This window comes from Alkalibacterium olivapovliticus, assembly GCF_003003275.1.
In the GTDB taxonomy this organism is placed as follows: Bacteria; Bacillota; Bacilli; order Lactobacillales; family Carnobacteriaceae_A; genus Alkalibacterium; species Alkalibacterium olivapovliticum.
Genome location: NZ_PVTO01000018.1, coordinates 1 through 53,827 on the forward strand (window position 1 = coordinate 1; position 53,827 = coordinate 53,827).

51 protein-coding genes are annotated in these 53,827 nt (G+C 41.2%); 17 read left to right on the plus strand and 34 right to left on the minus strand.

Going from position 1 to position 53,827, the window contains the following annotated elements:
* Positions 1-172: 172 nt before the first annotated feature.
* The 8 genes from CLV38_RS09040 to CLV38_RS09075 form a co-directional block, all read right to left on the minus strand.
* A complete protein-coding gene (locus CLV38_RS09040) occupies positions 173-1,153 on the minus strand; it encodes an ABC transporter permease (RefSeq protein ID WP_106194426.1) in 981 nt (326 codons plus the stop codon).
* A gap of 127 nt (positions 1,154-1,280) precedes the next feature.
* Positions 1,281-2,594, minus strand: coding sequence for a hypothetical protein (locus CLV38_RS09045; RefSeq protein ID WP_106194429.1), 1,314 nt, complete (start codon positions 2,592-2,594; stop codon positions 1,281-1,283).
* On the minus strand, positions 2,584-3,276 hold the full coding sequence (locus tag CLV38_RS09050; RefSeq protein WP_170068860.1) for a DUF624 domain-containing protein: 693 nt from the start codon (positions 3,274-3,276) through the stop codon (positions 2,584-2,586). The genes CLV38_RS09045 and CLV38_RS09050 overlap by 11 nt, the downstream gene beginning before the upstream one ends.
* A complete protein-coding gene (locus tag CLV38_RS09055; RefSeq protein ID WP_106194435.1) occupies positions 3,273-4,763 on the minus strand; it encodes a response regulator transcription factor in 1,491 nt (496 codons plus the stop codon). The genes CLV38_RS09050 and CLV38_RS09055 overlap by 4 nt, the downstream gene beginning before the upstream one ends.
* Positions 4,751-6,562: a sensor histidine kinase gene (locus tag CLV38_RS09060; RefSeq protein WP_106194437.1), complete on the minus strand. Its 1,812-nt coding sequence runs from the start codon at positions 6,560-6,562 to the stop codon at positions 4,751-4,753. The genes CLV38_RS09055 and CLV38_RS09060 overlap by 13 nt, the downstream gene beginning before the upstream one ends.
* Positions 6,563-6,567: 5 nt before the next feature.
* On the minus strand, positions 6,568-8,808 hold the full coding sequence (locus CLV38_RS09065) for a glycosyl hydrolase family 95 catalytic domain-containing protein (RefSeq protein ID WP_106194440.1): 2,241 nt from the start codon (positions 8,806-8,808) through the stop codon (positions 6,568-6,570).
* 227 nt (positions 8,809-9,035) lie between these two features.
* Complete coding sequence (locus tag CLV38_RS09070) at positions 9,036-10,349, minus strand: MATE family efflux transporter (RefSeq protein WP_106194443.1); 1,314 nt, start codon at positions 10,347-10,349, stop codon at positions 9,036-9,038.
* Positions 10,350-10,608: 259 nt separating this feature from the next.
* Positions 10,609-11,109 (minus strand): cysteine hydrolase family protein, encoded by a 501-nt coding sequence (locus CLV38_RS09075; RefSeq protein WP_106194446.1) that lies wholly within the window; start codon positions 11,107-11,109, stop codon positions 10,609-10,611.
* A gap of 269 nt (positions 11,110-11,378) precedes the next feature.
* Between CLV38_RS09075 and CLV38_RS09080 the strand changes: the two genes are divergently transcribed.
* The 3 genes from CLV38_RS09080 to CLV38_RS09090 all read left to right on the plus strand — a co-directional run bounded on the left by CLV38_RS09080 (position 11,379) and on the right by CLV38_RS09090 (position 12,953).
* Complete coding sequence (locus tag CLV38_RS09080) at positions 11,379-11,576, plus strand: hypothetical protein (protein ID WP_106194449.1); 198 nt, start codon at positions 11,379-11,381, stop codon at positions 11,574-11,576.
* A gap of 49 nt (positions 11,577-11,625) precedes the next feature.
* Positions 11,626-12,411, plus strand: a complete 786-nt coding sequence (locus CLV38_RS09085; RefSeq protein ID WP_106194452.1) for a helix-turn-helix transcriptional regulator — start codon at positions 11,626-11,628, stop codon at positions 12,409-12,411.
* Between the two features lie 107 nt (positions 12,412-12,518).
* Positions 12,519-12,953, plus strand: coding sequence for a VOC family protein (locus tag CLV38_RS09090; protein ID WP_106194455.1), 435 nt, complete (start codon positions 12,519-12,521; stop codon positions 12,951-12,953).
* Between the two features lie 139 nt (positions 12,954-13,092).
* Here the strand turns inward: CLV38_RS09090 and CLV38_RS13740 are convergent, their stop codons facing one another.
* Both CLV38_RS13740 and CLV38_RS09095 read right to left on the minus strand, forming a co-directional pair.
* Positions 13,093-13,242, minus strand: a complete 150-nt coding sequence (locus tag CLV38_RS13740) for a hypothetical protein (RefSeq protein WP_170068861.1) — start codon at positions 13,240-13,242, stop codon at positions 13,093-13,095.
* Positions 13,243-13,602: 360 nt separating this feature from the next.
* Positions 13,603-15,339, minus strand: a complete 1,737-nt coding sequence (locus CLV38_RS09095; protein ID WP_106194458.1) for an ABC transporter ATP-binding protein — start codon at positions 15,337-15,339, stop codon at positions 13,603-13,605.
* 1,079 nt (positions 15,340-16,418) lie between these two features.
* Between CLV38_RS09095 and CLV38_RS09100 the strand changes: the two genes are divergently transcribed.
* Genes CLV38_RS09100 through CLV38_RS09110 form a run of 3 tightly spaced genes read left to right on the plus strand, consistent with a single transcriptional unit; the run spans position 16,419 to position 19,059 of the window.
* Positions 16,419-17,504: a methionine ABC transporter ATP-binding protein gene (locus CLV38_RS09100; RefSeq protein WP_106194461.1), complete on the plus strand. Its 1,086-nt coding sequence runs from the start codon at positions 16,419-16,421 to the stop codon at positions 17,502-17,504.
* Between the two features lie 37 nt (positions 17,505-17,541).
* Entirely contained in the window at positions 17,542-18,222 is a 681-nt protein-coding gene (locus tag CLV38_RS09105) for a methionine ABC transporter permease (RefSeq protein WP_170068864.1), read from the plus strand.
* 39 nt (positions 18,223-18,261) lie between these two features.
* Positions 18,262-19,059 carry a MetQ/NlpA family ABC transporter substrate-binding protein gene (locus CLV38_RS09110; protein WP_106194468.1) on the plus strand — a complete coding sequence of 266 codons (798 nt, stop codon included), beginning with the start codon at positions 18,262-18,264 and terminating at the stop codon, positions 19,057-19,059.
* Between the two features lie 79 nt (positions 19,060-19,138).
* On the opposite strand, the gene phnE (CLV38_RS09115) is transcribed toward CLV38_RS09110, so the two are convergent.
* The 4 genes from phnE (CLV38_RS09115) to CLV38_RS09130 form a co-directional block, all read right to left on the minus strand.
* The gene (gene phnE / locus CLV38_RS09115; protein ID WP_106194472.1) at positions 19,139-19,951 is read right to left on the minus strand and encodes a phosphonate ABC transporter, permease protein PhnE; all 813 of its coding nucleotides are present in this window, start codon (positions 19,949-19,951) and stop codon (positions 19,139-19,141) included.
* Between the two features lie 16 nt (positions 19,952-19,967).
* A complete protein-coding gene (gene phnE, locus CLV38_RS09120) occupies positions 19,968-20,795 on the minus strand; it encodes a phosphonate ABC transporter, permease protein PhnE (RefSeq protein ID WP_106194475.1) in 828 nt (275 codons plus the stop codon).
* A 13-nt stretch (positions 20,796-20,808) separates the two neighbouring features.
* Positions 20,809-21,588 (minus strand): phosphonate ABC transporter ATP-binding protein, encoded by a 780-nt coding sequence (gene phnC / locus CLV38_RS09125; protein ID WP_106194478.1) that lies wholly within the window; start codon positions 21,586-21,588, stop codon positions 20,809-20,811.
* Between the two features lie 87 nt (positions 21,589-21,675).
* Complete coding sequence (locus CLV38_RS09130) at positions 21,676-22,755, minus strand: phosphate/phosphite/phosphonate ABC transporter substrate-binding protein (RefSeq protein ID WP_106194481.1); 1,080 nt, start codon at positions 22,753-22,755, stop codon at positions 21,676-21,678.
* A gap of 322 nt (positions 22,756-23,077) precedes the next feature.
* Between CLV38_RS09130 and mscL the strand changes: the two genes are divergently transcribed.
* Positions 23,078-23,479: a large-conductance mechanosensitive channel protein MscL gene (gene mscL, locus CLV38_RS09135; RefSeq protein WP_106194484.1), complete on the plus strand. Its 402-nt coding sequence runs from the start codon at positions 23,078-23,080 to the stop codon at positions 23,477-23,479.
* Between the two features lie 40 nt (positions 23,480-23,519).
* Here the strand turns inward: mscL and phnE (CLV38_RS09140) are convergent, their stop codons facing one another.
* The 3 genes from phnE (CLV38_RS09140) to phnC (CLV38_RS09150) are packed head-to-tail and all read right to left on the minus strand — an operon-like array spanning position 23,520 to position 25,893.
* Positions 23,520-24,323 (minus strand): phosphonate ABC transporter, permease protein PhnE, encoded by an 804-nt coding sequence (gene phnE / locus CLV38_RS09140; protein WP_106194487.1) that lies wholly within the window; start codon positions 24,321-24,323, stop codon positions 23,520-23,522.
* On the minus strand, positions 24,320-25,126 hold the full coding sequence (phnE, locus tag CLV38_RS09145; protein ID WP_106194490.1) for a phosphonate ABC transporter, permease protein PhnE: 807 nt from the start codon (positions 25,124-25,126) through the stop codon (positions 24,320-24,322). The genes phnE (CLV38_RS09140) and phnE (CLV38_RS09145) overlap by 4 nt, the downstream gene beginning before the upstream one ends.
* 2 nt (positions 25,127-25,128) lie before the next feature.
* Entirely contained in the window at positions 25,129-25,893 is a 765-nt protein-coding gene (phnC, locus tag CLV38_RS09150; protein ID WP_106194492.1) for a phosphonate ABC transporter ATP-binding protein, read from the minus strand.
* A gap of 882 nt (positions 25,894-26,775) precedes the next feature.
* Here phnC (CLV38_RS09150) and CLV38_RS09155 point away from each other — a divergent pair.
* Positions 26,776-27,459 carry a DUF554 domain-containing protein gene (locus CLV38_RS09155; protein ID WP_106194495.1) on the plus strand — a complete coding sequence of 228 codons (684 nt, stop codon included), beginning with the start codon at positions 26,776-26,778 and terminating at the stop codon, positions 27,457-27,459.
* A gap of 73 nt (positions 27,460-27,532) precedes the next feature.
* Here the strand turns inward: CLV38_RS09155 and CLV38_RS09160 are convergent, their stop codons facing one another.
* From CLV38_RS09160 to rpmF, 8 genes are all read right to left on the minus strand, one after another.
* The gene (locus tag CLV38_RS09160; protein WP_106194498.1) at positions 27,533-28,438 is read right to left on the minus strand and encodes a phosphate/phosphite/phosphonate ABC transporter substrate-binding protein; all 906 of its coding nucleotides are present in this window, start codon (positions 28,436-28,438) and stop codon (positions 27,533-27,535) included.
* A 270-nt stretch (positions 28,439-28,708) separates the two neighbouring features.
* Positions 28,709-28,858 (minus strand): 50S ribosomal protein L33, encoded by a 150-nt coding sequence (gene rpmG, locus CLV38_RS09165; protein ID WP_034298739.1) that lies wholly within the window; start codon positions 28,856-28,858, stop codon positions 28,709-28,711.
* Position 28,859: 1 nt separating this feature from the next.
* Positions 28,860-28,982, minus strand: a complete 123-nt coding sequence (locus CLV38_RS13745; protein WP_170068862.1) for a putative metal homeostasis protein — start codon at positions 28,980-28,982, stop codon at positions 28,860-28,862.
* Between the two features lie 42 nt (positions 28,983-29,024).
* Positions 29,025-30,104, minus strand: coding sequence for a CobW family GTP-binding protein (locus CLV38_RS09170; RefSeq protein ID WP_245920577.1), 1,080 nt, complete (start codon positions 30,102-30,104; stop codon positions 29,025-29,027).
* Between the two features lie 43 nt (positions 30,105-30,147).
* Entirely contained in the window at positions 30,148-30,417 is a 270-nt protein-coding gene (gene rpsN, locus CLV38_RS09175) for a 30S ribosomal protein S14 (RefSeq protein ID WP_106194501.1), read from the minus strand.
* 55 nt (positions 30,418-30,472) lie between these two features.
* Positions 30,473-31,126: a ZinT family metal-binding protein gene (locus CLV38_RS09180; RefSeq protein WP_211295455.1), complete on the minus strand. Its 654-nt coding sequence runs from the start codon at positions 31,124-31,126 to the stop codon at positions 30,473-30,475.
* Between the two features lie 33 nt (positions 31,127-31,159).
* Complete coding sequence (locus CLV38_RS13880; protein ID WP_211295456.1) at positions 31,160-31,459, minus strand: hypothetical protein; 300 nt, start codon at positions 31,457-31,459, stop codon at positions 31,160-31,162.
* A 137-nt stretch (positions 31,460-31,596) separates the two neighbouring features.
* The gene (gene rpmF, locus CLV38_RS09185; RefSeq protein ID WP_106194504.1) at positions 31,597-31,770 is read right to left on the minus strand and encodes a 50S ribosomal protein L32; all 174 of its coding nucleotides are present in this window, start codon (positions 31,768-31,770) and stop codon (positions 31,597-31,599) included.
* A gap of 200 nt (positions 31,771-31,970) precedes the next feature.
* Between rpmF and CLV38_RS09190 the strand changes: the two genes are divergently transcribed.
* The gene (locus CLV38_RS09190) at positions 31,971-32,168 is read left to right on the plus strand and encodes a hypothetical protein (RefSeq protein WP_106194507.1); all 198 of its coding nucleotides are present in this window, start codon (positions 31,971-31,973) and stop codon (positions 32,166-32,168) included.
* 75 nt (positions 32,169-32,243) lie between these two features.
* Here CLV38_RS09190 and CLV38_RS09195 read toward each other — a convergent pair whose 3' ends face one another.
* The 3 genes from CLV38_RS09195 to gltB form a co-directional block, all read right to left on the minus strand.
* Positions 32,244-33,413 (minus strand): hydroxymethylglutaryl-CoA synthase, encoded by a 1,170-nt coding sequence (locus CLV38_RS09195; RefSeq protein ID WP_106194510.1) that lies wholly within the window; start codon positions 33,411-33,413, stop codon positions 32,244-32,246.
* Positions 33,414-33,690: 277 nt separating this feature from the next.
* Positions 33,691-35,187, minus strand: coding sequence for a glutamate synthase subunit beta (locus CLV38_RS09200; RefSeq protein ID WP_106194513.1), 1,497 nt, complete (start codon positions 35,185-35,187; stop codon positions 33,691-33,693).
* 29 nt (positions 35,188-35,216) lie between these two features.
* Positions 35,217-39,770 (minus strand): glutamate synthase large subunit, encoded by a 4,554-nt coding sequence (gene gltB / locus CLV38_RS09205; RefSeq protein ID WP_106194517.1) that lies wholly within the window; start codon positions 39,768-39,770, stop codon positions 35,217-35,219.
* 148 nt (positions 39,771-39,918) lie between these two features.
* On the opposite strand from gltB, the gene gltC reads away from it, so the two are divergent.
* Complete coding sequence (gltC, locus tag CLV38_RS09210; protein ID WP_106194520.1) at positions 39,919-40,803, plus strand: glutamate biosynthesis transcriptional regulator GltC; 885 nt, start codon at positions 39,919-39,921, stop codon at positions 40,801-40,803.
* Positions 40,804-40,875: 72 nt separating this feature from the next.
* Here gltC and CLV38_RS09215 read toward each other — a convergent pair whose 3' ends face one another.
* Positions 40,876-41,793 (minus strand): NADP-dependent oxidoreductase, encoded by a 918-nt coding sequence (locus CLV38_RS09215; protein ID WP_106194523.1) that lies wholly within the window; start codon positions 41,791-41,793, stop codon positions 40,876-40,878.
* A gap of 297 nt (positions 41,794-42,090) precedes the next feature.
* Positions 42,091-42,732, minus strand: a complete 642-nt coding sequence (locus CLV38_RS09220; protein ID WP_106194526.1) for a phosphoribosyltransferase — start codon at positions 42,730-42,732, stop codon at positions 42,091-42,093.
* 237 nt (positions 42,733-42,969) lie between these two features.
* Here CLV38_RS09220 and CLV38_RS09225 point away from each other — a divergent pair, with 237 nt between their 5' ends.
* Positions 42,970-43,374, plus strand: a complete 405-nt coding sequence (locus CLV38_RS09225; protein ID WP_106194529.1) for a YtxH domain-containing protein — start codon at positions 42,970-42,972, stop codon at positions 43,372-43,374.
* Between the two features lie 185 nt (positions 43,375-43,559).
* Positions 43,560-44,162, plus strand: a complete 603-nt coding sequence (gene wrbA, locus CLV38_RS09230) for an NAD(P)H:quinone oxidoreductase (protein WP_106194532.1) — start codon at positions 43,560-43,562, stop codon at positions 44,160-44,162.
* Positions 44,163-44,238: 76 nt separating this feature from the next.
* On the opposite strand, the gene CLV38_RS09235 is transcribed toward wrbA, so the two are convergent.
* The 3 genes from CLV38_RS09235 to CLV38_RS09245 form a co-directional block, all read right to left on the minus strand.
* Positions 44,239-45,090 carry a helix-turn-helix domain-containing protein gene (locus tag CLV38_RS09235; protein ID WP_106194535.1) on the minus strand — a complete coding sequence of 284 codons (852 nt, stop codon included), beginning with the start codon at positions 45,088-45,090 and terminating at the stop codon, positions 44,239-44,241.
* 170 nt (positions 45,091-45,260) lie between these two features.
* On the minus strand, positions 45,261-47,033 hold the full coding sequence (gene pnpS, locus CLV38_RS09240) for a two-component system histidine kinase PnpS (RefSeq protein ID WP_106194538.1): 1,773 nt from the start codon (positions 47,031-47,033) through the stop codon (positions 45,261-45,263).
* Complete coding sequence (locus CLV38_RS09245; RefSeq protein WP_106194541.1) at positions 47,030-47,737, minus strand: response regulator transcription factor; 708 nt, start codon at positions 47,735-47,737, stop codon at positions 47,030-47,032. Before CLV38_RS09245 ends, pnpS begins: the two co-directional genes overlap by 4 nt.
* 269 nt (positions 47,738-48,006) lie before the next feature.
* Between CLV38_RS09245 and CLV38_RS09250 the strand changes: the two genes are divergently transcribed.
* The 5 genes from CLV38_RS09250 (at position 48,007) to phoU (ending at position 52,430) form a co-directional block, all read left to right on the plus strand.
* Complete coding sequence (locus CLV38_RS09250) at positions 48,007-49,005, plus strand: PstS family phosphate ABC transporter substrate-binding protein (RefSeq protein ID WP_106194544.1); 999 nt, start codon at positions 48,007-48,009, stop codon at positions 49,003-49,005.
* A gap of 69 nt (positions 49,006-49,074) precedes the next feature.
* On the plus strand, positions 49,075-50,004 hold the full coding sequence (pstC, locus tag CLV38_RS09255) for a phosphate ABC transporter permease subunit PstC (RefSeq protein ID WP_211295457.1): 930 nt from the start codon (positions 49,075-49,077) through the stop codon (positions 50,002-50,004).
* The gene (gene pstA, locus CLV38_RS09260; RefSeq protein WP_106194547.1) at positions 50,004-50,882 is read left to right on the plus strand and encodes a phosphate ABC transporter permease PstA; all 879 of its coding nucleotides are present in this window, start codon (positions 50,004-50,006) and stop codon (positions 50,880-50,882) included. The genes pstC and pstA overlap by 1 nt, the downstream gene beginning before the upstream one ends.
* A gap of 14 nt (positions 50,883-50,896) precedes the next feature.
* The gene (pstB, locus tag CLV38_RS09265; RefSeq protein ID WP_211295458.1) at positions 50,897-51,670 is read left to right on the plus strand and encodes a phosphate ABC transporter ATP-binding protein PstB; all 774 of its coding nucleotides are present in this window, start codon (positions 50,897-50,899) and stop codon (positions 51,668-51,670) included.
* A 76-nt stretch (positions 51,671-51,746) separates the two neighbouring features.
* Positions 51,747-52,430 carry a phosphate signaling complex protein PhoU gene (gene phoU / locus CLV38_RS09270; protein ID WP_106194553.1) on the plus strand — a complete coding sequence of 228 codons (684 nt, stop codon included), beginning with the start codon at positions 51,747-51,749 and terminating at the stop codon, positions 52,428-52,430.
* Between the two features lie 97 nt (positions 52,431-52,527).
* Here the strand turns inward: phoU and CLV38_RS09275 are convergent, their stop codons facing one another.
* Positions 52,528-53,598: a mechanosensitive ion channel family protein gene (locus CLV38_RS09275; RefSeq protein ID WP_106194556.1), complete on the minus strand. Its 1,071-nt coding sequence runs from the start codon at positions 53,596-53,598 to the stop codon at positions 52,528-52,530.
* Between the last annotated feature and the right edge of the window lie 229 nt (positions 53,599-53,827).

Consider the following 53,827-nt stretch of genomic DNA (forward strand, 5'->3'; position numbering starts at 1 on the left):
CCCCAAGGAGGGATATAGAACATTCATAAAATGAATGTCGCAACTCCTTTTGCACTCGCTATAGAGAACTAGCGTTCTCTATAGTTTGACGGTTTCTTCAGTATGCTCTTTTTCCAAAAGATCGCCAGTTATTGCCATTACTTTTGTCTTGACTTATTACCATAAGACTTTCCTACATGATGGATATGTCGCTTGTTTTCTTAGCCAGCGTATTGAATGTAAAAATCAGAACAATTGAAATAACTGACTTAAATATTCCAATTGCCGTACCATATGAGTACCTGAACATCCCAATACCATAATCAAGAGCGTATTTTTCAATAACGATGGCGGCGTCAGCTACTATATTGTTTCCAAGAAGCATTTGTCTCTCAAACCCAATATTAATGATATTCCCAATACTCATGATCATCAGAATAATGATGATCGGTTTGATTGAAGGAAGCGTGATATGCCACATCTTCTGGAATCGATTTGCACCGTCCACATGAGCTGCCTCATACATCTCCTGGCTTATAGCCGTCATAGCTGCCAGATAGATAATGGCGTTCCACCCAGTAGACTTCCAGACTTCCGCACCTGTAACAATTCCCCAGAACATACCGGGACGAGCCATAAAATTGATTGGCCCTTCGATAAAATTTAAATACTGGAGAATGTTATTGACAACTCCAGTATTAGATAATACTGTCGTAACCAGATTAGCTACTACTACCCAGGATACAAAATGCGGAAGGTAAGATATCGTTTGGGTCATCTTTTTAAATCGGGTAAATCTTAATTCGTTAAGTAACAATGCGAATGCAATTGCGGTAGTCGTTCCGAATACTAACCCAAGACCACCCATTCCAATAGTGTTCCTTAGTGCGGTATAAAAGAGTGAGTCATTAAACAATACTCTGAAATGATGCAGGCCAGCCCATTCAGATCCAAAAAATCCATTCTGAGGCCGGTAATTCTGAAAAGCCACGAGCCAGCCGACAAGAGGGGCATAAGCAAAAATCGCCAGCCAGATAACAAATGGAAGTGACATGGCTATCAGCAACTTTTGCTGCTTGATGAGTTTCCACGTTATTTTTTTCTTTGGCATCTTCTTTTGCCTTGCTTTTATCAAACCCTGTTTTTCAACATCAATTACTTTAGCTGATTCCATACTAACCACCTTTAACCTTTCCTTCGTTAATTAAATGATAACTGATAACGCTTCCAATAAAAACATGACAAACACGCCATTAGTATAGTAAAATCTGGACAGATGACAGCCTGTCCAGATTTTATTGTTATTTATTTAATTCTCTTAACGCCTCAAACATGTCATTTAATTTCTCGTCATCCGCTATAAACTCACTAATGGAATCGTTTTTTACAATGACTGTTGTCGCATCAGAAACAGGAATTAACTCTATATTTTTTTCAACAACATCTCCTTGATTAGTATACTGATAGGTCAATGTAACAGCCTCTTCATTCAAATCCACCTTATCCCTTTCGTCATCACGTATTCTCTGATAGGACAAGCGAGCCAGATATTGATAGGCTCTTCTCATTACATCCTCTTCGACTTCTTTCTCATTAATAAAGAATGCACTGTCGATAACGACTTCTCCTTGATCATCGATCGAGAAATCGCGGTCAATCTCTACCAAGAAATGCTCAGTTCCCCTTTTTATCTCTACCTGTTCAACTGCATCTAATGGGATAAGCGCAATAAAATTATCAACGATTTCAAGAGGATCAATGTCATAAAATTCTGTCAGGTGGGTTGGAATCAGGTAGTTCTGATCCAGACTATCCACTCTGATAACCGTTTGACCGTCCTTCTCGGCTTTACCGATTTCAATCGTTTCACTCCCTTGAGTATGGATGAGTTCAATTGTCTGGACGACTTCCTCTATAACCATTTTAGTTTCTTCTCCATGGAGACGGGTTATACTTTCAAAAAAGTCATCCATCCAGCCGTACTGAACCGAAAAATCAGTTTCAAATGGTCCATGTAAATACCAGCCACTTATAAAAGGGATCTTTTCCACTTCTGACAGGTCCGTGGTCTGATTCAAAACAATCGTTTCGTCTCCAATTAGTCTAATTTCTTCAATATCGCCTTCATCCAGTTCGATTGCTGCTTCTAGAAACGTGCTGCTGAATGGTGATAAAGAAGCTGGCAAGGTTTCAACAAGGTATGTTGTATTGTTCACTTGCGCAAGCGTTCCCTCTTCATCATACCAAATACTTAGGCTTATTTCGTCTGATCGATCAGACAGCTGTATCATCAGATCTTCTTTATCTTCGATTTCACGATTAACTCTTCTTCCGGACAGTTCTCTTAGATCTTCAATGAAGAATCTGACAGCATCCTGACTTATATTGACTGCTCCTTCGCTATGCCACTGCTGATCAGTGTAATTCGCTGATATCGATTCTTCACTGGATATGACAGAAAAATCAGTAGGGGATATATTTTGGGGAAGTAGAAACTGTACGGTTTCTTCATTTACAGTTGTCTCATCTTCCTGGTCTGCTTCCTTACTGGTGCATGCACCTAATGCAAGAACAAACAAAAATAGACTGATCACTCTCTTTGATTTATTGTGCATCAACTTCACCCTTTCCTTCAGAAAAACTTGACTTCAAGTCGCTTAAAAGCGTTTGGCTGTTTCTCATAAAATAAAAACCGGCTACTGCAAACAGAAATAGAATAGCAGTCATGGGATACCCATAGCCAATCAGCCCAAATGCAAATAAGTAACCCAGATGAGACAGGGCGAGCCATTTATATTTGAAGATAAGGTAGACAGAAAAAAGAACAAGATTCTTTAAGGTCACCTCGAAGCTAGAGAGTATCGTGAAAGCATACACCGCTGACAACACAAGAATCAGACCAACAATTAAACTAATAATGGTTAAAATCATCCATCCTCTTTCGAGTACAAATAAAATATCGACTACTACAATTAATAACGCTATTAAATAAAGTCCCCAGTATACTGTACTTTGTCTGAAATTATTTTTGTACGCTCCAAAGTAATCTTTAACTGGAGATACAAATCTATCCCTGTTCAGCTTTCCCATAGTATAAAAAAGGGCTGTAATACTCGCACCAGCTGGAATCAACGCAACTGTAAAGAACAGGATATGACTGATACTCACAGGAATAAAGATAAACGCCATAATAAATAAACTGTTACTGACAAGAAAGAAAAAATTGACACTTAAAAAGTAATATATATACTGGGTTATCTTATATAAAAGAGTATCTGTAGACTGTTTTTCTTTCATGACTGCTCTCCATCTCTCCATTTTTTCTGGTATTCTTTAGGGCTGATACTAAATTTCTTTTTGAATTTTTTATGGAAATAGTCATAGTTTGAGTAGCCTACCATTTTGGCAATTTCGTAAATGTACAAATGCTTATCTTTAAGCAGATTTTTTGCCCTAGTTAGTCTCAGGTCGTCCAGATACAAATGGTAACTCTTACCGGTATCTGTTTTAAACTTTTTGCCAAGGTAAGACTGACTATAATTGAACTCTTGTGCCAAGTCTTTGAGGCTTAAATTTAAATGGTAGTTCTTTTCAGAGTAAAACTTAATATCTTCGATAATATCCTGTTTTTCATTCGTCTGATAAAAAAAGCGACCGAAATCATAAAAGACATACTTTAAAAATTTTGCTGTCTGGTAAAGTGAATCTTCTTTCCAGACAACTGACAGAATTTTATCTTTCTCGATTTCTTTGATTGGTTTCTGCATGCTTTCTTCTAAGAAAGAGACACATTCAATAAAAATCATTGACCACTCTCTTTTTACTATTCCACTGTCCTGTTTTGTCGCTTGAAAGTAGTCAACGCACCAATCAACAATTTGCTCAATTTCATCTTTCTGGTTATCTTTAATCGCTATTTTCAACTTGATAATCAGTTTTTCAAGTGAGTCAATCTCTGCCTTTTTATTGATGGATTGCTTAGTTAGAACATGTGTATCCGGATAAAAATAGCGTTGGGATTCTAGAAACTTAATTTCACCATATAAATTCGGGAGATCATCTACGTTTGATCCTACCGAACTGATTGTTGCCTTCAATCGCGTATCTGATTTTAGTTCAGCGATCAACTGATCAGTTTTCATCTCTGAATGGGCTGCAATCAGCATGAATAAACTGTCTCCATAGGTATACAGAAAATAATTGTCCTCAATACACTTCTCACAAATCTGAACGAAGTCCTGTAAAACCAGCTTTTCTCCTTTTCTAATCAGTTTAATAAGCTGGAAAGCTGAGAAATCAGATAGGTGATTGATTTCATCTTTTCTCTCCTTGTGAATGATATATGAAAAAAGGGTCTGATTTTCTAAATAACTTTGAAAATGCTTTTTGTTTTTCTTATCTCTAGTTTCTTCAACCAGTTGCTGCTCCACTTTTTTTAAGACAGTTAAGAGCTCATTTTCATCGATCGGTTTAAGCAGGTAATCGATCGCCCCATACGAAATAGCTTCCTGAGCATATTTAAAGTCAGAATAACCTGATAATAAAATAAAGCGTGAGGAGCTTTCTTTTTTCTTTGCCTCTTTTATCATTCCTAATCCGTTCAGACCCGGCATTTTGATATCTGTGATGACGAGATCGGGCCTTTCCTTTTCAATCAATTCCAATCCTTCCAGACCATTTTCTGCTGAGTCGATTACACAAAATCCGGCCTTTTCCCAATCGATCAAATAGTTCATTCCTTCTCTTACTGCAGGTTCATCATCTACTATAATTACAGAATACACGTCTCATCACTCTCTCTATCATAAGTTACTTTAGGAACTGTTATCGTAATCTCCGTCCCTTTGCCCTCTTCGCTCATTATTTCAAGCCCATACGCCTCACCGTAAAATACTTTTATTCGCTGCTGAACATTTCTGATCCCCAAATGAGCACTTTCTTCTTCAGAAGCCAGTACTTGTTTTATTTCAAGCAGTTTTTTCTGGGAAATACCTAATCCGTTATCCTTAATGACTATTTTTAATGTATCCAAATCTTCTGTTAACGTGATATCAATATTTCCTTTTCCTATCATCGGCTCGATTCCATGAATAAATGAATTTTCAACGAGTGGTTGGATAATTAATGGAATAATCAGATAACGACCACTAGTATGATTATTTATACTGTAGTCAATATGATCACCAAACCTTAATTTCTGAATATGCAGATACATTTCTGTAAATTGGAGCTCTTCGTCAAGTGAGGTTTCTTTTTCTTTTGTTTCAAGGGATTTCCTCATCAGTCGACTTAATAATGTAATGATTTCTGCTACTTCCCTATCTTGGTTCTTCAATGCTTTCATCCGAATCATTTCAAGTGTATTGTACAAAAAATGAGGATTAATCTGACTGGCCAGCATTTTAAACTGCGTATCTTTCAACTGCAGCTGCCAATTCTTTTCTTTTACCGCATGTTCGTAATTGATCGCCATCAACCCTTCAATACTACTTGATGTATGAACGAGATGAGTATAAACATCTGACAATTCGTCATTGCCTTTGATCGATCGTTCAATTGAGAATTCACCGTTCGCTACTTTAGACATGGCGTCTTTAAGTTTGATGATACGACTGTTAAATGTTTTGATAAAAACAACAAGCATTAGGATACTGATGGATAAAACACTTATGATAATAATATAGGCTACTCGAAGGTCTCTGTTTACATCTTCCAATATGCTATCTGTTGGAACAACACCAATAACCTGCATGGTGGAATTTAATGTCTTGGGTATAGTCACGTCTCTTATATTAAGCGTAAAGTCCGTATTAAAACTGTCTGAATCTACCGTATTATAATTGCCTTCTTCTGTCCTGACAGTCTCCAGTACTGGTCGATACTCGGCATATGCGTCATAAATATTTTGATGCTGAGGAAAACTAAATAACGGGGTCTGATTATCTAAGGTAATAAACACACTACTGGCAGAATCATCTAAAATATTGTCTATAGCTTCCCGACTGACTGCGATGGCTACCACACCTATAAATTCATAGTTGCTGTAAACTGAGCGCACCAGGTTTAAGTGAGTAGATTGAGTGATATGATCCGTAATTACTTCCCAGGCGATCCGTCCATTCCGATCTCTGCCATCACGATACCACTGCTGCTCTTGAATGGCCTCACTTGCATGATAAATCCCAGTTGTACTCGTCAGTGTTGGATTATCTACAAAAAACCGAATGTATTCTATCTCATCATAGTATCTCAGGTAGTCCTCAAACATCTGATACTGTGAGTAGGCCTGATAAACATCAAAAGGATTATCGTATTGCGTAGTGACTAAAGTCGCTAAGTCTTCATCCTGATAGATCCAGTCAGAAACTCTTGTTATGGAAGAGAGGGCCGCTACATAGTCAGATCTTATCCGTTCGTTATTGCTTTCAATTTCTTCAAGCTTGTTGGAAATAAGGTTATTTCTAATGCTCAAAGTCAAATAGACCCCTACTAATAGAATGGGAATAATCAATATAATAAAATAAGACCCCAGCAATTTTTGCTTGATCGATATATACGGTTTTCGGTTAACTCGTTTTTTCACTCAATTCAACTCCTGGAGATAAGAACCTCTTGGATACACCTATCAGTTTCATTTAATGGCATTCTTATGACCTCGTCTTGCTTGTCTTTAAATACCCAGTCGTTTGAAAGGACTACGTCAATAACAGTTGGCTGCTCTGATGTAAGTGAGAGGCTGAAAGTTCCTTTATTCAGATCCCAAGAAAAATGGTTGACTGTCACTTGATTCGGCAACCTTATGCCTTTAAGCGTCCCAGATTGCAACCAATAAGGAACTGCTTTAAATAACGTCAGAACTCCCGATTTTTCTGTATACATCAACGCATCATGAACGATCTTTGGAAAGGACCCATTAGCATCCAAGTTAAACACGTTCTGATGATTGTAATGACTGGAAGCAAAAGAGGGAAAGAACGAGCGATTCCTAATTAATTCCCCTATTGCTTTCTCTACATCGTTTGGTCGCTCTAAGGCGACAGCACACATCGCTGCATGCATGCGTCCGTGAGATGAAGAGGTATCCCCATCAGAACTCATAAGCCATGCTTCCAGCCGTTTATCAAATGCCTTGTGTGAAGCTTTCCATAAATCAGGCTGATCAACTGTTATCTCTTTTGTTTGAAACACCGGATAAAGATTTGAAAAATGGCGATGATTGGGGTTCTCTTTTGCCGACTCATCAATCCATTCTTTCAGGACGCCTTCGCTGTCAATCATGTATTCAGGCAAAGCATTTTCAAATACTTTATATGTTTTTGGCAAAGTGTATTCTAGTACAGTATACGCTTTTTTTAAATAGGCGAGTGTCGCTTTTACGACAGCAATATCCATAGTGGCATTATCACCCATCCCATTCTCAGCAGAATAACTAGGTCTGAATAGAGCCACACCTTCTTCATATTGAACAAAATCTTCATAAAACTGCAGAGTTTCTATATAAAATGGTATTGCGGTATTTTTAAGAAAAACCTTGTCTAAGGTATAGTCGTAGTATTCATTGTAAAAGAAACCCAGCCAGCCAGCTCCAGAAGTCCAGAATATTAATGGCCACTCCTTGTTCCAGTGAACATGCAATGCCCGTGTACTGGCATGTACCGGGACGAGAAATCCTCTGCACCCATAATACTTCTGTGCATTTTCTCTGAAGTCATCTTTATACAGGTTTACTTTTTCAAATAACCCCTGTAACTGATCAAACAGTCCCAAACTTGCCTGAGAAGCGATGGCCAGTTGGACATTAGTATCAAACGTAAAGTCTCCACTCCAGGCTGGACGAAAATCGCCACTCCAAATACCCTGTAGATTCGGTACTGCCGGCCCTGACATTGACTGGATAAAATAACGGCTCGCATCGTAAAAACGTTCATACAGTCCCAGTGGTATAGTATTCTCTGTTTCCAATCTGCTGATCAACTCTTCATAGCTTTGAACACTTTCCTCTTTATCAGCTATCTGTAAAGATACTTGATTATATACTGTTGAATGGTCCGATATGTGTGTCCCTTCGATTTCGTCAAATTCCTCCAAAGAACTATCACAGCGACTGACCGACAGGCATAATCTAAGTGACGTTGCTTCTGAGACTGATATGGTATTGTTATTAATTTTCTCTCTGCCATTACTCATCCATTTTACCGTTACTACATAGTTGCTTCCGTCGATATAGGTAAATACTTCCTGAATTTCATTTTCAGATATATGGACAGTCTGTTGATCCAGTTCTGACTGCTCAAAATCTTCCACTGTAAAGTTCAAAGAAAATGACTCACTGCTACTCAGTTCCAAGTAAAGTGCATCTGATTTTTTTGAAATGAATGCTTTTTTACTGATTCTCTGTCCCTGATTTGTCAGAAAAGAGTCCAGTATCAGACCTTTCTCAAAATCAAGCGCTCTCGTGAAATCTGTTTGTGGTGAAATGGACAGATTGTCGAATCGAAAGGCAATTTCAGCTGCGGGATGGTACAAGTCACTCATTGTCAATCCTTTGTATCCAAGATCCATTGCTTTCATTTCAAAATAATTAATCCCAGCCTGATACCCATCTACTTTAATAATATCCCTTAACTCTTCAAGATATGCGGACATATCTGGGATGTCATTCATTTTATTGGTTTTTAAATAGAGTGAGTGATGGTTTAAGATAACTTTAAAACTCTCAGCACCTCCGAATACTATACCACCCGTTTCACCATTCCCGATGAAGTAGCCGTCTTCCCATTTGCTGGATGGATGGTTACTCCAGACACCCTTATTTGGTCGATAATCCATTTACTAACCTACTCCTCTTTATGTAAACGCTTTAATTTAACCGAATTATAGCACAGGTTTTTTAAACAGAGTACCTGAAAAAATAGATAGTTTGCATGAAAAAATGGTCATCTTTTAATAGTTTAACAATAAATTTGCTGCATTTCGTACCAAGTTGTGACATTTCAAAAAAACACTTCAAGCATGAATGAAATTTCTCCAAATGCTTAAAGTGCTTTACTATGCCTTTATTTAGTTTTCTTGATCCGTTTATTCGGATTGATGACAGACGCCACAATAATGAGGATTAGTGCTTCAGTAATGACATAAGAAGACCAGACGCCAATCATCCCATAGTAGTGACTCAGAATCAACGCCAGCGGGATGATAATAAGTCCGCCTCTTAACAATGAGAAGAACAGTGCCCGATTCGGCTGATCCGTTGCGCCAAAATAACTGGTCAGTATCGTATTCATACCGGCAAAAATGAACCCTGCAAAGTAAATCAGCAGGCCGTAAGTGGCCATAGTGGCGATATGTGCATTCTGGTCACTGTTAAAAGCCGATATGATCTGTTCCGTAAACAACGCAGTTCCGCCGTAAACAGTTAAGCTCACAATGAGTGTTGTGACCAGCGACAAAAATAGAACCTGTTTCATCTGTTTCAAATTCTTCAATCCGAAACTTTCACTGAGTAAAGGCTGTGCGCCTTGAGCGACCCCTGCGAATAAAGACATTACGACAAAGGCAATATTGGTGATGATGCCGTAAGCTGCCAAGCCATCATTTCCTTCTAGACTGAATATAATCGTATTAAAGGAAAACATGACGATAGAAGCGGATAATTCATTGATAAACGCCGAAGCACCAAGGTACGTAACGTCCCGGATAAGCCAGCCTTCGATTTTTTGAAAAGTCAGCTTCAGCTGGTTGGTCGGCTTAAAAAAGTGGATTGACAGAATCATCAAGCTGAAGATCGGAGACACACTTGTTGCCAGAGAGGCACCGAACATACCCATTCCTAATGGGAAAATAAATATATAATCCAGCACGACATTCAGCACACTACCGATCACCATTCCATACATAGCCAGAGATGGATCACCATCGTTGCGAACAAACGACAGCAGCATATTGTTGACCACGAAAAAGGGTGCAAACGTCAGAATCGTCCGCAGGTAAACCGTCGTCATTTCAAAAGTTTCAGCATCTGCCCCAAGCGCCCTCGCCATGGGAGCTGCTCCAAACAAACCAATGGCCATAAATATGAGTCCCATAATGACAGCAAAAAGAAAGGTTTGAGAGTAGACTCTTCTGGATTCTGTCACTTTATTCTGAGACAGTAGAATCTTATAACGCGTTGCCCCTCCGAGTCCCAGCATTAATCCGAATCCGTGAATAATCCCGAAAGCAGGGATACTCAGATTTAATGCGGCAATCCCAGTAGATCCCAGTGCCTGGGCAATAAACAAGGTATCCGCCAATATATAAAATGAGATACCCAGCATTCCCAGCATATTTAAACTTACATATTTAAAAAATAATGTCATACTTCGCTGCATACTATTCCTCCACCTAAAAAATCGAGCTTAGACTAGCTTACTTGGACTGTCTATCAAAGTCAATTTAAGCAGAATATTCTTTCTAAATTTATCTATAAGAAGAGGCTCTATAGTTGTTTCATTGTTTGCCTGTATTAATGTAATACTCAAAATCGAGTGGTGGATTGTAGCTGACTTAGCTGTGTGACCTTTTTGAGAATTCAGTCTAGAACAGACAAAAGAGTTACCGCATAAAACTAAACGATAACTCTTTTGTTCTTTAAATAAAGGTGACGAACTGATCATTCCAGATCGATTCGTAGAATTTAACGGTGTCTTCTGCACTCATCCAGTTGTTGTCCCATGACGTGTGCAGCCCTTTTTCCATGATGATGGCATAACCCAACCCATGTGCAAATTTCACTGTAGAATCCACACAATACTGGGTTTCTGCTCCACAGATCTCCAGTGACCGTGTATCCAGTTTATCCAGTACATATTTCAGTTCAGTCTGATAAAAAGCATTGGGATGTTTCTTCTCAATAAAATAATGTGCCTGATCTTTATTCAGCTCAGCCAGTACTTCCCACTTCTCAGTTCCTCTTACTAAATAGTCATCAGTATGCTGTACGAAAATAACAGGTTTGTTCTCATAAACATATGCCGCAATACGGTCATTGATTCCTGACACGAGCCGGTCAAACTGACCTATCGTTTGATTTTCATAATGACAAACACCTTTTTGCATATCGATAACGATGAGTACATCTGCAGTTGTCATAGCCACACCCTCTCTTCACTTATTTCATCACTCGTTTAACCCCCCTCTGCTCGCCGGTATCTGTCTCGTTTCCTAGAGTATAAACCACTTTTTACCATTAAAAAAGTCATTCGACTGCGCTCCAGTCAATAAGGACGAGTTCTTTTTGGTTTATAAAATGTTCATTACTGCTCTACTTCCTCAATAAACTGCCAGGTCTCTCCGTTAGTATCATTTGCATGCTGGGGAAATAGTGATAATCTGATGATACACCCTTAGGAGGGTTCAGCATGAACAATAATCAAGAGTGGCCAGTCTATTTTATAGCCTTAGGTCCAGTAACTGGTAGCGCTATCGGTATAATCCTCAGTCTTTTTTTCCGATCAGTGAATATGGCTTTTTGGATCAGTGGGGGAGCTACAGCCGGTCTGCTTATCGGCGTTATTCTCTACAGTGTTTATCAAAACGAAGATAATGAAAAGGGCTAATTTGTTATAAACCCACTTCCTCTCTAGGCAGCTATAAAGGATGATTCTTATGAATGACATCATTAAAGATGTATTATTATACATGACTGCTCATTTGAAAGACGATTTAACTATTCAAGACGTTGCCTATCATTTTGGGTACAGCAAATTTCACTTCAGCCGTGAGTTTAAAAAACTGACGGGTTTTTCTGCTGCCGATTATTTATCTTCTATTAAAGTTGAATACGCCAAGAAAGAGCTTCTTGAAAAAAATTACTCCGTTACAGATTCTAGCTTTGATGCAGGCTATTCAAGCCTTGGTACTTTCTCCTCTAATTTTGCGAAAAAAACAGGTCTTACGCCCCGAGAATATAAATATCAGATAGAATCGCTATATGGATTGACTAAAGCATATGAGCAGGCATCTTCTAAAGGCATTCAATATCGCTCAAAAAAAAGCGACCCTATCAGTCAAAATCAGTTAGCCGTCACTGTTCACTATCTCGATGATTACAAACCAGGCGTTACTTTTATCGGACTGTTCAATCACCCCATTCCCAATCATAAACCGATTGTCGGAACTGCTTTGACTCACCAAACTGCTTACCAACTCACCTCTATCCCAGATGGAACCTATTACCTGCTTGCCTGTTCAATCGAAAAAACAATCAATCCTCTCCGCTATTTTCTGCTAAGCGATTGTCACCGCGGGAGAGCAGATACCGCTATCAAACTGCCTGAACAGTCCAATAATCAAATAAATATTTACTTACGTGAACCTCTTCCCGAAGATCCCCCTATTTTGATCAATTTACCCAAACTACTGGCAGATTCTTTTAAGTCCCGCAATCTATAAGAAGTTTTTTAAAAAGGTGTATGCGAAAATAATAGATAAGGAGACAGTGGAAGGAGGACGCATTGAGCAGTTGAAAACCCAATAGATAAAAAGAGAGGAAGTAGACTATGGATATCAAACTGACACCCTATTTAATGTTAAATGGAGATGCAAAAGAAGCAGTTGAGTTCTACAAGGATGTATTTGGTGCAAAGGTCGAGTCGATTGAATTAGTAAAAGACTGGCCTCAGGAGTTCGAAGGTGAGGTCCCCGAAGGATACGACGATCATGTGATGCATGCCCATTTAAGCTTCGGGTCATCTTCCTGGCTTATGCTGGCAGATGTCTTACCCGGGCAAACGTACACACCCGGTTCAACCATCACGATTATGCTGGATATTAAAACAGTCCCCATAGCAGAAACTCTGTATAAAAAACTAACTGCTGGTGGAGAAATTGTTAGTGCCTTGAGCGAAACAAGTTACAGTCCAGCTTACGCTCAAGTAAAAGACAAATTTGGTGTTGAATGGCAGATCGTAACAGAACACCCGGGGATGGATTGAGATTCAAGCGCCTAGGCAAAAGGTGTACTCCTGAAATAAGAACCAATAAAAACAAATCCGCCAGAGAATCCTTAACAGATTTCCGGCGGATTTGTTTATCTATGTAATCAAAATGAGCGTTGTGGTTCATATGCACTTATTATTCACTGCTATTAGACTCTTTTTTTAGTTTTTCTATTTCTTTTTCTAATTCACGAATCTTTTCTTTTTTTGACCTTATTTTAAAACTTAAGTCAGAAATAAGTAAAGCACCTGAAGATATAAAGAGTAACATTATAATATAGTCCATATTATCAGCTCCATCCTTAAAGGGGTCATCACAAAGTCATCACATTACACAACTAGAATTTTTATCTCATTAATCTTTGTTAATCTTATCAGTTTTGAATTGTAGCCTATTCAAATCAAGCGATAATTAAACTAAATTGTTTACTTCACAATCTAATGAACTGCTTACCTATATGTTACCAACTATTAGTAAGTTCCTCAAATAAAACTTTATAAGAATGAAGACCTGTTTATTTACTACTGACGTTATTATTTTGATTTTTTACCTGCGCAGCGAGTGTGTGTCGTTAATCCCCTCAATTGATCCCTTGGCCTCTAATCTAAAAAAACATCTGCACAGTTTTTTCTGCGCAGATGCTTTTTATGCTTTGAATTGCTGATTGTACAATTTGAAATAGGCCCCTTGATTCCCCATTAGGTTATCATGCCTTCCTTCTTCAACAAGCTTGCCTTTATCAAATACAAGAATTCGTTCGGCGTTTTTAATAGTCGAGAGTCGGTGAGCAATAACCAACGTTGTCCGCCCTTTGGCCAGTTTCTCCATGGATTCTTTGACGATAAACTCACTCTGATTATCCAGTGCACTTGTCGCTTCATCCAAGATGAGAATAGGCGGATTTTTCAGGAATACACGCGCGATACTGATGCGCTGTTTTTGTCCTCCTGATAAACGGACTCCTCTCTGTCCGACTTCAGAATCATAGCCGTTTGGCAAACTCAGTATAAAGTCATGCGCATTCGCCTGTTTCGCTGCTTCAACGATTTCTTCATCCGTTACAGACTGATCGCCGTAGCGAATGTTGTCTTTAATGGAGCCAGAGAAAAGGTAAATATCCTGCTGGACGATTCCCATTTTTGACCGGATGAAGGATAAGTCCAGCTCCCGAACATCGTAACCATCAAGAAGCAGACGTCCTTTGGAAACGTCATAAAAACGCGGAATCAGTTTGCTTATCGTCGATTTACCGACTCCCGATGCTCCTACAAGTGCCACGTACTCACCTTGTCTAATCGTAAAGTTCAGATCTTCGAATACTGTTTCATTCGTCTGGTCATAGGAAAAGCTGACCTCTTCAAAAGTAACTTCGCCTACTAAATCTGTGGGTATTATTGGAGCAACAGGATTTCTGATTTCAGGTTGTGTCTGGATCATTTCGCTGAAGCGTTGAAACCCTGTAAAAGCATCCTGAAGCATCGTACTGAACACTAGCATTCGTCTGATGGGTGCAACCAGAAATTCAATATACAACATGAAGGCCAGTAAATCCGGCAAAAGCAAGTCTTCTCCTATTATGAACGTGGCTCCGATCAGCACAACAGCAATGGTTATTAGTCTAATAAAGGCTTCTACCCCACTATAAAGGGCTGTTTCAACTTTATACGTCTCTCTTCTGCTGTCGAGAAACTGATTATTCTGGTGGTTGAATTTGTTCACTTCCAGCTGTTCGTTGGAAAATGACTGCACTTCACGAATGCCTGCCAGGCTGTCTTCCACCTGATTGTGGATGTCAGCCATCTTATTCTTGTTATCGAGCATAGTCCTGTTCATAAATTTATTACATATATAAGTGAAAATCGCCATGAAAGGTAAAAAGAACAAGATAACTAAGGTCAGTCTGACATTGATGAGCAGTAAAACAGTTACAGCTCCAACAAATCGTAATCCAAAAAGAATAATGTCTTCAATTCCGTGATGGTACACTTCAGAAATAGAGTACAGATCATTTCCAATCCGACTCATCAGTTCGCCAGTCTTCACTTTGTCAAAATAGCTGAACGACAGTGTCTGAATATGTTCAAACAGCTCACTGCGGAGGTCACGTTCCATTCGTGCGCCCAGCATATGGCCTTTATAATCCAGCAGAAACGAACTGATCTGCTGGAAAAGAGCCAGTATAAGCATAAGCAATCCATAACGCAGAACTTGATCTTGAGCATTCGTCAAATCACCTGAGAGAACATCTCCCGTAACATGACGAACAAGCAGCGGAAAAATCAGTGCAAGTATAGTTGAAACAAACGCATAGGTGAGTACTAGACTCAGTTGTTTTACATACGGGCGGTAGTATGATATAAAATGTTTGAATGGAAATTTCATGTATTAGTTAGTCCCTCTCAGTATATGTTTTTTAGTCATATACGAAGGGCGATGAGCCGTCTATCTATAAGTTAGAAAGGTCCTCCCCTTCGTACGCTGAGGCATTCATCATTGTCTGGGCCATTTGAACCATTCCTTTCGTGTAAGTTCATATAATCATAAATTACTTTACTGACTCATGCAATATGCTTCAGGTAAAATATAGTAAAGCATTAAATAAACGTCCGTTTAGTTATATTTAGTATTTTTTAAAATAAAATTTAGCTTTTTTTCAATTCATGGTTGACAGCTGGCACACACGCTTGATATAGTATTGAGCAACAGCAAGCTTATATTAAACATGCGTAAAGATAAGTACTATTCGGAAATCTTCATAGAGAGCCCTCACTGGTGAAAAGGGGCAAGATGAAAAAATAGGAAAATGGTCTTTTACAGCTTAGAATAGGTTCCATGTACAGTTCTAAGTCAAAGCAGATTGAGCAAATCCTTCGCGATAAGTTTATTACGGTCACACCCGTTACAGTGTCACAGTATCGTACATGATTTATAATGTACCGTACTGATGAAGGCAATGAGGAGTAATCCCATTGTAAATCAAGGTGGTAACACGAGACTATTTCGTCCTTGGAGGGGGTTCGCATGAAGCGAGCTTCTTTCAAGGACTTTTTTTATACAGTTTAATGAATTCAAACACTTAAGAGATGAGTAAATGACACTAAAGTAATAACAGAGAGCCTGTGTATGCTGAAATCAGGTTTACTTAAAGACATCGAATATGGTCTCTTCCCTGCTGTTTTAACCAATCAGCAGGGAAAAGTGGAATCCCAAGTCTGTAAACAGATGAGGCTGTTACGGTAGCACCCGTTAACGTGCATGAGAAAAGAGATTCCTGTAATCTGTTTTTACTTGTGAAGGTATTTTTTGTGAGAAAAATACAAACAAAGGTGGTACCGCGACTGTAACGTTCGTCCTTTGATTCAAGAACACCGAACCTGATAACTGGTTCGATGTTCCTGAATCGGGATGAACGTTTTTTTACGTTCAGATGATTTTTTTACACAGAAAGGGGATAACGAGTCATGATCGACTTAAAGAATATCGATGTTCATTTTAATACTAAAGAACAGGTGCTCCATGCTGTTCGGGATGTATCCATACACATTAATCAGGGAGATATATTCGGTATCGTTGGGTATTCCGGCGCTGGAAAAAGCACACTGGTTCGAACGATCAACCTCCTCCAGCGACCAGCTAACGGATCGGTTCAGGTCAACGGACAGAATCTCCTCGATCTGACCGCGAAAGAACTCAGACAGGCAAGGAAAAAAATCGGCATGATTTTTCAGCATTTCAACCTTATGAACAGCCGTACCGTTGCCGGAAATGTTCATTATGCCCTTCGCTCAAGCAATCTATCAGACGAAGAGAAAAAGATCAAAGTGGCAGACCTCTTAAAGGTCGTCGGATTAGCAGATAAACAGGATGTGTACCCTTCTCAGCTTTCTGGTGGGCAGAAACAACGTGTTGGGATTGCTCGTGCACTGGCAAATGATCCAGACGTACTCCTTTGTGATGAAGCAACCAGCGCTTTGGATCCAAAGACTACTCTCTCTATTCTGGAGTTGCTGAAAAAGCTGAACGAAGAACTAGGATTGACGATTGTGGTCATCACTCACGAAATGGAAGTCATTAAGGAGATATGCAACAAGGTCGCCGTGATGGAAGATGGGTCGGTTGTTGAACAAGGAAATATTGTCTCTATATTCACTGATCCGAAAAATCCGCTGACCCAGGAATTCATAAATACTGCTACGCACATTGATCAGGCTTTGGAAAAATTAGCCAGACACCCATCTCTTCTGAATTTAAACAGAGAAGACGTTGTCGTTCGTCTCTCATTTGTGGGAGAAAGTACAAACGAACCATTAATAGCCCGGCTGTATTCAAAATTTGCAGTTACTACCAACATACTTTATGGAGATATCGAAATTCTGCATGATACACCAATAGGTAATCTGATCGTCATTTTAAGCGGATCAGCAGCTCAACGCAGTCAGGCCGTTCATTTCCTGGAGTCTCAAAATGTCACTGTTCAACAGCTGGAACATATCCAGTTAGCCAAAAAATCAAAAGTCGTGCCACTGATCCGTGAGAAAGTCATTTAAAAAAATTAAAGTGTAAAGGAGAAGAATAATGAATAGAGTGCTTGAGTATCTAGAAACTATTGCACCAAATGTCGTGGACATCCCTGATCGCATCCTGGAAAGTACCTGGCAGACGATTTATATGACCTTGATTGCGGCATTGATAGCCGGAACAATCGGCATTGCAATTGGCGTTATTTTAGTCGTCACCAATAAGAGGGGCATCCTGGAAAAACTCAAACTTTATAACAAGCTGGAACAGGTCATCAACACAAGCCGTTCTGTTCCATTTATTATCATGATGGCTCTGCTGGCACCCATTACACGCTCAATTGTAGGGACAACGATTGGAACGACTGCAGCACTAGTGCCGTTGATTGCCGGGATCATCCCTTTTTATTCACGACAGGTTGAAAATGCCCTGCTCGAGGTCGACCCTGGCATTGTGGAAGCTGCACAGTCTATGGGATCCTCACCACTGGAGATTATCTTCGGTGTTTATTTAAAGGAAGGATTACCTTCACTTGTCCGTGTATCGGCAGTTTCCATTATCAATCTGATTGGCCTCACTACGATGGCAGGTGTCGTTGGCGGTGGAGGTTTAGGGGATCTAGCCATTGCTAGAGGGTACAACCGCTATCAGATGGACATTACCATCGTTTCGACTCTTCTTATCATGCTGATTGTTTTTGTCACTCAGTGGATAGGCCGAGTCTTGATCAGAAAAACATCACACTAATCAACTAGATTAAAATACAAACAAAAAGGAGAAATTAAAATGAAAAAGGGATTATTGGCACTGCTTAGTATTATATTTATTGGGGTATTAGCTGCTTGTGGAAATGATGGAGAAACTGTCCGATTAGGTGTCGTTGGAGAAAACAATGAAGTATGGGAGAATGTACGTGACCGGCTGGCTGAGGAAGATATTATTCTGGAACTCGTTTCATTTTCTGACTATCAGACACCTAACGTTGCCCTAGCTGATGGAGACATTGAACTAAATGCCTTCCAGACTGTTATTTTTCTGGAAGACTTCAATACAGATACGGGAAATGATTTAACCCCCATTGGTGATACGACTTTAAATCCTTTGGGCATTTATTCCGAGCAGGTAGAGGATGTGGCAGATATTCAGGAAGGCGATACGATTGTGATCCCTAATGACGCATCAAATGAAGGACGCGCATTGATCCTGCTTCAGTCTGCCGGTCTGATCGAAGTCGCTCCTGAGGCTGGTAACTATCCTCTAGTCGATGATGTAACGGCTAATCCGCTGAACTTAAATCTTGTAACAGTGGCCGGAAATCAGACAGCCCGTTCACTTACAGATGCAGCTGCAGGCGTCATCAATGTAGGTATGGCAGTAGATGCCGGATTCATACCGTCTCAAGATGCTATATTCCTTGAGCCAGTAGACGAAGAGTCAGAGCCTTATACAAATGCCATCGTTGTCCGTTCAGAAGATGTAGACAATGACGTATACCAGCGTATTGTTGAAGTCTATCAAACAGATGAAACGGCTGAACTAATTAGAGAAACGACTCAGAACTCGTCTATTCCTGTCTGGGAATAAAGAAAATCATCCAAAAAATAATAACCGATTCAGCTTCTCGTAAACCAAAGCTGAATCGGTTATTTTGTTTGCACCTTTATTACCCGTTAACCAGTTTTCCACGTAATTTATTAGAGAAAATTTCCACTGCTAGAATCAATATAACCAGTCCAATCAGGATCGATCCGACTTCATTCCAGCGGTAAGCACGCATGGCAAAAATCAATGGTGCTCCTATACCACCGGCTCCAACCAACCCTAAAATGGTTGCGTCCCGCAGATTCATATCGTAACGGTAAATCGTGACAGATAAGAAATTCGAGAACAGTTGAGGCATAATGCCGTAACGGATCTTCTCGTAAGTCGTGCACCCCATAGAGGTCATCGCTTCAAGAATGCCACGATCAAGGTTCTCAATCACATCGACATATAAACGGGAAATCATCCCGATAGATGTCAGCGACATCGTCAGCACCCCAGCATATGGCCCAGGTCCTGTTACACGAATGAACATCAGCCCGTACACTAAAGAAGGAATGGTTCTGATAAAGATAACCACCAGACGTGTGATAAAGGCTACTGGCCTGGACACTACACTTGGTGACATCAGAAACGAAATGGGTATGGCCAGAAATGAGCCGAATATCGTTCCTAAAAAGGCAATAGCGATCGTTTCAAACAGCAGATACGGTACGCCTCCCCCAGATGTGAAATCAAACAAAAATTCAAGATCCGGCGTCAGTATGCCCCGAACGATATTGGAAGCAATATCCAGCCCCCGCTGACTGAACCCAGTGATATTGACCCCTAAAATAGACCATACCAAAAGAGCAGTCAAGATAACGCCAATCGTTGTTAAATACAGCTTGCGGTTAGGTGCTTTTTCTAATTGCAGTTGAACCGATTTATTCATGTTTATCTGCTCCTTTCTATGTCAATTTCATTCGGAAATATTCACTGATGCGTTCGATCACAAAAACAACAAGCATAAGAATCAGGAGAACCATTCCGACGCTCGGATAATCTCTCCATCCCAGTCTTTCATCAAGGAGAAGGCCAACTCCCCCAGCCCCAACGTATCCTAAGATGGCAGCATAACGAATGTTCCCTTCAAATGCATACAGAGAAACTGACAGATAAGTGGGTAGGATATCTGGAATAATAGCATAACGGAACGCTTCAACTTTAGACAACCCCATTGATTCATGGGCTTCAAATGCTCCCATATCAACACTCTCAATATGTTCATACATCAGTTTCCCAATATAAGATAAGGTGAACAGGAAGATGGCAACAGTCCCTGCCATTGTTCCCAGCCCGAAGATAAAAGTGGCGATCAGCGCTGAGACCAGTGTAGGCAGTGTTCTCAAGATACTCAAGGCCAGTTTGAAAAAGCCATTTAAAAGTGAATTGCTGATAATATTGCTTGATGATAACAGTGCAAAAGGAATAGCCAGAAGCGCGCCCGTAATCGATCCTAGAAGAGACATTTGAATCGTATCAAACAGAGGTCCCCAGATGTTACCTAAGAAATTAAGGTTTGGAGGGAACATATCAAACAGGATAACAATGAACTGGTTTCCGCGTGCAGGAATGACAGACAAATCTACTCCTGTGACTTCCCAGGATACGACTGTAAGAATCAGGACAACCAGCAGAATCAGAGGTGTTCGTGACGCACGTTTTTTTACTTCTTTTCCATTCGATAAGGTATACGTTTTAGGCTTAAAAATCTTATCATAAAAAGTCTCGTTCATAGTGGTCCCCTCCTTAAATATCTGCTTCTTCCGGATCGTCAGCTTTAGGAATGTTTTCAACGCTGCCGTAAATCTGATTTAAAACCTCTTGCGAGACTTCTTCAGATTTCCCGTCGTAGACAATTTCGCCCTGGCGAATACCGATTACACGGTCTGCATATTCCAGTGCCAGTTCGACGTGGTGAATATTGATTAATATAGACATGTTTGTTTCTTTGTTTATTTTTTTGAAGTCATCCATAACGACTTTTGCGGTAACCGGGTCAAGTGATGCAACTGGTTCATCTGCCAGAATGATATCTGGATGTTGAGCGATTGTACGTGCCAGCGCAACACGCTGCTGCTGTCCACCGGATAACTGATCCACACGGTTATAGGCTTTGTCTAGAATACCGACTTTATCCAGTGCTTCAAGGGCATCAACTTTTTTCTCTTGAGGGAACAGCCCCAGGCCCTTTCTCCACCAGGCCAGATCCGGCACAGTTGAAATCAGGACATTGTTGATCACAGATGTACGTGTGACCAGGTTGAACGACTGAAAGATCATTCCAATCTTGCGACGGAACGAACGGACCTGTTTGCCTCTTAATTTGCCGACATCAACTCCGTTGACCATCAATGTTCCTTCATTGATATCGTGCATTCGGTTGATGCAGCGGATCAATGTCGACTTACCCGCTCCGGATAAACCGATGATCGCTACAAACTCACCTTGATCGATCGTCAAGTTGATATTCTTTAAGGCAGTGACCCCGTTCGGATACGTTTTGTTAACATCTTTGAATTCTATCATAGTCGCTTGGTTCCTCTCTGGAAATAGTCAAAAAGAAAGCCAGGAGAGGGCGCTCCCAGCTTGTCTTTTCTATTGTCTAATTCTTTATTAGTCTGTTAAGTCACGTAGAATTTGCTGTGCTTCTCGCTCTACGTTATAATCTTCACTTGTTGCAGGTTCATATCCTTCGTGTGAGTAAATATCGATAACTTCTCGACCTTCTTCTGTTCCAGCAATATTAATAAATGCCTGCTGTAGTGCTTCTTTTAAATCATCATCCATAATCTCTGAAGTTGAGCTCACACTGATTGTGTCATTGTATATACCAGGTGTAACTCCGACAACATCTGTTTCTTCCCAGATATCGCCATCACGGCCGTAGTCGCCTTCCCAAAGCTCAGCATAGTCACGACGAGCATCTGCATACACAACGACCAAGTCTACTTCTTCTGCAGCTAATCTCACGAATGAAGTCGCATATGAGTCAGCTTGAACGATTTGGTTCAAGTCAGTTAATGACTGGTCAAAGTTTTCCTGTAACCAGATTGTTGGGTAAATGTATCCAGCTGATGAAGATGAATTCATCACACTCCATGAAGCGGAATTGACATCTTCCCAAGTTAATTCTTCACCGTTATTAACTTTTTCTGCTAACTCTCTACCTGTTTCAGATGGTCCGGCAATTAAAAGCGAACGGTAATACGTAACCTGTTCATCAGTTGGTTCTGTTGGTTTGTTTTCATTCCAGTCTACTGGATCTTCAGAATCATTGTTAAGACCAGCACGTGTTGACGTTAAAATAACTTCTGCTCCATCATCATATAAGACATATGTTCCACCTGGAAGGAAACCAACGTCTAAAGTACCAGCTGACATCGCTTCTCCAACAGCTTCATAACTTGTTCCTACTGACAGATCCACCTCTGCTACATCATAACCATGTTCAGCAAGTTCGTCTTTTAATAAATCTTCTAAAGGTCCAGTTGCTATAGTAATTTCTTCCGGGTCACGAGATGGAACAAAACCAACTGATAACTCTTCGATTTCGATCATTTCGCCTTCTGCCGCTCCGTTATCGTCAGTACCTGTGTCTGTATCTTCTGCGGTATCATCACCGTTTCCACAGGCACCTAGTACCAATACAGATGTTAAAGCAATTCCTAAACCCTTAAACCATTTTTTAGACAAAATAATTCCTCCCGATTCTATGTTGCACGCCAACGTGCTAAATATGTACGATCATCGCACATTTCGATAGTAACATTCGTGAATAGAAAAGTCTACACCTTTTTTCTAGTTAAAACTCAGTTTAGTTTGCTAAAAAACGAACAATCTAGGTGTCGCACCACTCCTCGTCTGTTCTCTAGTAAAAGTATACCGGCAATCCGACGCCAGCTCCACCCTTTTTTTGTAAAATTCCTGTAAATGTGACTAAACATTTACTTTTTTCCATTAAATATTGTAAGATAGAGTGAGTTCTTATCATTTCTCAGAGAAAGGAAGGTCTATCATGCTTAAAGAATTTAGAACATTTTTAATGCGAGGCAATGTAATCGAGCTAGCAGTCGGAATCGTCATGGGGGCTGCATTTACTGCGATCGTTTCCGCTTTAGTGGACAACATCATTACTCCCATCATCGCAGCTGTCACTGGAAACGCGAGTGTAGATGCTTTGTCTGTTCAAATCGGAGCTGCCCAAATCGAATACGGGTTGTTTCTGCAAGCCATCATCGATTTTGTCCTGATTGCGCTCGTCCTGTTTCTAATGATCCGCTTCATTAACAAGCTCTCCAGAAAAGAAGAAATGGAAGAGGAAGTGGAGGTCGAAGCCCCTACTGCTGAACACTATTTAGAAGAAATCCGAGATTTACTGGCCGAACGTCAGTCGGATTCTACACGTCACCCAGATTAGTAAAAAAAGGTCTCATGGCTATGACAGCATGAGACCTTTTTTAAACAAGTTTGGTTCTTATTTTTCCACTTAATTGATCAATAACCACGACGAACACGATTACAATAATTAGAATGACTCCGACTTCTTCCCAGTGCCGCTGCTGCTGAGACAGAATCAGAGGGACACCGATTCCTCCTGCACCGACTAAACCTAATATAGTCGAGGCCCGTACATCAATTTCAAAACGGAACAGCGAGATCGACAAGAATTGAGGTAGAATCTGCGGTAAAATACCATACCAGAAGGCCTGAAGTCTGTTGCCCCCGCTGGCTTTGATGGCGTCGACCGGTGCTCGATCAATTGACTCGATGCTTTCTGCATAAAGCTTTCCGATCATGCCTATCGAGTTAATACTGATGGCCAGAACGCCTGCAAAAGATCCTGGACCGACTGCAGCGACAAAAAAAACACCAAATAACAGTTCCGGGATCGATCGGATTGCATTTAAAATGACTTTGCCCACGTAACTGACCTTACCCCCACTATTTTTCGCCGAGAAGACTGCTAAAGGCAGAGCAAACAAGGAAGCCGCAATCCCTCCTGCATAAGCGATGGCAACCGTTTCAAGCATGAGTAGGCTGTTTTCAACAAATGAGCTCCAATATGTCGGGTCAATAATCGGGACAATGAACAGGCGATACAAAATAGTCAACGGAGATGACTGAGAAGATGCAATCGTAAAATCCTGAGACCATAGACTAAATGCATATAAAAGCACCAGACTCGTCACTATAAGCGTTATAATCGTCTTCTGCTTTACTGAACGCTGCGAGCGCAATGAGATTTTCTTCTGATTGTTCACACTAATTTACTCCTTACCGTCTGACTGATATAGTCGATCAGGCTGATCATAAAAAATAGCACTAATATGATTAAGCCAAGCCGGTCGTATCGAAATAAACTCATCTGCCGTCTGATCAATTGACCGATTCCTCCTGCGCCAACAAATCCCAGTACAACAGAGGCCTTCAAATTGATTTCCAGAACATATAAGATATGCGACAGGTACACAGGCGTTATTTGGGGCAATACACCGTAGCGAATAACTTGAGGTGTATTGCCTCCCATAGCTTTGATGGCCTGTATCGGTCGTTCGTCAATTGATTCAACGGACTCACTCGTCAGCTTGATCAGTATGGCAGTGGAATAAATCATCAAGGCTAAGATGCCAGATACGGATCCTAACCCGACAACCGCAACCATCAACACCACCATGATGATATTGGGGACTGAACGGATAATGGTTAGGACAAACCGGACACTTCCATATGACAACGGGTGACGATTTAAAGTCGAGGATGAAAAAAAGAGCAGCGGAAAGGCTAACAGTGCAGCCAATGTTGTGCTGATCAGTGCAATATTGAACGTTTCAATGAGTTGGCTGAGCGCTGTTGAAAAATAGCCAAAGTCCGGTGGAAAAAAATCTTCCGTTATCATTCTATATAATATGGGGAATGTGCCCAGGATTCTTGCAAATGATGCATTCGTCTGTCTTATCGCCAGGTAATATAATCCACTAACTAAGGCAACGATAACGCTCATTCTAATATAGAAAGAAGGGTGATGCAGACTGACTTTTTCAGACGATTTCACCTGCTTTTTCATGACTAGTCCCCCCTCTTTTCTTCTTCCCGAATAGGTCTGCCGTAAATTTCTTCAAATGTTTTTTCTGTTACTTCTGCGATTGGTCCGTCAAAGACAATTTCCCCTTCACGCATGCCAATGATGCGGTCAGCATATTCCATTGCCAGATCGATAAAGTGCAGGTTCACGATTGTCGTTAATCCGTCTTCTTTACTCACCCGTTTGAGGTCTCGCATGACCTGGTGTGACGTTGGCGGATCTAGCGACGCGACCGGTTCATCGGCCAGAATGATTTTAGGTTGCTGCGTCAAAACACGTGCAATACTGACACGCTGCTGCTGACCGCCGCTGAGCTGGTCAGAGCGAACGTAGGCTTTCTCGTCGATCCCGATCCGTTTTAAATTTTTCATTGCCAGCTGAAGATCCTCTTGAGGAAAGCGACTGATCAGACTGTTAAACGTAGACGTATGACCGAGTCTTCCGACCATCACATTTCGTAAAACAGACATGCGTTTGACCAGATTATAATCCTGAAAAATGATGCCAATTTGAGTTCTTAACTGTCTTAATTTCGATTCTTTTAACTGGGAGACGATCTGATTATCAACAATCACTTCTCCACCCGTCGGCACGACCATGCGATTAATACACTTCATCAGCGTAGACTTTCCTGCACCGGACATGCCCACGATGACGACAAATTCGCCTTTTTCTATTGTCAGATCAATATTTTTGAGGGCTTCCACTCGATTAGGATAGATCAAGGAAACATCTTTAAATTCAATCACGCTTTGTTCCTCTTTCCTTAATAATGTCTAGGTCTACTTCGTCTTTAATCAGTATACTATTTTTTTCGTTCTATTTCGATTGTTCTCAGTTTTTCCCAACGCCCGATGAAGAAAATAATAATTTTCTCATGTTGTAATCGCTTGCGTACTTTTGGATTAGACTGTTGTATAATAGAAAGGTAGAGTACTATTTTAAACATCGGCTCATATGCAGCCCAATAAATAAGTTACTTAAACATTCTGATGGATGTCAGACGATTTCATATACGATCGTCTAACGCATATGAAAGGATGAGGCCATGTGCCTCATCCTTTTTCTATAGAGAAAGTTCCTTCGTCATTTGATACTGAGGCCGTATTGTCTGGCTTAACCTCCAATTTACTTGTTAGTCTGAATACGTTTTGCTTGAATCCTACATATTGCGGAGCATATGTACCGCTCGTCATCAGCTTTTCGCTCAGTACTACATATAGGCTGGTCATTTGTAGGACTCGCTCCAAAATTGACTGGTGAGTCCCCCTTATCTTGCATTATTTGTAGTAGTCAACTTGAGCCTCTTAGTCGAGTGCTACTTATAGCCCCTTTTTATGTTGGGCTCACTGACTGAGATCTCTTGAGTCATCCCTATCTTTTTTTATTTGTCGCTCTCAACACCTACTGGCTAATCGAGTCCTACCAATAACTGTTCTATTTGTATCTCTCGACAGGTAATTTCCACTCGAGTCCACCTTATTTCCGTCTATATGTAGAACTGAAGATCAGAATTCGAGTGAGTCCTACATATTACCGCCCATTTCATCATCAAAAATTTATTTGTAAGTCCATTATCTGCTCTATATAATGGGATAGAGCTAACTATTTGTGCAAAGGAGTCTTTATCTATGTTTCTTGGAGTTATTATAAATGCGCTGGCCATTTTCATTGGCGGGACGATTGGATTATTCGTCAATAAAGGCATTCCTTTAAAAATTGAAAAAGCATTAATGAAAGCACTGGCCCTCAGTGCGATTTATATCGGGATCACCGGTATGATGACCGGTGAAAATACGATATATATCATTTTATCCCTGGTCATCGGTGCCGCGATAGGCGAAATCATCGATCTCGACAAACGGATTCATCAAATGGGCACCTCACTGGAGCATCGGTTTCCAGCAAAAAACGGTTCGGCCCCTATTTCTAAAGGATTTGTCATGGGTAGTCTGATTATGGCCGTTGGAGCCATGTCTATTGTGGGGCCACTTGAAAGCGGTCTGACCGGGAACCACACGATTTTACTGACAAAAGCTCTAATGGACGGCATTACCAGCATCATACTGGCATCTAGTTTAGGTGTAGGTGTCATTTTCTCTGGAGTATTGGTCTTTCTTTATCAAGGAGCCATTACACTTTTTGCAAGTGGACTGGATGTCATTCTGACCGATGTTATGATTAATGATATCAATGCAGTCGGGTCTATTCTGATCTTGGCTTTGGGCTTAAATATTTTGGAAGTCGCCAAATTAAAAGTAATGAATTTTGTGCCTGCCATCGCCATCCCTCTACTTTTTTTCCTGTTTTACTAAAAAACCTGTTAGTAAGAGTTGCCAGATCTTCCTTTATGAAAGGAATAACGGTCTCAAACTAACAGATTTTTCTTTATTCTTCTATTAACTCTTCAAATTGACTGTAGACATCCCGAACCACATCGTAGTCCGACGACTGAGCGGGTGCGAACCCTTCCCAATTATAAACGTCCTTCAGTACTTCCAGCATTTCCGGATCATCATTCATGTTAAGGAAAGCCTCTGCGATTCTCTCTTTCAATTCTTCCGGCAACTCACTTCTAACAGATAATGTGGCGTTTGGAATTTCTTCAGTGGTCCCGATCACTCTGATTTGTTCATAAATGTCAGGAATCTCGTCTTCCAAACGGACACGGGCATCTTCAAAGGTGGTTGCAAAATCTGCTTGTCCGTCGAGTACTGAAAGAAGGGCACTGTCGTGCGCTCCCACATCGATCATTGTAAACTGACTGTCCAAATCTTCTATACCCAGATCCATCAACTGCTGAGCAGGGAACAGATAGCCTGATGTAGAAGTGTAATCGGTAAAGGCCCAGACCAGTCCTTCCGCTTCTACCAGATCATCAATCGAATCAAATTCGGAATCCGCAGCAACATTGTACTGGGCAACGTAAGACTCCGACCCGTCACGGATCGCTTTTAACAAGACCTCCACATTCGCACGTTCTTCTGCCTGGACATAAGCAAATGGCGGTAAGAATGCAACGTCTGCATTCTGATTACGCATCGCTTCGATCAATCCAGTATAGTCTGTCATGACCTGTCCTGTCACTTCAATATCCAGCTGCTCAGACAGATATTCTTCAAGTGGTCTTGCAGAAGCAGCCATGTTTTCTACATCAGCAGATGGAAAATACCCTAAAACCAGTTCATCGATTTCCTCATCGCCATTTTCCTCAGTTCCTGTGTCAGTTGTTCCACATGCTCCTAAAAGTAGAACCGCACTTAAACCCATTATCAATCCTTTTATTTGTCTCATCAGCCAAGTCCTCTCATCTCATTTGTCTATGCAATAGCTCTTAGTTATTTTGCACTAGATTGTATATCGCGTCAATAGTTATGACTAAATTTGAGCCAAATAAGTGTGTTTGACTGTTCGAAAAGAGTCTGATGACTGAGGTAGAAACAGCGGTTATTGAACCCCAAAACTAAATCCGAAGAGGTTTAAATTAATGCTTCAGCCAATAAAAAAATCTATGAGTCAAGAGTTGTTACCTCCTGCCCCATAGATTTTTAACTGACTAATTGTCTACTTCGTTTCTCTAAAAAGCGCTTTACGTCTCAGTTTCTGAGAATATTTTTTCAGTTCCAGACGATCCGGATTGTTCCGGGTATTCTTGCTGGTGATGTATAACCGTTCTCCCGTTTCGACACATTCGAGTGTGATATTTTTTCTCATGCTATTTTATCCCTCTCTTTACTCGCTTAACTTGTTTGATGATCTTAAGCCCTCTTCGTGCTGTTTTTTTATTCGGACTTTTCATCATACGATAGGCTGTTGATACATCTGTTTTTTCAGCCATAGTAAGTCACTCCTTTAGACTAAAATTCGTTTAACTACCTCGTTATCTAATATTCAGTTCTTCCCTTACCTCTTTAGTTAACACACAATTCTTAAACGACTGTTTCATTTCTTCAACCGGCAAATTTTTCCCGATAAATACCAGTACAGATTCTCGTTGTCTCTCACCCCAAGGTTCGCCTCGTTCAGCTTTAAAGGTCATATTCACACCTTGATAGATAATCTGGTTTGAATCTCCATACAACTGAAGAACACCCTTATATCTTAATAAATCCATACCGAATGTCATGATCAGCTCATTCATCCACATATCAATCATCGTCGGGTGAATAGGATCTGTAGTGGTCAAAGACAGTGTCACAATCCCTTCAGAATGTGTATGATCATGGTCATGATGGTGATGGTGATCGTGCCCGTGTTCACCGTGATCAGGATGCTCGTGGTGGTGGTGATGATCTTCTTCCTCTTCTTCTAGTTCAACATCAGTTGGTCTCGCCACTTTTTGTTCATCAAAGAGTTTCAGGCCTAATACATCCGTTACTTCGATTTCTGCCAGGTCAAGCCTTCCGATAGCCGCAAATGGATCTAGATGAGCTAATTTATCTTCCAGTAAACGAAGCATCTGACCATCTGCATCCTCTACTTTAGTTAAAAGCAGTTTATCCGCAAATGCAATTTGGTCGATTGATTCTTCGTAATGAGCTAGTTGGTATAAAGCGTTGGTAACATCTACCAGAGTGATCACTGAATCGATCTCGTAATGGTCCTGCAAAAATGGTGTGCGCATAAATGTCTGAGCAATCGGTCCCGGCTCAGCCAGACCGGTTGTTTCAATGACGATGCGATCGATTGGTACATTCTGCTCTTCGCGTATAGTAAAGATAGTCTGCAGCATATCAGATAAGTCGGTCCGCAATGTACAGCAGAGGCAACCATTGTTCATCTGATACACTTCTTCTTTAACATTCACTACAAGATTATAATCCACTCCAACGTCTCCGTATTCATTCACAATAACGGCAATTTTCTCCTCGTGGGGCTGGTGCAGCAAAGCGTTTATCAAGGTTGTTTTACCAGCTCCCAAAAATCCAGTAATAATCGTAACAGGTATTTTCTTATCCATGATAAGGACTCCTTCATATTGACCTTCTTTTGACCCATCAGAACTACCAGCTTGCTTTTTTGACCCCGGGGATTTTTCCTTCATGTGCCAGTTTTCGGAAGTTGATTCGCGACATGCCAAATTGTCGCATATAACCTCTTGGTCTGCCATCGATTCTGTCTCTATTTTGCAGACGGGTTGGGGATGCATCTCTAGGTAGTTTTGCAAGCCCCTCGTAGTCGCCTTTTTCCTTCAATTCTTTGCGAATGGCCGCATATTTTTCTACGGTTTTTTGTTGTTTTTTCAATTTTGCTATTTTACTTTTCTTAGCCATAATTTCCTTCTCCTTTTTTTAGAGTGATCCGGACAATTGTGTGACTTTCTTTACTTTAGTGTGCCAGCATATCTCTGACTAAGTCTTCTTCAGTGTAGTCAGATGGGTAATACGTTGGCCAGTTTGTAACTTCATCAAGCAATTCATCTCTGTCATCGCCCCAGTAAAGGTGGAAGTGATCTGATTCTTGAGGAGCAATAATATGGTCACTGAACTGAATAAATGCCGGCATGTCTTCATTGTCGTCTGTTCGTGCGTAGACAAATCGTACGCCACGGTTTCCACGAGCATAATCAAGAATTTCATATCCATCATAGTCGTATTCAGCTGTATGTTCATTGCCGTCTTCATCATAGAAAGTAAACGAGTCCTCGTCTATAACCATGCGCTCCACATCTGTCTCATAACCAATAGCGTAATAATCCTTATATTCGTCGAAGTCCATGCTGTCACTGTCCGCTGCTTTTGCTTCAAATACTTCGTCTAAGGCCCCAGATTCAAGGTAAGGGTGAACAGATTGCCAGTCACCAGCCCAGTCAGTCAACTCTCTGTCTCCTATTTCATCATTATAGAAAAAGCCGCTGTATATGCGTCTAGTCAGCTCATCGCTGCCATGATGATCATCTATAGAAACAACTGCTGGATCAGATTCTGCTATAATTTCATGGTCCTCGTCAACTAAAGCTGCTTTAATATGTAGCCCGTCCATTGTTGCTTCTCTTGAAAAACGATCAGTGGTCTGCTACTGCAGGACTTCCCATTCATCTTCATCACTTTCACGTGTGTACCAGTGCCAGTTCTCTTCAGTTGTGTCGCCTTCCGCGCTGGCAACCAATTCAACTTCATCTCCAGTGTGATAATGCTCTGCAAGTCCCATTAAGTCTATTGAAACATCTGCTGAACTTGTATCGCTGTCCACTTCTTCGCTAGTTGTATCTTCGTCTGTTTGAGACGATGTATCCGCTGACGAAGTCCCTTCACAAGCCGCCAATAAAAGTGCCGCACTTAAAAAAATTGATACATTAATAAATTTCTTTCTCATATTTCATCCGTCTTTTCTAAATCGTAATCATTACGTTTTATAACATTACAGGTTAATTTAAAATCTGTCAAGCCTTTTAAATAAAATATAGTTTTTCTCAAAAAAAAAGAAGAGAATAATTATTCTCTCCTCCCACTTCATTTCTCAAGTACTTTCTTTCCATTGTAGTAGCCTTCTTTTGATATACGATGGCTCATTCTATACTCACCTGTACTTGAATCTAATGATAATCCTCCAGGAACATTAACGCCCTTATGAGTGCGTCTCTTTCTTTGTTTTGACTTTGATGTTTTCCTTTTAGGTACTGCCATTGCCATTCCTCCTTATAGTTTACAAATCGTAATTGTTACGTTTTAGAAGTTTACTACACATCCTCTATCATTTCAAGTCCCTCTCATATAAATTAACTGTCGCTTGCTATTAGAGAGATTAGGCACTATAATCGTAATCATTACGTTTTACTACTAAAAGGAGGGTCTAGCATGGATCTATCAGAAGCAAGACGAAAAAAATGCGTGGAATGAGCAATGAAGAATTTTTGAATACTTATCAAGAAACGTTTCTGAACAGTAAATATCTAGTCGTTGTCAGCTTCGATCAACATAATTTAGTAAAAACATATCAAAGCTCAGATTCACAATTGACTGCTCTTGGTATGCTGGAAGTAGCCAAACAGCAGATACTCGACAGCATGGAAGACTATGAATGAGGGCACTCTTTGACTTACAACCTGACAAAAAGTAACGATCAGCCCCCTGACTAAGGTGACTGACCGTTACTTTTTTTATTTAATTGTATACTTTCTGATATCCCCTTTAACAGCTTCAAGGTAAGCTTTTCCTATATTGACCTGTTCATTGTCGATTTCAATATCGGTTCCATCTTTCGGTAACGCTCTCCCTAAAATAGACTCATATTCCTCGATCGATAACTCACGTCGGTCATCCAGTACAGATTCGTGTGATTCTTTATGCAGGTGTTTTTTGTAATCAGATTTTAAGACACCGCTGAAAAATTCTCCTACTGCGCCAGATCCATAACTGTACAGACCCAGTCGCGCCCCCTCTTTCAGTTCAGGTCCCTGTTCAAGCAGAGACAGTAAACTCAAGTAAAGAGAACCGGTATAGATATTTCCAACTTGTTTATTGTAATAAATGCTGTCGTGATAAGAATTCATCAGTCGCTTCGTTTCACTTTCGTCCGCGCCTTCCGTCATAGCCTGGATAGCTTTTTTGCCCATCTTAGTATACGGCAAGTGGAAACACATCGCCTCAAAATCACTTAGCTCACGGTCTGTCTGCTCTTTATACGTGCCCCAGACATCTTTTAATAACCCCAGATACGCTTCATTTGAGAATTTTCCATCAACAATAGGAAAATCAGAGTACAGTGGTCTCCAGAAATCTGAAATATCTTTTGTCATCGATGCACTGTCATTATCCAATGATAAAATACGTGGATTTGAAGAAATGACCATTGCAACAGCACCTGCGCCTTGTGTGGGTTCGCCACCTGAATTCAGTCCGTATTTCGCAATATCGGCCCCTAAAACCAGGACTTTCTTATCCGGATTCAACGCAATGTGTCCCATAGCCAGTTTAATACCTGCAGTGGCACCGTAACAGGCATGTTTGAGCTCAACACAACGGGCATTTTTTTGAATACCTGTTAAATTATGCACCCATACCGCACCTGATTTAGAATGATCGACTCCCGATTCTGATCCGAACAATACAAAATCAATTTTTTCTTTGTCTTCATCATCCAAAATAGACAATGCTGCGTTGACAGCAAGACTAACCGAATCATGATGTAAAGGAGCGACGGCCATCTTTTCCTGGCCAATACCAATTGTATATTTAGCCGGATCGACTCCTCTGACCTCAGCTAACTTTTCCATATCTACGTAAACATTAGGGGTATAAAACCCAATCTTATCAATTCCAATATCCAATCGATTGTCCTCCTAGTCTAATTTCACAATCTTAACTCTTTTACAGTATATACGAGCTTGTTTAAAATTTATTTAAGAAACACGAATACTTATCATAACAAGCCAATATCTCTAATCTATTGCTTTTTATCTGGTTGTCATTCGACACGACTTGTTCAATTTCAGCTGACAATAGGGGTGATTCAATTCAATTTCAAACAAAAAAAACCTGTCTGACTGAACGATCTCAGCCAAGCAGGCACTATTTCTATATTCATTTAAGTATCCAGCCGATATTTTAGACAGCCAGAACAGTCGGTAATATGCTTTTCCCCATCAGAAATCGATCCACTTCATAAGCTGCTTCGCGCCCTTCATTGATAGCCCAGACAATCAGACTCTGTCCGCGTCTAGCATCACCTGCAGCGTATATGCCTTTGCGATTGGTTGTGAATTTCCCGTATTCTGCAGCTACGGCTCCTCTGTCAGTTTCCACGTTGAAAGCAGATAGCAGACTATCTTCAGCCCCTTCAAATCCAATCGCTAAAAGGACCAGATCAGCATCCCATTCTTCTCCGGAATCAGGAACTTCTTCATAAACAATCATGCGGCGCTCATCATCTCTGATCTTTTGAGCGCGTTCAGTATAAAGGCCTTTGACGTGACCAGATTCTGTCCCCATAAATGCTTTGGTCTGAATCTGGTACTCCCGAATCTCTTCACCGTACAGTTCTTTTGCCTCTTCATGTCCATATTCCAGTGTGAAAACTTTAGGATAAGCCGGCCAGGCATTCAATTTCTCGCGTTTAAAGGGAAACTGAAGGCTTCTCGCAAATTGATTGACGCTTTTCGCTCCTTGCCTTAGGGCTGTCGCTACGCAATCCGCACCTGTATCTCCACTACCGATGACAATCACATTTTTCCCTTTTGCATTCAACTCAGACTTAATTGCTGAATCTCCAATTGATTCTTTTACTGACTGCGTCAGATAATCCATCGCAAAATGAACCCCGCCAAGCTCTCGGCCTGGAATAGGGAGATCAAACGGTTTAGTCGCTCCAGTACAGAGAATAACTGAATCAAATGACTCTTCTATCTCTTCAGCTGAAATATCTACTCCCACTTCCGTATTCAATACAATGCTAATCCCTTCTGCTTCAAGCAGATCGATCCGTCTTTGAACCACTTTCTTATCCAGTTTCATATTCGGGATACCATAAGTAAGCAGACCACCAGCCCGCTCACTTCGTTCATATATCGTCACGCTGTGTCCCGCCTGATTCAGCTGATCAGCTGCCGATAACCCAGCCGGTCCGGACCCAATGATGGCAACGGTTTTCCCCGTTTTTCTTTTAGGTTTCCGTGGCTGGATCCAGCCCATTTCGAAGCCTTTATCAATAATCGAACGCTCAATATCCTTGATGGCTACAGCGTCATCCGAAATCGCTACAGTACAGGCCCCTTCACAGGGAGCCGGGCAGACTCGTCCGGTAAATTCCGGGAAATTATTTGTCTGCATCAGTCGATCGAGCGCCTCTTTCCACTTCCCTTTATACACCAGGTCATTCCACTCAGGAATCAGGTTGTAGACTGGGCAGCCTGTCGTCGCTCCCTCGATTTCTGTCCCCATAGAACAATACGGAATAGAGCAGTCCATGCACCGGGCGCCCTGACGCTGAGTCTGTTCATCAGGTGTCCGGTCTTTGTACTCATTCCAGTCCTTAATCCGCTCTTTTGGATCCCGTTCTTTTACATATTCACGGTCAAATTCCATGAATCCTGTTTTCTTTCCCATATCTGTGCGCTCCTTTCGTCTCCATTCAATCAGCTGGGAACATTGATGTGTTCTTTATCTGTCTGTTCTGCTTTATTATCCATAAATACGCTCATTTTAGCTTCTTCTTCACTTGACCCGTCTGACATGTAAGATTCGATTCTCGACGTGATTTCCTTGTACTCAAACGGAATGACTTTGATGAAGTCCTGTACTGACTGATCCCAATCTGCTAAAAGATCGCGCGCTCTAGAAGAGTGTGTATAGGCTACATGCTGTTTAAGCATCCCTTTCAGTTCCTGCTGATCTTTTTCTGTAAGGGATTCAAAATTAACCAGTTCCCCATTAGCCCGTTTCTCAAATGTGCTGTGGTTGGTGCTCCATACATAAGCAATCCCACCGGACATGCCGGCAGCAAAGTTCTTGCCTACTTCGCCCAGAATGGCTACACGACCGCCTGTCATATACTCACATCCATGGTCGCCTATCCCTTCAACAACTAAGGTAGCGCCACTGTTTCTGACTGCAAATCGCTCACCCGCCAGTCCATTCAAGTACGCTTCTCCATCTGTGGCGCCATAAAATGCCACATTTCCGGTAATCACATTCTGACTTGCCTCAAATGTCGCTTTTTCTGATGTGGTAACGATCAGTTTTCCGCCAGACAACCCTTTTCCAGCGTAATCATTGGTATCGCCCTGGACCATTATCGTGATGCCTCTCGGCAAAAATGCCCCGACGCTCTGACCGGCGGACCCATTACAATTCAACACGATGGTGTCTTCGGGTAATCCGGCAGAACCGTGTGCAAGCGAGACTTCACTTCCGACAATTGTTCCGATGACCCTGTTCATATTCGTGACATTTAAATCGAGCTGGACGGGTTCATTAGTCCTGATTGCTTCTTTTACTTGAGGTAAAATCGTCACCAAATCGAGTGACTGATCTATTTTATGATTCTGACTTGTTTTCTTTAGTCGGGCTTGTCCTTTTGGCTGATAAAGAATACGGCTTAGATCCAGCTGTGACGCTTTCCAGTGTGATTTGGCCCAGTCACCAAACTCCAGCAAATCGGTTCTTCCGACTAAGTCTTCTATTCTGGTATAACCTAATTCTGCCATTATTTCTCTTACTTCCTGAGCAATATAGGTCATAAAGGTCACGACATGTTCTGGTTTCCCCATAAATTTTTTCCGCAATTCAGGGTTCTGTGTAGCAATACCCACCGGACACGTATCCAAGTGACAGACACGCATCATGACGCATCCCAAAACAACCAGTGGAGCAGTCGCAAATCCATACTCTTCAGCCCCTATTAAGGCCGCCAGGATAACATCTCTGCCTGTCAGGAGTTTTCCATCTGTTTCGAGTGTCACGCGTCCGCGGAGGTCGTTCATAAGCAGTGTCTGATGCGTTTCAGCCAGCCCCAATTCCCAAGGCAGACCAGCGTGACGGATACTGGTTTTAGGTGAAGCCCCTGTCCCACCATCGTATCCGACGATTGATATAAGGTCTGCATTCCCCTTTGCCACACCTGAAGCAATGGTCCCGACTCCAGCTTTTGCAGCCAGTTTCACACTGATTCTCGCTTTACGGTTCGCATTTTTTAAATCATGTATCAGCTGTGCGAGATCTTCTATCGAATAAATATCGTGGTGCGGAGGAGGTGAAATCAGACCTACTCCAGTGGTCGAATTCCGAACATTTGCAATCCATGGATATACTTTCTCCCCAGGGAGTTGTCCGCCTTCACCAGGCTTCGCTCCCTGCGCCATTTTGATCTGTAGTTCATTGGCATTGACCAGATAATGACTGTTTACCCCGAATCGGCCTGAAGCGACCTGTTTAATGGCACTCCTTCTCCAGTCTCCATTGTCATCTCTTGTGAACCGTGCAGGATCTTCTCCACCTTCTCCTGAATTGGACTTGCCGCCTATACGGTTCATAGCGATGGCCAAGGTTTCGTGTGCTTCCGGACTAAGAGAGCCAAACGACATGGCCCCAGTTTTAAACCGTTTAAATAGCGATTCGACTGATTCAACGTCTTCTATCGCAATTGGCTCCCGGTCTGATTTCAGATCAAATAAATGACGGATAAATCCATTGTGTTCTTTATTGATTGCTTGAGAGTAATCTTTATATAAACTGTAATCCTCTCTTCTGGCAGCCCACTGCAGCTTATGCATGGTCAGTGGGTTGTAGACATGGCGCTCGCCGCCTTTTCGCCACTGCATGTCACTTCCGGAATCAAGCGATTTATACAGTTCTTCCTGATAGCCTTGTTCATGACGCATCCTGGCTTCCAGTGCGATCGTGTCGAGATCGATGCCGTCCAGTTGTGATGCTGTTCCAGTAAAATGGTCTGAGATAACAGACTCACCGATACCGATCGCTTCAAAAATCTGAGCACCTCTGTAACTTTGAATCGTTGAGATGCCCATCTTGGACATGACTTTAATGACCCCTTCAGTAGAGGCTTGTCTGTATTTTTTAACTGTTTCAGCGTATGTGGTCTCAAAATTCCCTTCTGCCACTTCATTCCGGATCGTTTCGTATGCTAGATAAGGGTAGATGGCATCAGCACCGTAGCCTATCAGTGCAGCAAAATGGTGGACTTCCCGTACCTCGCCACTTGAAATGATCAGACTAGCTTGTGTTCTTAATCCTTTACGTACCAGATGCTGATGGACACTGCTGACCGCTAGCAGGATCGGAATAGAGAGATGATTTTCATCCATATCATAATCACTTAAAACGATAAGAGAAGCTCCCGACTCCACAGCTTGTTCAACTTGTGCCTGCAGTTGTTTAAGACTTTTTGACAAATCGGCTGTAAATAAGGTGTTGAGCGTGATCGATTTATATTTGTCGTTTTTCATTTGGTTCAGTTGTTTAAATTGACTGTGATTAATGACCGGTGTTTCCAGACTGATCCGGTTGCTTTCTTTCTTACCGGAATGAAGCAGATTCCCTTCAGGTCCAAGCCAGGTCAGAGTGGACGTAACGACCTGTTCACGGTAAGCGTCTATTGGTGGATTCGTCACTTGAGCAAAATGCTGTTTAAAATATAAAAATAATGATTGCGGACGATCCGACATGACGGCTAATGGCGTATCGATCCCCATCGCGCCGATTGGATCCTTCCCCTTTTCAATCAGTGGTTTTAAATACTTTTCGATATCTTCGGTCGTATACCCGAAGGCTTTCTGTCTTTGAACAAAATCAGGAATCAAATCTGACTGATCATCCGCTTCAGCTTCCTTCAAATACACCACTTCCTCAGATAGCCAGTCTTCATAGGGTGCCTGACTGATGACCTGTTCTTTCAACTCTTCATCCGGAATAATACGGCCCTGTTCCAGATCGATCATCAGCATTTTCCCCGGGCTCAGACGCTCTTTTGAGACAACGTCTTCTTCATTGATATCAATGACCCCTGTTTCTGATGCATAAATAATCGTATCATCTTTCATAACGTAATAACGGGCAGGACGCAGACCATTTCGATCCAGTAAAGCAGCGATCTGTTTCCCATTTGTAAAAGTAATGGATGTTGGGCCGTCCCACGGCTCCATTAACGTGCTGTGATAATGATAAAAGGCTTTTTTCTTCTCACTCATGTCAGGATTATTTTCCCATGGTTCAGGAATCAGCATCATTGCAGAGTGTGCGAGTGATCGTCCAGCTAATGTGAAAAACTCCAGTGCGTTATCAAGTACAGCGGAATCACTCCCCGATTCATCCAGTAACGGCAGGACTTTCTTCAAGTCTTCGCCAAACGCATCAGAGACGAATTTTTTCTCCCGCGCTCTCATCCAGTTGATATTTCCGCGCAGCGTATTGATCTCGCCATTATGAATCAGGTAACGGTTAGGGTGCGCCCGTTCCCAGTTCGGTACGGTATTGGTACTGAACCTGGAATGTACTAGGGCAAAGGCTGACGTGTAGTCTCTATCCTGCAAATCAAGGTAAAACTGATCTACCTGACTAGATGTCAGCAGCCCTTTATAGACGATTGTCTGACTTGAAAAACTCGGAAAGTAAAAGGCCTTCTCATTCGCATCTGCCAGTTTTTCAGCCTGTTTTCTTATAATATATAATTTCCGTTCAAATGCCAGCGTTTCTGTCACATCGGACGATGCACCAATGAATACCTGTCTGACATAAGGGGCAGAGTCCTGAGCTTTAAGTCCGATCAGATTTGCATCTGTCGCCACTGTGCGCCAGCCGATAAGGGTCTGGCCCTCTTCTTTAATGAGTACTTCGATAGCATGTTCCCACTCATCTTGTCTCGCATCACCTCTGTGAAAAAAAACCATCCCAACGCCGTACCGACCTGATTCAGGCAGCTTAAAGTGTGGCAGTTCCTTTCTGAAGAATGCATCGGGAATTTGAGTCATGATCCCGGACCCGTCCCCTGTATTGGGGTCGCTTCCTTGTCCCCCACGGTGATCCAGATGAATCAGCAATTCCATGCCTTTCGTTACGATATCGTGACTTTTAAGTCCTTTCATATGTGCAAATAATCCGATGCCGCAATTGTCTCTCTCAAATTGTGGCGAGTACAGGCCCTGAGCCTCGTGAATGGGATTAAACTTAGTCATTTTCTTCTCCCCCAGTTAATCGATTCATTGTCCGCACTTTTATAGTGTCCTTCTATTGTAACCCTTACCAATTATGCGTACAATATATATAATTGATAGGTTTGATCTAATAACGAGATCAATCAACGTTAGATTGGAGTTGAGAGAAATGGAACTGAAACAACTGACCTATTTCATCGAAGTAGCGGAAAGAGAGCATATGTCCAATGCTGCTCAACACTTGAATGTCGCTCAGTCAGCTGTCAGCAGACAAATCAGTAATCTGGAAGACGAACTGGGGGTTCAGTTATTTGAACGTGTCGGTCGAAACATGAAGCTGTTGCCCATAGGACATGTTTTATTGACACATGCCAGAGATATGATCAATCTGCTCGATCAGACAAAGCAGCACATCGCTGATTTTACGGCTCCAGAAACTGGGATTATCAAAATCGGATTCCCATCCAGTCTCGCTGCAACCTTACTTCCTAACTTAATTAATGCTTACAGCAGCGACTATCCGAACGTACAGTTTCAGCTGCGTCAGGGATCCTACCAGTTTCTGATCGACGCCATAAAATCCAGAGAACTCAATCTTGCCTTTATCGGTCCGGTCATCAATGACGATCCGGCTATCAGAGGGGATATTTTGTTCTCAGAAAAGCTGCTTCTGCTGGTTTCGCGACAGCACAAGGTAGCAAATAGAGAGTCCATAACACTCAAAGAACTGAAGGATGAAGATTTCATTTTATTTCCAAAGGGGTATATTTTGGAAAAGCTGGTGATAGATGCTTGTCACACTGAAGGATTCGACCCAAAAGTCAGTACGCAAGGAGAAGATATGGATGCCATCAAAGGAATGGTCGCTGCCGGTATTGGCATTACTATCCTTCCAGACAGTGCTATAACAGACTATGAAACCGACTTTCTTAAGTGTGTCCCCATACTGGATCCTCATCTGGAGAGAAGCGTCGGCATGATCACACCCAATACACGGGAACTCACGCCAGCTGAAACCGTCTTTTACAGATTCGTACTGGATTACTTTGATTGACCGGTTACAACTTCAGACAGACAAAAAACGAAACCCAGTAAACCAGGTTTCGTTTTTTTTTCTATATAAGACTTATTCAGACTTCATCTTGATCATAATTTTTCCCTTGGCATGACCCGTTTCACTTAATTCATGTGCCTCTCTGATCCCCTCTTCAGAAAATGGTGCAACTTCGGAGATCACAGGGCTGATGACACCTTGCGTAAGCCATTTGTGTAAGATCTCAAGCGCTTCTTTCGTCGGACGCATTGAGAAGAATGACGCATCGATTTCTTTTTCACCGCTTAGCTGTCTGTCAGGTTTCTCGGCTATAGAGAGCAGCTTTCCTTTTGGATGCAATACGTTGACACTTCTAGCTTGAATAGATCCGCCTAATGTATCAAAGACGAGATCTATCTCATCAAGAACCTCGTCAAATGCCTCTTTCTCATAATTTATGGGGCGGTCGACCCCCAGAGACTGCAGCAATTCCTGATTTTTCCCACTTGCTGTTGACGCTACCCACGCACCAAGGTATTTAGCGATTTGTACAGCAGTGCTGCCAACGCCACCTGAACCTGCATGAATCAGCACTCGGTCGCCCTCTTTGACTTCTCCACGTGTTACGATTGCTTCATAAGCAGTTTGACCGACAAGTGGAAGGGCAGCCGCCTCTAAAAAAGAGACGGAATCGTCCAACTTGACCGCCCGTTCAGGATTAACTGACACGAATTCTGCATAAGCCTTAGCCCCGTTCGCCATGACACGGTCACCAGATTTAAAGTCTGTTACATCTTTTCCAACCTCAGACACGATTCCGGCAATATCGTTTCCGACGATCATAGGCAGTTTCCCGCCAAATAATCCTTTTCGTCTTTTTACATCTGCTGGATTCACACTTGTCGCATACACTTCAACAATCATCCGGTCATCTTTCAATACAGGATTGTCAATTTCTTTTAACTGAAGCTGGTCTACTCCTCCAAATGCATCGATAACGATGGCTTTCATCAGTTGACTCCTCCTCATTCATATTTTCACGCTTATCCTAGCACAAGACCTCAATATCTGCATCTTGGTATGACTCACTGACAAAACGATCCCTTTTTAAATGGTATCACACCCTGCTGATGAAGGAGAATGTAAAGGATAAAAAGTTTGGCTCAGCCAGCTGATACTGACCAAGCCAAACGTCCGTTATTATATTTGACATTAGTTAGCCCAGCAGTTGAGTTACCAGCAAGAAGCAGATGACGAAATCTAACATCTTTTGCCTGGTTTTACTTACTACACTTACCCTATTAAACGCTACCCAGGAAATAATCTGACCGACTGGAGTAGTCTGATGACCTCTTCATCACTAACTTGCGGAAAGACCGTATAATAAGCGCCCACTGCTCCTAAAAAATGAGTAGGGACTTCTAAAGCAATGACTTTATCGACCAGTTTTTCCAGCTCCCGATAGGTATCTTCAGGAATGACTGGAACGGCCACTGTTATGTCTTTAGCCCCTTCTTCTCTAACCGCTGAAACAGCAGCTCTCATCGTCAGTCCAGTTGCAATCCCGTCATCCACTATGATGACAGACTTTTCTTTTAATACCTGTTTTTGAAGGAATGGCAAGTAAGTTTTTCGCCGTTGAGCCATTTTTTCACGAATGTCCAAAACTTCTCTGGATACCCATTCCGGATCGATTTGATCTACCTCCGAATCATTGAACAAAGGCTCCCCTCTCTCAGATACAGCCCCAACTGCATATTCCCAATGAAACGGATGGCCAATTTTCTTGGATAAAATGATATCAAATGGAACGTGATAGGTATTCGCCATAATGATCCCCAAAGGGACACCCCCTCTAGGTAAAGCCAGCACGACTGCTTCCTCTCTGTCATCAATGTTTACTTTATCTGACAATTGACGACCTGCATCTTCACGATCAATAAAAAGCATTGTTATCCCTCCTGATTAGATGAGGCTTTGAACCGATTTAAACGATGTATAGTCTACAGGTTTTCTTCAACTAAACTATAGCACACACTGTGAAAAGAACGCGGACTGACCCACTGAAAAAAAGGGTATGGGATTGACATAATTTAGTTTCGAGGGCTTCTCGTTTAAATAATTGATTGTTTGCTCTATAATATAGTAAGATACTTATAATAATCATACGTTAGGGAGGAAATTAACATGTCATTTTTAAAAGGTGCACTAATCGGAGCAGCTCTAGGTTTACTATTCGCTCCAAAAAGCGGGAAAGAAACACGCGATGATATCGCAATGAAGTTTGACGAATCAAAAAAAAGCGCTGGTGAATATGCAGACAAAGCCAAAGTAAAATCTGGTGAAATGCAGCAAACTGCCGGTGAAGCAAGTGAAAACATCAAACTGACGATCACAAAAACAGCTCAGGAATTACGTGATCAACTACACCACGCTTCTGAAGAAATCAAAAAAGAAGCAATGGACTTGAAAGAAGACGTTAAAGATACAGCGGAAGAGGCTGCAGTAGAAGTATCTGCTGAAGTTGATGAAGCAACTGACGACTTAAACAAAGAAGCACACGACTCAAAAATACCTGGACAACCAGGTTAATCTTATTTAACACTAAGATAGCGCCTTTTATAAGGTGCTATCTTTTTTTACTTTCTGCTCAACTATCAGGAAAAACCATTAAATGAGTTGACAGAGTTATTTCCTTGAGTTACTATGGAACTGTAAGTAGTTCGAATTCGAGATACTATCGCATTGAAATTACACACTAAAAAGGAGAATGATGTATGTCATTAAAATTATCGATCATCTATTATAGCTCAACAGGAACAAACTTCCAGATGGCTCAGTGGGCTAAAGCTGCTGCAGAAGCAAAAGGGGCAGAGGTCCGTTTAGTTAAAGTCACTGAACTGGCACCTATGGGCGCAATCGAATCCAACCCAGCCTGGAAAGCACACTACGACGCAACTAAAGATATTCCAGAAGCTTCTTCTGACGATATCACATCAGCAGACGCTATTTTGTTCAGTGCACCTTCACGTTTCGGAACAATGCCTGCACAATTGAAACAGTTCATTGATTCTCAAGGCGGATTATGGGCAAGTGGACAAACGGTCAATAAAGTGGTCAGTGCCATGACTTCAGCTCAGAACCCACATGGTGGTCAGGAAGCAACGATCTTGTCACTTTACACCTCTATGATGCACTGGGGAGCAATCATCGTGACTCCTGGTTATTCAGATCCTGTATTGTTCGGAGCAGGCGGAAATCCATACGGAACCTCTGTAACAGTGAATGGCGAAGGCGAAATGCAGGAAGACGTTAAAGGCGCAGTTGAACATCAGGTTAACCGTACGTTAGACATTACGTCAAAAATCGTTAACGGCTAGCATTAATATATTTTTAAAAAGGAACCAGCTGCCTCAGCAGCTGGTTCCTTTTGTCTATGGCTCTATTCCGACTGGTCTATTGTGTCAGTTCCAGTTTTTCCTTAGCCAATTTTGTGATCAGCAGATACTTCTCGTTCTGCTGGATATCAAAAATGGTTTGGGCTTTCTGGTATGCTTCCACAGCCTCTTCAGTTTGTCCCAGATTTTCAAGGCTATACCCCTTATAATATAAAAAATCGCCCAGCAGAAACAGTGTTTTCTTCTCTATCACGAGTTCCAGCCCCTGCATGACCTTATCCAGACAGTCCGCATACTTGCCTTTTCTTGACAGACAGATTGAATAATTCAGAAGCAGCTTGGCTTTCTTTTCATGATTCATCCACTCTGCAAATGAATCGAATCCTTTTTGATAATAGGCTTCTGCCTTAGCATAATCCTTTTTCCTGAGATACTGATTGCCAATACTGTCGATTACTTCAACGCGGAGTTCCCCGTTTTTCACTCCTGTTTCCATTTTGATCAGATACTCTAAGGCCTTGTCATTGTCCCCATCCCTATAGCCAAATAATAGACCTTTTATCCAGTCGAAAAAATCTTTGTCTTCTCCGACAGTATTCTCTATCAGTTCCTCATTTGATTCGATCAGATAAGAAACTGACTCGTACTCTCTTCTTTCCAGGTGCTGACGAATGATTTTACATAATTGTGCAGTTTTAGAATACCGGCTCTCAATAGAGTCTTCCCCGTAGAAGTAGTGAATTGAAACTTCTAAGCGTTCCGCCACTTTTTCCATCAACTCTCGGCTCGGTCTGACTTTCTTTTTTTCAATACGACTGATCATTGCCTGCGTACAAATCCCGTCCGCAAGATCAGCTTGAGTCATTTTTATTTCTTTTCTCCTAGTTTTAATCTTCTCCCCTAATTTCATACCCGAATTCCTCTCATTATATTAACATTATAATATCAGTTATATTAAAATAGTATACACAAAATCTCATTTTTAATCTATAGATTTTCAAACAAAAATGAAAGCAGCCTGAATTTATCTGCTTTCATTAAATGTGATTTTGTATTATACATAACTATTCATAAGCTTAATCAATTGGATATTGGTAATATAACTCTGAAAATAGACCCTTTGTGTTCAGTGCTTTCCACTTCAATTCGCCCGTTATTATTCTCCACAATCCACTTGACGATTGATAATCCCAGACCAGTGCCCCCCATATTTCGACTTCTCGCCCGGTCCACTCTGTAGAATCGTTCAAAGATCCGATTTAACTGGTCCTGTGGTATACCTATACCCGTATCTTTTATGGTCAACACCACTTCAGTGTCTATTTTTTCAATTAGAACGGATACTTCACCATTTTGGGGCGTGTAGGATACGGCATTCGCCAGCAGATTGATGAAGATTTGTTTTAAATGACCCGGATCGATAGTCAGTTCAGCCTGATCCCGGTCGGTCAACTGAACAGTAATCTGTTTAGCGTCGATTTTCTGGTGCAGTATTTGAATCACTTCTTCTGCAACTGCCTTGACCTTCACTTTTTCTCTAACGTCACTTACCTGCCTCTGTTCAAGTTTTGACAGATGTAAAATATCATTGACCATCGCATCAAGTCTGCTGGATTCTTTATAAATAATCTCGAGGAATTCCACCAAAACAGCTTCATCTTTAAGAGCACCATCAAGGAGCGTTTCACTGAACCCTTTGACTGCTGTAATAGGTGTCCTCAGTTCATGTGACACATTGGCTACGAAGTCTGATCTCACCTTCTCGAGGCGTCTGATTTCAGTAATGTCATAGACTAGCACGATATAATTGATGGTTTCCAGTGAATCGCTTATGACTGGTACCACGTTGACATCCACGATTTTCTCTTTCGGATAGATCATCTGGATTTCCCTGTTTTGAATTGTTTGAGTCTGCATTGCTTTTTCGATCATGGCTATCAAATCTGAACTGTGTAACCCCTCATAGAAAGGCCGATCCACTTTCCCAAATAAATCTTCCCCTAATACGTTAGTCATTGCGGGATTGATCATACTGATCGTTTTATCTTTCTCAACAACCAGTACACCGATTACTAGATGATTAATCAGTTCTTTCAGTTTCAGTTCGTTCTCTGTAATTTCGTTCATCTGACTGTTCAGATTGACAGCTAAATTATTTATGGACTGTCCCAATTCATCGACTTCTTTATAAGAAGAGGAATAATACCTGACATTGTAGTCCTGATAAGATAAGACGTCCGCAATTGTTTTAATATTGTTCAACGGTCTTGTGATTTTTCTTGTCCAGTATTGTGTATAAATCAGCGCCACCAGCACAGCTATGACGATAAATATGAGCAATGCCTGAACCAGCTGATCTGTTACGCCTGACATGTCTTCGATCCGTTTGGATAGCCTTAAAAAGCCAATGACAGATCCGTCGGCATTGATAAGAGGAGTCGCTACATAATAAAGGGTATCCCCCGTACTTTCACTGGTTCGGCTGAAATCACCTATCGCCTCTCCCTCAATTGCCTGCTGGATCTCAGGACGGTCCCCATGATTTTCTAGAGTATCAATAGGGGCATGCGTGTCATACCATATCTCTCCATCGGTTCCGATCAGCGTGATCCTCTCTTCAATAACTAAAGCTGTAGACTCCAGCTGTGCACTGATCATATCCAAGTCCGTTTCAGTTAAATCATTGCTGTCCAGCTGACTTTCCAGAGTTCTAAGCTGAACGCTTAAATCGGTGCCCTGCTGAGTCAATGCCTGTCTTTCAATAATGGCGGTCGCCATATAGATGAAAAGAATAGAAAATACGACCAGGGTCAATGTGAGAAATCCGAGAATCCGAACCCGTAGCTGTTTCATTTTGGAACCTCAAATTTATAACCGAATCCTCTAGCCGTTTTAATATAGACAGGAATTTTCGGATTCTCTTCGATTTTCTCCCGGAGATGACTGACATGAACATCCACTATCCTAGTCTCGCCAGAATAATCATAATCCCAGACAGCCAGCAGCAGTTGTTCCCTGCTGAGTATTCGGTTTTTATGCTTGGCCAGATACAGTAACAGCTCAAATTCTTTTGGTGTGAATTCAATCAGTTTCCCTTTAAGGTACACTTCGTATTTATCAGGGTAAATCGTCAAATCATTTAGGACGAGCTCCTCTTCGCTGACGTCTAGTGACGACTCTTTAACTTCACTCTTATTCGACCGTCTTAATATAGCTTTTATCCGGGCAACCACTTCACGTGGACTGAACGGTTTAGTAATGTAATCATCTGCACCGATTTCAAGCCCAATTATTTTATCAATCTCTGAGTCTTTAGCGGTCAGCATAATAATGGGCGTGTCATTTTTTTCCTGCTTTAATTCTCTGCAGATATCCATGCCATCTTTTCCCGGCAGCATCAAATCCAGCAGAATAATCGTATACTCACTGGACAACGCTCTTTTTAGTCCTTCATTGCCATCCGTCACGACATCTACTTCATATCCTTCTTTGACCAGATTATATTCAAGCAACTTTCCAATAGACAAATCATCTTCTACTACCAATACTTTTTTCATCTGATTCTCCATTCACATCTTTTTGATTTTCCTTTTATTTTTCATTTGTTTCATTATAGAATCAAGCAATATCTCTTTACTTCTGGACTCATTCTAAATAGGGGGTGTCTATTCCATACCTTAATAATAAGGTAAACATAGGCGGTTTAACATACATCTTCTAAAATTTACATTCTTTTTACATTAAATTTTCAACTCCTTAATTATAAGGGGTTATTATAAGGGTGTAGACAAGAGAAACCAAACTATTATAAAAAGAGGGATAATTGATGAGAATGAATAAATCAATGAAATACGGAACTATTTTAAGTATGGCATTACTGTTAGCTGCTTGTGGAAATGAAACAGCAGACGGCGGAAACACTGAAGATACCGGAAGCGAAGATACAGAAACTGAAGGAACTGCAGAAGAAGGTACTGGTGATATTTCCGGTTCTGTTCAAATAGATGGTTCTTCAACTGTATTCCCAATCTTAGAAGCAGTAGGCGAAGAATTCTCGATAGCTTATCCTGATGTTCAGGCTACAATCGGTATTTCTGGTACTGGCGGCGGAATGGAACGCTTTATCGCTGGCGAAACGGATATCGCTAACGCTTCCCGTCCAATGAAAGATGAAGAAGCTGAACTTTTAGAAGAAGCTGGCATTGAATTCACTGAGTTTCAAATCGCTTTAGATGGTTTATCAGTTGTTGTGAACTCTGAAAATGACTGGGTCGATTACCTGACTCTGGAAGAACTTGCCATGATTTGGTTGGATAGCAGCGACGTTGAAACATGGGCGGATGTTAGAGAAGGCTGGCCGGATGAAGAAATCCTGTTATTCAGCCCTGGTACTGACTCTGGAACTTACGATTACTTCGATGAAGTTATCTTGGACGGCGAACAAATTGACCGACAAGCTACTTTATCTGAAGATGATAACGTCTTAGTTCAAGGAACAGCCGGTTCATTAAACGGATTAGCCTACTTCGGTTATGCCTATTACGCAGAAAATCAGGACACTGTTAAAATCGTTCCTATTGAAAACAGCGAAGGTGAAGCTGTTACTCCGGATGATCAAACTGTACAAGACGGATCATACGAACCATTATCAAGACCATTATTCATCTACGTCAGAAATGACTCCGTGAGTGAAGATGATGCAGTATATGAATTCACTAAATATACACTTGAAATGGCTGGAGAAATGGCCAGTGAAGTAGGCTATGTCGCTTTGGATGATGCCATCTACGAAGAAAATCTGGAACTGCTTGAATCATTAAGATAAAACCACCGATTTAATTTATAAGATGTCCCCCGATACTTAATCGGGGGCATTTTTCTAGGAGTGAATACCTTGCAACCAACCATACGTGAACTGATCAAAGAAAAAAAACAAGCACGATCCTCTAATAGCAGAATCGAAAAAACCATGCCTAAAGTGTTCTTTCTCATGGCTGCTTTTTCTATTTTAGTCACCATCGGTATTGTGTATACCCTATTAATTGAAACATTTTACTTCTTTACTCAAGTGTCCTTTGTAGACTTCATAACAGGTACAGAATGGTATCCGTTTTTCGGAAATGATCCCAGTTTTGGTATTTGGCCATTGGTATCGGGTACCTTTACTATAGCTGCAATAGCTATGATGGTAGCTGTTCCTCTTGGACTTAGCTCTGCTGTTTATCTGAGTGAGTATGCCAGTGAACGAAACAGAAAAATTATTAAACCGATTCTAGAGGTACTGGCAGGCGTCCCGACCGTTGTTTACGGTCTTTTTGCTTTAACGTTCGTAACGCCTTTACTGCAAAGTTTTATCCCTACTTTACCTATTTTTAATGCCTTAAGTCCTGGTATTGTTGTAGGGATCATGATTATCCCTCAAGTCGCCTCTTTATCTCAAGAAGCCATGAATGCTGTTCCTCAAGCTATGCGTGATGGGGCATTTGCACTGGGTGCCACACGACTGGAAGTTGCGCTGAAAATAGTTATACCGGGTTCATTGAGTGGGATCATCTCTTCTTTAGTTTTAGCCTTGTCTAGAGCTATCGGTGAAACGATGATTGTAGCTACAGCTGCCGGATCAACGCCAAATATGGGATTCAATCCGACAGAATCGATACAGACTATGACAGCTTATATTGTACAGGTCAGTATGGGTGATGCCACATTCGGGTCCACTATTTACTACAGTATTTATGCAGTAGGCATGTTGCTTTTTGTATTCACTCTTTTAATGAATATAATTGCCAACTACTTTTCTCGCAGGTTTAGGGAGGTTTACTAATGAAAGAGAAACGGATCGTTATCAACGAGAACAAAACCAATCGCCGCGTAGCCTACAACAAAATTGGTCGTGTGCTGTTCTTCTTATCTACAGCATTTGGAATGATTGTCTTAGCCACCTTGCTTATTCGAATTTTCACACAGGGGATCGGCTATTTAAACTGGAATTTTCTGACAAACTACGCATCTAGACGTCCTGAAGACGCTGGTATTAAAGCGGCCATCGCCGGTACAGTCTGGGTAATGGGCATAACTATCCCGGTATCACTGATTTTAGGTGTAGGAACGGCTATTTATCTGGAAGAATACGCTCCAAGAAACAGACTGACTCGGTTTATAGAATTGAACATTTCCAATCTAGCGGGTGTCCCTTCAGTTGTCTTTGGACTATTGGGTCTGACCGTATTTGTTCGATTTTTTGCAATGGGAAGAAGTATATTAGCAGGTGGACTAACTATGTCTTTACTGATTCTTCCTATTATTGTAGTAGCTGCTAAGGAAGCTATTCGCTCGATTCCACAAGAACAGTATGAAGCAGCCTATGCGATGGGCGCTACAAAATGGCAAATCATTAGAACTGTTGTCCTACCGGCAGCCACACCTGGAATTTTAACAGGCGCTATATTATCCCTATCCCGTGCAGTAGGTGAGACAGCATCTCTACTGATGATTGGGGCCATGGCCTTTATTGCTTATCTACCGGATTCTATTTATTCAAGTTTTACGGTGTTACCTATTCAAATATTCAACTGGGCCGGAAGACCCCAAGCTGCTTTCCAAGCCGTAGCAGCAGCGGGAAGTATCGTATTATTAGTCATACTGATTCTTATGAACTCTCTCGCCATCGTCATCCGAAACAAATATACTAAACGCTATTAACCATGGAGGTCATTATGAAAAATCAAGAATCAGAAAAATTAATCTATTCCGTGAAAGATTTTAATTTGTGGTATGGAGATACTCACGCCTTAAAAGATATTTCACTAGATATCCCGCATAAACAAGTGACAGCCATCATCGGCCCTTCAGGATGCGGTAAATCTACATTTATTAAAACGTTGAACCGCATGGTTGAATTAGTGCCATCGGTTAAAATGAAAGGAGACATAAACTACAAAGAATCTAATATTTTCGATTCTAAATCAAGCGTTGAAACGCTAAGAACGGAAGTCGGCATGGTTTTTCAAAAACCAAATCCTTTTCCGAAATCTATCTATGATAACATTGCCTATGGCCCGCGGATACATGGGATTAAAAACAAAACGATTCTAAATGAAGTAGTTGAAAAAAGTTTGAAAGGGGCGGCACTGTGGGATGAAGTTAAAGACCGCTTAAACGAGAATGCCTTCGGACTTTCTGGAGGACAGCAGCAGCGTCTTTGCATAGCCAGAGCCCTTGCGGTTGAACCTGATGTTATTTTGATGGATGAACCTACATCAGCTCTGGATCCTCTATCTACAGCTAAAGTTGAAGATCTGATCCAGGAACTGAAAAAAGATTACAGTATTATTATCGTGACACATAACATGCAGCAGGCTGCCCGAATTTCAGATAAAACAGCTTTCTTTTTAAATGGAGAGGTTGTAGAATTCGATGCAACTGAGAAAATGTATTCAAATCCGAATGATAAGCGTACAGATGATTATATCTCTGGTAAATTTGGATAAGATTAGATAAAATCATTAAAACATTATGCTACCAGCTTTTAAATATGCCAGAAAATAATCAAATGAGGTGAGCAATTTGAGAAAAGTATTTGAAGAAGAATTAAAAAATTTACACTATCAATTTTCCCAGATGGGGCTAATGGTCTCGGAATCGATTTACAAATCAGTTAAAGCTTTTACTTCTCACGACAAAGAATTAGCTAAAAGCATTATACTGAACGACCCGGTCATCAATGAACTACAAGTTAAAGTGGAAAGAAAATCTATTGAACTGATTGCGCTGCAGCAACCTGTTTCAAGTGACCTGAGACGGATTATTACTGTTATGAAAGCCTGTGCCGATTTGGAGCGAATGGGCGATCACGCTGTAAATATTGCCAAGGCAACTATCCGTGGAAAAGGCAATAAGCGAAATTATGCTATCGAGCAAAATCTAGCCGATATGGCAGATGACGTTAAAATATTAGTTGAAAAAGTACTGACTGCCTACGTAGAACTAGATATTGCAGCAGCAAAAGATATCGCTGCTCAAGACAATACGATTGATGAGATGGCATTTAAAATACATGCTGAGACTGTAGACGAAATGAAAAAAGATCCTGAGCTCGTTTTAGGCGCAACTAACTACATTTTAGTTGCTGGAAATCTGGAACGGATTAGTGATTACGTCACAAATATCTGTGAATGGATCGTCTATTTGGAAACAGGCACAATCACTGAACTGAATACACACAATACGCTGGATGATCCCATACTTTAAGGGCTCAAAAAAAGGCTGCTTCATTGCTAAAAGTCCCCCTTACACTTTTAGCAGCTGATGCAGCCTTTTTATTTAGAATACAGTTTCTAACACTTAATTAGTGCGTTGATTTTACATGAATGTCACGCTGAGGAAATGGAATGCTGATGTCATGCTGATCAAATTTCTCAAAGATCTTAAAGCGCAGATCACTTGGAATCCTGAATTCTCTTTCTTCTGACTGTGTGTCGATCCAGAACCAGACGGTGAAATCCAGTGACGATTCTCCAAACTCTTCAAAGAACACACGTGGTTCTGGGTCTGAGAGAATATTGGGCCAGCTTTCTTCTCTCAGTTCAATCACCGCTTCCTTAAGAAGTCGTTTGACGAGCATCACATCACTGCCATAAGAAACGCCCACGCCGACCGCTATTCTCAGTCTCGTGTCGGCATAGGAGCGATTCACGAATTTTTCTTCCAGGAAATAAGAATTAGGAATGATCATCCGCTCATGCATACGTGTGCGCACCACAGTTGCTCTTAGTTTGATTTCTTCGACATCCGCGATCGTGCCGTCTATAATAATGCGGTCCCCCACCTTGATCGGACGTTCAAATAAGATGATCAGACCCGAAATAAAGTTGGACATGACATTCTGAAGGCCAAACCCGATCCCTACACCAAGAACACTGGCGAACACAGTAAAGCTCGTCAAATTAAAGCCAATTGAAGAGAACGCAATCAGTATAGCTATCGTGATAATTGTGTAATGAAAGAATGTATTCATAGAGGCCTGTACTCCTCTATCTAAGCCATATTTCTCATAAACAGTCGGTAAGATATATGACCGGATCGCATTGGAAATTTTAACAGCTAACACGAGAGAAAATAAAATCGTCAGCACTAGAAAAATTGTAATGTCTGTATCCCCAAATACAAAAAGCGTCTGGTATATAAAAGATGTCCGTGAAAAATACGTAAATAAGTATATAATAACAGCAAAGAATGTCAGCCAGTTCAGAATGGTCGTCAGAAACAAACGGGTTCGTTCATTACTGACCAGTCGTTTTAATCCTTCATTTAATCCAAAACGAATGAGTAAAATAAGGCAAAACCCAACTATAGCCCATATCCAAAACCTGATTCCTGAATAATCTGCTGTTTCTATTCCAGTTATAAGTGTGTCCATATGATATCCTTTCTAATCAAAATCTGTATCTACAGTTTACCAAATCCAGCCTGCTTTAACGACTGTTACACTGCACAACCATTTCACTAAAGTCGACTGGTTTATGCTAGTCATTCTATTGCAATTATGATTTTAATCGAGTAGGAGATAAATGATTAATTCATTTATCGTCCTCTCACACCACCGTACGTACGGTTCCGTATACGGCGGTTCAATATCTTAAGTAAGC

Bases quoted from the DNA above. Each gene is read 5' to 3' on its own strand.
- CLV38_RS09215 (WP_106194523.1), bottom strand. From the start codon at position 41,793: ATGAAAGCCATCGTTATCGATGCATTTGGAGGAGTAGACCAGCTTCAG.
- rpsN (WP_106194501.1), bottom strand. From the start codon at position 30,417: ATGGCTAAGAAAAGTAAAATAGCAAAATTGAAAAAACAACAAAAAACC.
- CLV38_RS13745 (WP_170068862.1), bottom strand. From the start codon at position 28,982: ATGGCTGAAAAAACAGATGTATCAACAGCCTATCGTATGATGAAAAGT.
- CLV38_RS09065 (WP_106194440.1), bottom strand. From the start codon at position 8,808: ATGGATTATCGACCAAATAAGGGTGTCTGGAGTAACCATCCATCCAGC.
- wrbA (WP_106194532.1), top strand. From the start codon at position 43,560: ATGTCATTAAAATTATCGATCATCTATTATAGCTCAACAGGAACAAAC.
- CLV38_RS09245 (WP_106194541.1), bottom strand. From the start codon at position 47,737: ATGAAAAAAGTATTGGTAGTAGAAGATGATTTGTCTATTGGAAAGTTG.
- CLV38_RS09070 (WP_106194443.1), bottom strand. From the start codon at position 10,349: ATGCAGCGAAGTATGACATTATTTTTTAAATATGTAAGTTTAAATATG.
- CLV38_RS13740 (WP_170068861.1), bottom strand. From the start codon at position 13,242: ATGGACTATATTATAATGTTACTCTTTATATCTTCAGGTGCTTTACTT.
- CLV38_RS09200 (WP_106194513.1), bottom strand. From the start codon at position 35,187: ATGGGAAAGAAAACAGGATTCATGGAATTTGACCGTGAATATGTAAAA.
- pstA (WP_106194547.1), top strand. From the start codon at position 50,004: ATGAAAGAGAAACGGATCGTTATCAACGAGAACAAAACCAATCGCCGC.
- CLV38_RS09095 (WP_106194458.1), bottom strand. From the start codon at position 15,339: ATGAAATTTCCATTCAAACATTTTATATCATACTACCGCCCGTATGTA.
- gltB (WP_106194517.1), bottom strand. From the start codon at position 39,770: ATGACTAAGTTTAATCCCATTCACGAGGCTCAGGGCCTGTACTCGCCA.
- CLV38_RS13880 (WP_211295456.1), bottom strand. From the start codon at position 31,459: ATGAGAAAGAAATTTATTAATGTATCAATTTTTTTAAGTGCGGCACTT.
- CLV38_RS09110 (WP_106194468.1), top strand. From the start codon at position 18,262: ATGAAAAAGGGATTATTGGCACTGCTTAGTATTATATTTATTGGGGTA.
- CLV38_RS09220 (WP_106194526.1), bottom strand. From the start codon at position 42,732: ATGCTTTTTATTGATCGTGAAGATGCAGGTCGTCAATTGTCAGATAAA.
- phnE (WP_106194475.1), bottom strand. From the start codon at position 20,795: ATGAACGAGACTTTTTATGATAAGATTTTTAAGCCTAAAACGTATACC.
- CLV38_RS09080 (WP_106194449.1), top strand. From the start codon at position 11,379: ATGAACAATAATCAAGAGTGGCCAGTCTATTTTATAGCCTTAGGTCCA.
- CLV38_RS09225 (WP_106194529.1), top strand. From the start codon at position 42,970: ATGTCATTTTTAAAAGGTGCACTAATCGGAGCAGCTCTAGGTTTACTA.
- pnpS (WP_106194538.1), bottom strand. From the start codon at position 47,033: ATGAAACAGCTACGGGTTCGGATTCTCGGATTTCTCACATTGACCCTG.
- pstB (WP_211295458.1), top strand. From the start codon at position 50,897: ATGAAAAATCAAGAATCAGAAAAATTAATCTATTCCGTGAAAGATTTT.
- CLV38_RS09100 (WP_106194461.1), top strand. From the start codon at position 16,419: ATGATCGACTTAAAGAATATCGATGTTCATTTTAATACTAAAGAACAG.
- rpmF (WP_106194504.1), bottom strand. From the start codon at position 31,770: ATGGCAGTACCTAAAAGGAAAACATCAAAGTCAAAACAAAGAAAGAGA.
- CLV38_RS09155 (WP_106194495.1), top strand. From the start codon at position 26,776: ATGTTTCTTGGAGTTATTATAAATGCGCTGGCCATTTTCATTGGCGGG.
- CLV38_RS09040 (WP_106194426.1), bottom strand. From the start codon at position 1,153: ATGGAATCAGCTAAAGTAATTGATGTTGAAAAACAGGGTTTGATAAAA.
- CLV38_RS09085 (WP_106194452.1), top strand. From the start codon at position 11,626: ATGAATGACATCATTAAAGATGTATTATTATACATGACTGCTCATTTG.
- rpmG (WP_034298739.1), bottom strand. From the start codon at position 28,858: ATGAGAAAAAATATCACACTCGAATGTGTCGAAACGGGAGAACGGTTA.
- CLV38_RS09235 (WP_106194535.1), bottom strand. From the start codon at position 45,090: ATGAAATTAGGGGAGAAGATTAAAACTAGGAGAAAAGAAATAAAAATG.
- phnE (WP_106194490.1), bottom strand. From the start codon at position 25,126: ATGAAAAAGCAGGTGAAATCGTCTGAAAAAGTCAGTCTGCATCACCCT.
- phnE (WP_106194472.1), bottom strand. From the start codon at position 19,951: ATGAATAAATCGGTTCAACTGCAATTAGAAAAAGCACCTAACCGCAAG.
- CLV38_RS09250 (WP_106194544.1), top strand. From the start codon at position 48,007: ATGAGAATGAATAAATCAATGAAATACGGAACTATTTTAAGTATGGCA.
- gltC (WP_106194520.1), top strand. From the start codon at position 39,919: ATGGAACTGAAACAACTGACCTATTTCATCGAAGTAGCGGAAAGAGAG.
- CLV38_RS09180 (WP_211295455.1), bottom strand. From the start codon at position 31,126: ATGGACGGGCTACATATTAAAGCAGCTTTAGTTGACGAGGACCATGAA.
- CLV38_RS09160 (WP_106194498.1), bottom strand. From the start codon at position 28,438: ATGAGACAAATAAAAGGATTGATAATGGGTTTAAGTGCGGTTCTACTT.
- CLV38_RS09050 (WP_170068860.1), bottom strand. From the start codon at position 3,276: ATGAAAGAAAAACAGTCTACAGATACTCTTTTATATAAGATAACCCAG.
- CLV38_RS09275 (WP_106194556.1), bottom strand. From the start codon at position 53,598: ATGGACACACTTATAACTGGAATAGAAACAGCAGATTATTCAGGAATC.
- phnC (WP_106194478.1), bottom strand. From the start codon at position 21,588: ATGATAGAATTCAAAGATGTTAACAAAACGTATCCGAACGGGGTCACT.
- CLV38_RS09045 (WP_106194429.1), bottom strand. From the start codon at position 2,594: ATGCACAATAAATCAAAGAGAGTGATCAGTCTATTTTTGTTTGTTCTT.
- CLV38_RS09190 (WP_106194507.1), top strand. From the start codon at position 31,971: ATGCGTGGAATGAGCAATGAAGAATTTTTGAATACTTATCAAGAAACG.
- mscL (WP_106194484.1), top strand. From the start codon at position 23,078: ATGCTTAAAGAATTTAGAACATTTTTAATGCGAGGCAATGTAATCGAG.
- CLV38_RS09090 (WP_106194455.1), top strand. From the start codon at position 12,519: ATGGATATCAAACTGACACCCTATTTAATGTTAAATGGAGATGCAAAA.
- CLV38_RS09170 (WP_245920577.1), bottom strand. From the start codon at position 30,104: ATGGATAAGAAAATACCTGTTACGATTATTACTGGATTTTTGGGAGCT.
- CLV38_RS09075 (WP_106194446.1), bottom strand. From the start codon at position 11,109: ATGACAACTGCAGATGTACTCATCGTTATCGATATGCAAAAAGGTGTT.